Below are 57,671 nucleotides of genomic sequence, written 5' to 3'. Positions count from 1 at the left end.
TAGTGGACGATGTGTTGATTAAACGTTAAGGATTTAACATGACAACAAATGATAACGATCTTCACTGTTCTTTCTGCGGAAGAGAAAAAAGTGAAGTAGGTAAATTAATTGCGGGTACAGATGGTTATATTTGTAACGAGTGTATCGAGCTTTGCCACAGTATGTTGGAAGACAGTGGAGAAATCGAAACACCTAGCGAACTGGCAGTTGAAGAAAAATTACCGACACCGCACGAAATTCGTGCGCACTTAGATGATTATGTGATTGGGCAAGATTATGCGAAAAAAGTCTTGTCAGTGGCGGTTTACAATCACTATAAACGCTTACGCACGAACCACCAAAGCAATGATGTGGAATTAGGTAAAAGTAACATCTTGTTAATTGGTCCAACAGGTAGCGGTAAAACCTTATTAGCTCAAACCTTGGCGCGTCGTTTGAATGTGCCTTTTGCTATGGCCGATGCGACGACGTTAACTGAAGCCGGTTATGTGGGCGAAGACGTGGAAAATGTGCTGCAAAAATTATTGCAAAACTGCGATTACGATACGGAAAAAGCAGAGCAGGGCATTATCTATATTGATGAAATTGATAAAATCAGCCGTAAATCAGAAGGTGCGTCTATTACTCGCGATGTGTCTGGTGAAGGTGTGCAACAAGCCTTATTGAAATTAATTGAAGGCACTATCGCATCTGTACCGCCACAAGGTGGACGTAAACACCCTCAACAAGAAATGTTGAAAGTGGATACCTCAAAAATCCTCTTTATTTGTGGTGGGGCATTTGCTGGCTTAGATAAAATCATTGGTAAACGTACACAAACTGATACTGGAATTGGTTTTGATGCAAAAGTAGAGAAGGAAGAAGAGAAAGAAAATCTTTCTGAATTATTCCGTCAAGTTGAGCCGGATGATTTAATGAAATTCGGTTTGATTCCAGAATTTATTGGTCGTCTTCCAATGATTGCGCCATTAAGCGAATTAGATGAAGAAGCGTTAATTCAGATCCTTACTCAACCGAAAAATGCACTGACCAAACAATATCAAGCATTATTTGGCTTAGAAGATGTGGAACTTGAATTCACGCCAGAAGCATTAAAAGCGATGGCGAAAAAAGCCCTTGAACGTAAAACCGGTGCACGTGGTTTACGCTCAATCGTTGAGGCTGTATTGTTAGATACGATGTATGATTTACCTTCAATCGAAAACTTGCAAAAAGTGATTGTGGACGAAGAAACCATCGTTGATAACAAACCACCAAAGCTCGAATATAAAAACTAATAGAAAGTGCGGTTGTTTTTTCTAACATTTTTCATAGGCAATCCCGAAAGAAAATGCTACAATCGCACGTTCTGAAATTAATCTAGAAATTATTTATCCCTTATTTTATACGGATTCACTTATGGCAACTGAAATTGTTGAGAAAAAGAAACACGACCAAGAACAAGTCGTAGAAGGAAAATCAAAAGGCTTAAACACACTTCTTTGGATTCTTTCTGTGGCATTTTTTACTGCTGCAGCGATTGGTAACGTTTATTTTAAAGACGCCTTCTCTTTACCTGTGCGTGTAATTGGCGTAGTTGTCGCTTTATTAATTGCTTTTGGTTTAGCTGCAATTACCAACCAAGGTACAAAAGCTCGTACATTCTTTAGCGAAGCAAAAGTTGAAGGTCGTAAAGTGGTATGGCCAACTCGTGCAGAAACACGTCAAACCACTTTAATCGTTATTGGGGTAACCGTGCTTACCTCTTTATTCTTCTGGGCAATTGATTCAATTATCATTGCATTGATTAACTTCTTAACTGATTTGAGATTCTAAAATGAGCGAAACTGAAAACGTATCCAAAAAACGTTGGTATGTATTGCAAGCATTCTCAGGCTTTGAGAGTCGTGTTGCAATCACATTGCGTGAATATATCAAACAACAACAAATGGAAGATCAGTTTGGTGAAGTGTTAGTGCCGACTGAAGAAGTCGTTGAAAACGTAGCAGGTAAACGTCGTAAAAGCGAACGTAAATTCTTCCCTGGCTATGTATTAGTTGAAATGGCAATGAATGATGACACATGGCACTTAGTGAAAAGCGTACCACGTGTAATGGGCTTTATCGGTGGTACACCAGATAAGCCAGCACCAATTTCTAAACGTGAAGCAGATTTAATTTTAAATCGTTTAGAGCAAAGTGCTGAAAAACCACGTCATCGTAAAGAATATCAACCAGGTGAAGAAGTGCGTGTGACAGAAGGTCCATTTGCTGACTTTAATGGTACGGTTGAAGAAGTGGATTACGAAAAAGGCCGCTTAAAAGTGTCTGTATCTATCTTCGGTCGTGCAACACCAGTTGAGCTTGAATTTGGTCAAGTGGAAAAAACACGTTAATTTCCCTTTTCCAAAATAAGAAATTTAATGACCGCACTTAAACAATAAAGTGCGGTTGTTTTTCGAGTAGTTTTTCTGCTTGAAATTTCGAGGCTGATTAATTAAAATACAGCCTTTCATTAACAGGGGAGCCGATTTCGGCGTTATCACCCATTTAGAGGAAACTAAAAAATGGCAAAAAAAGTCCAAGCATACGTTAAGTTGCAAGTTGCAGCTGGTATGGCAAACCCATCACCACCAGTTGGTCCTGCATTAGGTCAACAAGGTGTGAACATCATGGAATTCTGTAAAGCATTCAACGCTCGTACTGAGAGCATTGAAAAAGGTTTACCAATTCCAGTTGTTATCACTGTATATGCAGACCGTTCATTCACTTTCATTACTAAAACTCCACCAGCAGCAGTATTATTGAAAAAAGCTGCAGGTATCAAATCTGGTTCTGGTAAACCGAACAAAGATAAAGTGGGTAAAGTAACTTTAGATCAAGTTCGTCAAATCGCTGAAACTAAAGCAGCAGATATGACTGGCGCGACTATCGAAACTAAAATGAAATCAATTGCTGGTACTGCTCGCTCAATGGGCTTAGTGGTGGAGGAATAATACGATGGCTAAATTGACTAAAAAAATGAAAGCAATCAAAGCTGGCGTAGATTCTACTAAAGCATATGAAATCAACGAAGCAATCGCGTTATTAAAACAATTCGCAACAGCTAAATTCGTTGAAAGTGTTGACGTTGCAGTAAACTTAGGTATCGATCCTCGTAAATCAGACCAAAACGTTCGTGGTGCAACTGTATTACCACACGGTACTGGTCGTGAAGTACGCGTAGCTGTGTTCACCCAAGGTGCTAACGCAGATGCAGCTAAAGAAGCTGGCGCTGATTTAGTCGGTATGGAAGATTTAGCAGAGCAAATCAAAAAAGGCGAAATGAACTTCGACGTTGTTATCGCTTCTCCTGATGCAATGCGTGTTGTTGGTCAATTAGGTCAAGTATTAGGTCCACGTGGTTTAATGCCAAACCCTAAAGTTGGTACCGTAACACCAAACGTTGCTGAAGCAGTTAAAAATGCTAAATCTGGTCAGATCCGTTATCGTAACGATAAAAACGGTATCATCCACACAACAATTGGTAAAGCAAACTTCTCTGAAGTTCAATTAAAAGAAAACCTTCAAGCATTATTGGCTGCTTTAAACAAAGCAAAACCAACTACTGCAAAAGGTATCTTTATCAAGAAAGTAAGCATCTCTACAACTATGGGTGCTGGTGTGGCTGTTGATCAAGCTTCACTATAATTAAGCGTTAAAACTTAATTCAAATTAACCGCACTTTGGGTAACTAAAGTGCGGTTATTTTTTACATGCTTTTCAATAAGTGAAATGTTGAGAATATAAAAAGAGCGCTCAAATTTCATTATATTTTGAATTTGACCGCTCTTTCTTATGAGAGATTACTTCGCTAAAGCGAAAATTGCTTTAATAGCTTCCTTAGTGTAAGTTTTTTCCACTTTCGCCTTGATAGCAGTTTGAGCTGCATTATCGACAATTTCAGCTAAGGTTTTATCATCAATGCCAAGTTGTTCAAGACGAGTTGGTGTGCCGATTTTATCAAACCAAGCTTTTAAGGCTTGAATACCATCTTCAGCCTTATCTAAGCCAAATATTTCTTTAGCAAAGCGTTTGAATTGAGCAGGTCTTTGAGATTGATACCATTGCATCCACGCAGGCATAATCACAGAGAGCCCTGCACCATGTGGCACATCTGAAATCGCACTCATGGAATGTTCAATCATATGATTTGGGAAACCGTAAGGTGAGATACCTAAATGTGTTAAACCGTTCAACGCAAGTGTAGCCGCCCAGGCAAATTCACCACGAGCATTGAGATCTTGTGGATCATTGAGCAAGATTTCAGTCGTACGAATAACAGTTTTAATATTGCTTTCTACTAAGAAATCAATAATTTCAGGACGATATTCAGCTGTGAAATAGGCTTCAATAGAATGAGCAATAATATCTGCGGCAGAATACACTAAATAATCACGACTGACGGTTGCTTGCAATTTCGGGTTAATGACAGATACTTTTGGGAATAAATGATTGCTGTGAATTGAATATTTTTGCTGTGTTTCTTCATTGGTAATGACGGCTCCCCAGTTCATTTCACTGCCTGTTGCCGCAAGGGTTATTACATCAAAAATCATCAACGCTTTTTGCACCGGTGTACCTTTAAAAAAGTCCCAAGTATCACCCTCATAGCACGCACCAGCCGCGATCGCTTTCGCACTATCAAGGCAAGAGCCACCACCGATACTCAACACGCTATCTGCACCAAAGGCTTTTGCCATTGCAACGGCTTCACGGACTTTGTTGATTGTCGGGTTACTTTTTACCCCGCCACATTCAACGTATTCAATGCCATGCTCACGTAAACTTTTAGCCACATCTTCAAATAAGCCGGAATGTTTGATTCGCTCACTGCCATAGATAATTAAGGCCTTTTTTGCACCGTATTCGTGCATATATTTACCCATCTCTTTTTCTTTATCGAGACCAAATTCAATGCGAGTAGGGTTTTGAAAACTAAATGGATACATATTTATCTCCTTATTATCTGTTAAGTGCGGTCAGTTTTTGCGTTGTTTTTATTCCACAAAGTAATGTGGAATGAAGTGGCTATCATTGCCGGTAACTGGGGTAAAATCTTCTCTTAATCCGATACCGCATGCCACATCACCCACCACCCAAGAACCAATCATTGGATACATACCATCAAAATTTGGCAGTTCAAATTTTTGTTGATAGATGTAGCCTGCCTGATCGTAAAAGGCAGAATGTTCACTGCCTTTGGCGGCAAATTCTAGACCATTACGTTTTTCATAGTAAGAAACATTGGCACCCTCACGACCTAACGTCGGTTTTTTCACCCATATTGATTGACGATCGGTAATATCATGCTTGCTAAAGTAAGCAGGTAGTAATAATGGATGATTTGGATGTTTTTGCCACAATTTCGCTAACAGCACTTTATTGCTTAATAGTAATTTCCACGCAGGCTCAATAAAAGTGGTGGATGAATTAAGCATGTGTGGTGCATATTCTGTCGTAGTCATCCATTCAAGCGGATAGAGCTTAAATAAACAATCAATAGGTTGATTATTCAGATCGAGGAATTGCTGACTGTCTTTATCGTAACCCACATCTTCAATAGCAAGCTGATGAATATGCCAACCTGCGTTGTAAGCCACATCCGCCAAGTAATCGATATTGCCCCAATCTTCACGGCCCGCTTCTTGCATGGCACTAAAATGGAAATTTTTTAACCCTGTTTGCTGTTGAATAAACTGAAAGCGATTGAGCAATTCTTCGTGAATCCAATTGAATTGGTCACGATGCGCTAAGCCTTCAATTTGCTCTAACCATTGCCATTGCACCACGGCAGCTTCAAGCAGGGAAGTTGGCGTGTCGGCATTGTATTCAAACATTTTGAGGTTTTCGCCGTCATAACCAAAATCAAAACGACCATATAAGTGCGGTACGTTTTTAGCCCATGTTTGTTCAATCAGATTTTTCTGTAAATCGGTGAAGCGATAATGGGCATAATCACCTTGTTTCACTTCATCGGCAACAAAATCCATACACATTGCATGCAATTCGTTGGTGGCATCTTCAATGCGATCGATTTCAGCTAAGGTAAATTCATAAGCCACATTATCCGACCAATAATGGGAGCCATCAGAGGAAGGCAGATTATAGTAATCAAAGCCCACATCTAATAATTGTTGCACCATATTGGGGCGAGTAGGAAAGCCTGTGATTCGTTTCATATTTAACCGCCTGAGCTACGGTTACTGCTTGAGCTAGAGCTTTTAAAGCCACCGCGTGAAACCGGTTTACTGTAAGTGCTGCCTGCATTACCTTTCACTAATACAGGTTTACCGACAGAACGATTAGTTTGTGGTTGGATAACTTGGCCCGTTGGTGTTGAAACGGCACGGTTACTTGGATTATAGCTAGGCCCTAAAAATGAGCCCATCGTACGCGCGATCATGTAACCCATTGCGGCGCCTGCAATCGCACTGCCCATACTGCCGTGTCCTTCTCCTGTTGCAGAGCTCGTGTGGCTTGTTCCCTCAGAACCGCTTGAGTTGCCAGAGTGAGTTGCACCATCAGGATTTAAGGTTTGTTTGACGGTCTGATTGTCTTCTGACCATTCGCTATTATTGCTTGGACGTGTATTTAAATTGCCCGAGAGAGAGGAGCCAGATCCAGCATGTGCAGTTGTGCCGCTATTATTTTCATTAGATTGGTCAGCTTCGCATAATTCAATTTTTTGCCAATCGGCTAAACAATCCTCAAGGCTGTTATAAACATCACGTTGAACTTGCTCTTCTGAGCAGCCGCCCAATAAAGCCACAATAGAAAGACTGACGAGAACTTGATTTTTCTTTTTCATCATAGGGTTAAAGTGTTAATAATTCAGTTAAATGATTGATTTCTAATGTAGGCAAAACACTTGCTTCAGTAAATGAATTGAGATCTTTGCCCGATAAATTAATCCATACAGCTTGGCAGCCAGCTTGAATGGCGCCTTGAACATCCGTGGTTAAGTTATCACCAATATGTAAAATTTCATTCGGTTTTACGCCAAAATGATCGGCGGTTTGGTGGAATAAATCTTGATGAGGTTTCGCTCTGCCTTGCTCTCCACCACGTAAACTCAGCTGAAAGTGTTCAAACCCAATGCGTGTTGCAATCACATTACCATTGGTAATCACGCTAAGCGGGTAGCGATCTTTCAGTTGATTCAGCACTTCAATACTTTCTGCGGGTACATCAATTTTATGTCGCCATTCAATAAATTCTTCCATGGCAAGGGCCAAAGTGCGGTCAATTTCAACCGCACTTTTACCATGATGCGTCAGTAAGTTGCGTAACGTTTCGACACGCCAGGCAATCACATCTTCAGCAATCAAGGGATCTTTCTCCGCCAGTTGCCATTTCCATTCTCGCCAATATTCTGAGGTAAGCTCGCTCAGTTGTGCGTATTCTTGTACACATTGAAGAAAGCGTTCTTCGGCTAAACGAATGACATGACTGTTATCGTAAAGGGTGTCATCAAGATCAAAACTCATGATCTTGAAAGGCTGAAGACCGCGGTAAAATCGCATAGTTAATCCTATTTAATGGTATTCACACCAAGCCATGCGGTCGCACGTTCATTGGTGATTTCTTCGTGTGTCCACATGCTCATTAAGTCAGGCTGAGGATGTTTGTTAGTGTTATAGCCGATCAAATGAGCAAAATCAAATACGGCATGCGGATAGCCGTTAATGAGCAATAAGGCTAAATAACCACTCTCATCCCAACAAATTTCAAGTTTGCGAGCCTCATGATGATTAGAGGTTGAATCAACGTTATACACGTGCAACATATCAACTATCGGTTGAGCATTTTGACGCATATCAAGCGCATAAAAATAACCTGTTTCACCGTCATCTTCAAACATTACAGCAAAATGCTCAAATACCGTAGAATGTGTTCCTACTTGCTTTGGCGTTCCTAAAAAGAGTTCATCCTCTAAAGTTAAATGTAACATAATCTTTCCTAATCAAATTGTGTAATCCAATGGCAACTATTATATGCTTGAAAACAAAGCTCTACTTGAGCTTTCGTATTTTTTGCATCATTCATTGGTGGAAGTTTATCCAAGGAAAAATAAGCAGACTCCAACGTTTCACTGTTCTTCTTAAATTCACCTGACAATCTTTCACACATAATAAAAGCCTTCTGTACACGATGAGCCAAAGGTGGATAGTTATGCTTATGCTGGTCGTGGATTGCAATAATAAAAGTTGGCTTCACATCAAGCCCTGCTTCCTCATACACCTCTTTTACTGTATTACTATGAAGTGTCTCCAATACATCAACCCATCCCCCAGGCAATGACCAAAGTCCATCATTTTCTAGCACTAACAAAATTTTATCGTCTTGAAAAATCGCTGCCCGAGTATCTATTTTGGGAGTTTGGTAGCCATCCTCATTACAAAAAAGATTTTTAACCGTTTCTTTTGGTATTGCCATTTTATGGCTAATCATTTCAGCTGCTAAATCTCGAAGACGCTCATAGCGTTCTATATCATAAATATTTTTACAATAAGCCAAGCCACTTTGTGCAATACTTTGAATTTCAATCGCCCAAGATAACCAAGGTTCAGTAAGTAATGAATTAGATTGAGTATTCATAAAAACTCCCTAAAAAAACACCGCACTTTTGTGCAAAGTGCGGTGAGATTTTACAGTAAATTCAGCGTGAATTACGCTTGACCTTTAACCGCTTTTAAACCTAAGAACGGAGCTGGTGTGCCAGCACGTTCTAATGCTTCTTCGATACGGATTAATTGGTTGTATTTCGCAATACGGTCAGAACGGCTCATCGAACCAGTTTTGATTTGACCTGCTGCTGTACCAACCGCTAAATCAGCGATAGTCGCATCTTCGGTTTCACCTGAACGGTGAGAGATTACAGCGGTGTAACCTGCATCTTTAGCCATTTTGATTGCTGCTAAAGTTTCAGTTAAAGAACCGATTTGGTTGAATTTGATTAAGATAGAGTTTGCGATACCTTTTTCGATACCTTCTTTTAAGATTTTGGTGTTAGTGACGAATAAGTCGTCGCCCACTAATTGAACGCGGTCGCCTAACACTTTAGTTTGGTATGCAAAACCTTCCCAGTCAGATTCATCTTGACCATCTTCGATAGACACGATTGGGTATTGTTTAGTTAATTCTTCAAGATAGTGTGTGAACTCTTGAGAAGTGAATGAACGGCCTTCGCCTTTCATTTCGTATTTACCAGTTTCTTTGTTGTAGAACTCAGAAGATGCACAGTCCATTGCTAAAGTGACGTCTTTACCTAATACATAACCTGCTTTTTCAACTGCTTCTTTGATACATGCTAAAGCGTCAGCGTTAGATGCTAGGTTAGGTGCGAAACCACCTTCATCACCTACAGCAGTGCTCATGCCTTTAGATTTTAATACTTTCGCAAGGTTGTGGAATACTTCAGCACCGATACGAAGTGCTTCACGTAACGTTTTCGCACCAACTGGTTGAATCATGAATTCTTGGATATCAACGTTGTTATCTGCGTGCTCACCACCGTTGATGATGTTCATCATTGGTAATGGCATAGAGTAAACGCCTGGCGTGCCGTTAAGTTCTGCAATGTAAGCGTAAAGTGGTAAACCTTTAGACGCTGCAGCGGCTTTTGCGTTTGCTAAAGATACCGCTAAGATTGCGTTTGCACCGAAGTTAGATTTGTTTTCAGTACCGTCTAAATCGATCATGATTTGGTCGATTTCAGCTTGGTTAGACGCTTCTTTACCTACTAATGCATCAGCGATAGGACCGTTTACTGCAGCAACCGCTTTTAATACACCTTTACCTAAGAAACGAGATTTGTCGCCGTCACGTAATTCTAATGCTTCACGAGAACCGGTAGATGCACCTGATGGAGCAGCTGCTAAACCAACGAAACCACCTTCAAGATGAACTTCAGCTTCTACAGTTGGGTTACCACGAGAGTCGATGATTTCACGACCAATGACTTTAACGATTTTTGCCATTTTGTTTTCCTCTGTTTAAAGTTAATTAAAATTAGTTAGGCGAACCTAAAACGGGGATATAATAAAGCAAATTTAGAAATTTGTCTTGGAAAAATAACCGCACTTTGATCTGTATCTTATTTTTCACTCAAGTGCGGTGAGATTTTATCTCTTTTTATCCAATATCTATTTAATTTTAGTGGATTTATCCACAAAAGTTCGTTAAAGTGTCAGTAAATTCCATACTGTTTTAGTATGAATTATTAAGTGTTAATTAAGGCTTTATAGAATAAAAAAAGGAATGATTATGTCTGTTTCAACATTTTTCGAAAAGACTAAAGCGCAGATAAAAAATGCAGTGTCTGCACATCCGATTGAAATTTTTCTAATTAGTGCATTTGCAATTGGAATTTGGTTTATGGAATTAGAGCCTCATCAAGGAAATGATCATTTGGCTTATTGGGTATTTGAGCCAATGCTGTTTATCTTTGTTTATCTCTCTCGCCCTTATTCTTGGTATCGTTTTTCATGGATTGTGCCATTGGTAGCGCTGGCTATCATTGGCATGACTAATGATAGCGCAGAGTTTTATCTATCGAGCCCAAAATTCTGGGGCGCAAATTTTATTGCGTTACTGGTGTTATTAGGGTTTCCATTTGAAAAAAATAATCAAGGGTTTACCTACCGTAATTTTATCAATCTATTCCATCTTGGCTTAGCAACGGCGGTATGGTTATTGGTATTTGGATTAGTAGCGGCTATTTTATTTACGATTACAACGCTCTTTAATGTCGAGTTTTCTGATAGTTTCTACAGTCATTTTTATACTTCTTTAGGCATTTTTACTCAGCCACTGTTTTTCTTAGTATTCCAACAGCGCCAAGCTAAATCGGAAATGACGTTAAATCGCATTTTTGAAATTTTAGTTAATTTCGTATTAGCACCCGCATTGATGATTTTCACTGTGTTGCTTTATGCTTATGTTGTTCAAATTATTTTTGAAGGCGTATTACCAAAAGGCATGCTGGCTAATATTACCTTGCCTTACCTGCTTGGTGGTTTAGGCGTATATGCATTACGTTCTATTTGTGCTAAAGCCCGCTGGGAAACTTTCTTTAAGTTCTATCCATATCTTGCTATTGTGTCAATCGTGTTGCTATGGCTGGCGATTGATCGCCGTATTAGTGCGTATGCTTGGACTGAACCACGAATTTATTTAGTAGCCTTAGCTACGGCGATTACGATTGCTTATGCGATTCTAACTGTGCCGAAAATTCGTCAATATCGTTTAATCTCTGCAGTTGTAATATTGGCAATTTTTGCCATGACTTGGGTGGTGAAACCACAAGAAATTGCTTACCAAAGCCAAACTGCACGTTTTGAACAGTTATTGAAAAAGCTTAATTTATCAGATGATTCAGGCAAAATTCGTGATGATGTAGATTTTGTCGAACGTTTAGAAAATATGCCAAAAAGCGAGCTTAAGGATTGGAAAGAATTAGACAGTGTATCAGACTATTTGCTTTACAGTATAGAGCTAGACTCTTCTGTAGAAGATGCTTATCAAGAAAGACGAGAGGTATTTCAGAAGCAATATGGTGAAAAATCGAAAGAACTTTTGAAAGTCGATATTTATCGTGATGAGATCCGCATCGATGGCCAAGCAATTAGCGACCAAGGTACAAAAGTAGCATTTCTATGGGAGTCAATTGATGTCACGCCGTATAAAAAATGGATTCGTGTACCGATGCCTGGATTTGATCGTACAGAGGTTCAGACTTATATGAAATCTGATGGAAAAGCGGATAAGCCCGAAGAGAAGCCAGAGGTTTGCTTTATTGAAGATCATGACAGATATTGTACGAATATGGATGAACATATTCATAAAGTATTCAAAGAACATCAGCTAGACCCGATGAAAAAAATCTCTAACGCTGAGCTTAAATCGCTTAGCCAAGATTTATTAAAAATTGATAGACCAAGCTTTACGATTTATTTGAATGAGCTTTATATGGGATTTAGACCAGAAAGTGGTTATTACTATAGTCGAATATATACGAAAGCTATTTTTGATAAGTAATCGTAAATATAAAACGCTGTGATGTTTCACAGCGTTTTTTGTAAAAATTAGCTAAAAATGACCGCTTTAAATATTAAGATATGTGTTTATAGAATACATTTTTTAAAGCTTGCGTATGTCTGTCTAAAATACTAAACATTATCTCTCGATCTTCTCCGAATCTCGAATCTCCATTATTGGAACGAACTTTGTCATAAGCCGAAAAGGCGATTTCAAACTCTTCAGTGCGTAATTTAATGGTTTTGCCGTGCAGTATAAGACTTAATAGGCTGACTTCTTTAGGTGTTAATTCTGGAAATAAATGACTTATCCATAGCTCCATAGAGTATTGAACAGACTCGCTAATTTTGTCATGTATTTTACTCGCTTGGGCTTGATGTATCCGATAAAGCAACAAGGGTTCTGGTAAATTCGCAAATGTCTTTTTGTGTAATGCGCATTGTACCCACATATGAAAATCGGGTGCAGTGGCTGTTTGTGCATAATTGATCCCGAGCGCCTTGATACTAGAATGTCGCCACATTGAAGAGGGATTAATGATATTGTCTCGAGCTAAAGAAAAATGTGCTTTTATATCTTTATCTAAAAGAGGAAGTGTACTCACTTTAGTCGCTTTATCAGTTTGCCCATCATTAAAGAGCAGTGCATTACTTCCTAAAATATCAATTTCGGAATGCTCGTCTAAATATTGAACTTGTTTTTCAAAACGGTGTGGAACACAAATATCATCAGCATCCATCCGAGCAACATATTCAACATTCATATAGTTAAGCATATCCATGGCAAATTGCATTACAGCAGGTTCACCTTGGTTTTGAGGTAAATGGTAAACACGTAAGCGAGCATCTTTTTCTGCATAAGTTTCGAGAATCTTGCCTGTGTTATCGGTAGAAGCATCATTAACCGCAAGAATACAAAAATCACTAAATGTCTGATTCAATAATGAATCTAAACATTCAGCAATAAAATTTTCTGCATTATATGCGGGTAAAATAACAGCAAGTTTCATTTTTTCATTTCCGTGTAGATAAAAGCGTATTCTATTTAAATTACGACCGCAGCGATAGTCAGAAGTTTAACTGTGTTAGTTATCTAAAATATTTTTATAGATCGGGGTTTTAATTACTTTTCACTCACATTACAAATTCCGCTATTCAATCACTGAGATATTTTGCAAAAATGCAACAAAAACTGACCGCTCTTTATTGCTGCTAGGACGTTTTCCTATCTGAAATTTAATGGTTGATAGGTAAATTTAATATATCTGCAATTTCTATTATGCGAGGTGCTGCTGATTTTGGACAAACTAAGCAATAGAAATTATCGGAACCCGTATCAACATAAAGCAAAGTATAATCACTTTTTGCTTCTACTTTAGCCTTAATACGTGCAAACTCATGCTTTGCCTCTTCGAAAGTGATTTCGAAAGTTTGTTCAAGAGACTCAGAAAGAAAGTGATTGAGTGAGTCATAATCAATTTTCCAGTCATCTTGGTAGCAATGTAGATAACTTCTGATAAGCTCCAATTTAGCGTATTCTTCATCTAAATCTTCGTCCTCATATATATCACCAAATGCGATCATTTTCTCTCGACATTTTTCAAGATCTTTATTTAGCCATTTATAGAGGCTTTTAACTTGCTTAATGTATTTTGCTTTGATGTATTTTTTCGTTTCAAGCAACATAAGTAACTCATCAAATAAGGCATCTTGATTGATTTCAGTTTCACGTCTGTCAATGCTATCGCAAATCAAATCAACGGCTTGTTTTAACAAAGCAAACTTGTAATGTTGTTCATCAAGCGGTTTGGCATAATAAATCGCTGCCATTAAATTAGAAATAAAAAGCTTATCAGTATGTTGTAACGAATATGCAGCATCACTAATAGGTTGCCCAGCAAATAACTCAATTCTTTGCGGAAATTCAAATTCAATTTCTTTAATAATATGTTCATATTCCTTATGCGGTTTTATGCCAAACCCAATATTTAAAAAAGAATAGCCAGAACCATTAAAAAATTCTTCTCGAGAAGCAGGTACGAATCCCATTGGGTTACAGAATTGGCTTTGTAAATCATACATGTCGCCGCTAAAATCTAATTCATTAAATTTTTCTTTTGAGTAATCGTCCCAATTATCAGAATAGTAAAATTGATAGGCGTAAATATCTGTTTCAAAGACATTGTTTTTGACAAGTAAATCGCCATCAGGTTGATTTTTAAGATAATGCTCAATTTTGGCGAGTTTTTGGTCTAATAATGCAAAATCTTCAGGCTTTTCAATAGCGTTTAAAACCGCATCAACTGAAGATAAAAATTTCTCATAATGTGGACTATGTTGATTAAATGGCTTTGCCTGTATCATACTCTGAAAAAGGTTGTTCGCTTGATCCGTTTCGGCGAAAACGAAGCTATCCTGATCGGGAAAAATAAAAACTCTAAAAAGTGAGCTATCTGTTGGGTTTAATTTAAAATCAATAGAAAGAAATAATTGACCCCAATTTTCCTCCTCAAATTCTATGCGCGTAATACAAGGCAGTTTCATTGTTTTTGTCAGAAGCAATTCTAGAGGTTGGTATAAATCAGATAACCCCGTATTTTCTAGCAATTCAGATTCATCTAAATTGGCTTTACCATAATGCCAATAGGTTGCGATTGCCATTGGCGCAACTTTGTGATTTCGGGCAAACAACCTCTCAGATGGCTCTTCTTTCGCCTTAAAATATTGAAAGATTTTGTCCAGTTTGGTTGTTAATGTTTGGTCTAATTTATCAGCGTGTTGTTTAGATTTAAAAAACATAATAAAAATGCTCAGTTTAAAAGAGATTACTCGTAATATTCATATTTCTTTGTGGTTTTATCTAACCATATACCTTTTTCATCATACATAATGCTTTCAATCACATTACCGTGTTGATCAAATTTATGACGCGTTGTGAGGGTTTCTTCCAATTTTCCGTGTTTGTCAAAAATTTGGCGTTTTAATTCATTGTGATTTTTGTCATAAGTAAAATCTGCTCGTCCCTCATTAAAAGACGTGTTATGTACAAAGTCGCCATTTTCGAGATAACGATAAGTTTCGCAATTACTTTCTTTTCCATTGTCATCAAAGTCACAAGCTTTGATGAGTTTATCGTCCTTGTAATGGAATTTTTTCGCATGGCCGTCAATAAGTTTTGCATAATAAACAGCTTCAGAGATGAGTTTGCCATCTTTGTCATAAACTCTTTTGATGTAATCTTCTTGGAAGTTCGGCTTTTTCGGCTTTTTGCCTACATAGGTGATTTCTAAAATGATACCCGAACCATCGCTGTTTTCTTGATAGCGGTAGAGTCTTCCATGAGTCTCTTTATAGATATCGTAACGAATTTCTTCTAATCGATTGTTTTGATCATATCGATAATTCGCCGTCGTTTTATCGAAATGTTCAGACTCGCCAGTAACATCTTCAGTTTTAATTAAGAAACCTTGTTCGTTATAAAATTGACGAACATCGTTCGTGACCACCTCTCCTTCTGCCGCTTCAGGATTATCTTCCGAATGTGAAATAACAGATTTCACTTTGCCTTGTAAGTGATTCGCTTGCCAATCAGTTTGCACAGGGAAAAGTGCGAAAGCAGAGGTAGAAAGGCTGGCGAGAAGGGCAGTAAGTAAAAATTTATGCATAGTCGTTCCTTTTATCACAAGCGGTCGGATTTAATAAATGTTTTGTAAAAAACGCTGAAAAATAACTGCTTGTTTAAGTTATATAAATAGTTGGCTAAAATGTTATATTAATTCAAATGTTTTTTGAAGTGTAGTTAAATAAATTTGCTTTTTTTATAGGGTAAGAAAATAATGAAAGTATTCCGGAAAGTAGTATTTTTCTGTATTGATAAGAAAAGCATAATACACAAATATATTGATTAAGAGAGATATTAGGAAATATGCAGCGTTTAAAGACACCATTAGAAATATTTTTGTGGACAATTGGTATATTGTTTGGAATTGTCACGTTATTATTTATTTTGAGTTATTTTGTATTTTATGTTTTGTTCTCTTCAGCTCCACAAGATTGGGGGCTTAGAGGCGTTCAGTTACAAGATAAACCGTATTTAGCAGGGATTGATGATTTATCTCCGAATGCATTTGTTTTTGCAACAACCGGAGAAGATGCGCCAGATTATGTTATTACGCTCGATAATACGTATTTTAAGTGGGGCGATTTTCGTTTAAATAAACTTTCATTAAATAGTAATGTAGTTAGAATCAATGATTTGGTTAGATTGGGTAAACAACATGATACTGACTTAGGCATGCCGGAAACGATTTCTATTAATGGACAGTCTTGTTTGAGTAGAGGAAGTTTTGTTTTTGTACGAATAAAAGGTAAGGGGCCTTCGATGCCTTATTCTGATTTTACCTTAGCCAGTTGTGAAATACCTGAAGGTGAAGTTATTCTACCGACGATTCGTTTAAAGAGTAAAGTTGCATTTTATGAAAATCGCCAGCTCAATTATGATTACCTTTGGAAAGATAATGAGTTAATAAGCTCACAAATAAAGCAAGCTCATAGTTATAATACGAACTTTATAGAGCCGAGTTTGCAAGTTCAGTTAGCTAATGATAAAGATAAATTTGATATTTGGTGGTATTACACTGATTTAACCAATCATGCGAAACTTATCCAAGTTGTTCACGGTGATTATATGGATGAAGCAAGTAGTGAAAGGAATTTTGTTATTGGTGAGTGTCGTTATAAAGTAGATAACACTCGAATTTATCTCACTGATTTAACAAAAGATACCGCACATTGGCATTTTATTGATGATTTCGATTCAGGTGATATTTCTGATAAATGTAAAATGCAGATCTTGCCTTATCGTTTGGTGAAACGGTAATCGAATCAATCAAATTAAAATGCTTAAAAATACAAAATGCGGTCAAAAACACAAGGATTTTTGACCGCACTTGTTTATTGAATTATCAGTAAATTACTTTTCAGTTTTTAACTGATTTTCTCTAGCTGCTTTGACAAAGCCTTCAAATAATGGGTGACCATCACGTGGTGTTGATGTAAATTCTGGGTGGAATTGACATGCCACAAACCATGGGTGGTTTGGTACTTCGATGATTTCCACTAATTTACGATCTGCAGATAAACCAGTTACTTTAAGGCCCGCTTTTTCAATTTGTGGAAGCAGGTTATTGTTCACTTCATAACGGTGACGGTGACGCTCTTCGATAGTTTCTTTGCCATATAATGCACGCGCTTTTGAGCCTTCAATTAAATGACATTGTTGCGCACCTAAACGCATCGTACCACCCAGATCTGAATTATCATCACGGGTTTCAATGTGTCCTTCCGCATCTTGCCATTCTGTAATTAAACCCACAACAGGTTGCTCACAGTGACGATCAAATTCAGATGAGTTAGCTTTTTCAAGACCAGCAACATTACGCGCATATTCGATTAATGCAATTTGCATCCCTAAACAAATACCAAGGTAAGGAATATTGTTTTCACGCGCATATTTTGCGGTCAAAATTTTGCCTTCTACACCACGATAGCCAAAGCCGCCCGGTACTAAAATACCATCGACACCTTTTAATACATCAGTGCCTTTGGTTTCAACATCTTGAGAATCAATGTATTTGATATGCACGCTTAAACGGTTTTTCAAACCTGCGTGTTTTAAGGCTTCATTCACTGATTTATAAGCGTCTGGTAATTCAGTATATTTACCTACCATACCGATGGTCACATCGCCCACTGGGTTTGCTTCTTGATAAAGCACTTGTTCCCATTCTGAAAGGTCCGCTTCTGGACAGTCTAAATGGAAACGTTGGCAGATGAATTCATCCAAACCTTGTGATTTCAATAACGCTGGAATTTGATAGATTGAATTCACATCTTTTAATGAGATGACGGCACGTTCTGGTACGTTACAGAATAAGGCGATTTTTGCACGCTCGTTTGGTGGAATCATGCGATCTGAGCGGCAGATAAGCACATCTGGCTGAATACCAATTGAAAGTAATTCTTTTACAGAATGTTGAGTTGGTTTGGTTTTTACTTCGCCCGCAGTCGGGATGTATGGCACTAACGTTAAGTGCATAAAGATAGTATTCTCACGACCGACTTGTACGGCAAGTTGACGAAGTGCTTCTAAGAATGGAAGTGATTCAATATCACCCACGGTTCCGCCTACTTCCACGATAACCACATCATGGCCTTGTGCACCGGCAATCACGCGATCTTTGATTTCATTGGTGATGTGTGGGATAACTTGAATTGTCGCACCTAAATAATCACCACGGCGCTCTTTGCGTAATACTTCAGAATAAATTTTACCGGTGGTGAAGTTGTTGCGTTTTGTCATTTTGGTACGAATAAAACGCTCGTAGTGACCTAAGTCTAAATCGGTTTCCGCCCCGTCTTGGGTCACGAATACTTCGCCGTGTTGGGTTGGGCTCATTGTACCCGGGTCCACGTTGATGTAAGGGTCTAATTTCATAATAGTCACGTTTAAGCCACGTGCTTCTAAAATTGCTGCCAATGATGCTGCAGCAATACCTTTACCTAACGATGAAACCACACCGCCTGTGACGAAAATATAATTTGTAGCCATAGTGAGAGACCTAAAATGTTGGGATAAAAATGATTATAGCCAATCATCTTTTATGCAAATTTGTGCAGAATGCTGAAAAGTGCGGTCAAAAATAAAAGAAAAAGATGATTAGCTATCAAGACGGGAGGATAGTTTACAGGATTTGAGATTTTTATACAATCTTGTCTTGTCAGGAATGTATGAAAATTAAATGGCTTATCATATTCTCCATTCTACGATAGAATACGCCCAAATTTTTTATAAAGAAGAGAAAAATTTATGACAAATAAAGCATTAAGCGTGGTGATTTTAGCAGCCGGTAAAGGCACTCGTATGTATTCTGATTTACCAAAAGTCTTGCATAAAGTGGCAGGAAAACCGATGGTAAAACATGTGATCGATACGGCAAATCAATTAGGTGCGGAAAACGTGCATTTGATTTATGGTCACGGTGGCGAATTAATGCGTGAGCGTTTGGCAAATGAAAGTGTGAACTGGGTCGTTCAAGCAGAACAATTAGGTACTGCCCATGCGGTTCAACAAGCTGCACCATTCTTCAAAGATGATGAAAATATTGTGATTTTATATGGTGATGCACCATTGGTGACCAAAGAAACATTGGAAAAACTCATTGCAGCGAAACCGGAAAATGGGATTGCATTGCTCACGGTGAATTTAGATAACCCAACGGGTTATGGTCGTATTATTCGTGAAAATGGCAATGTGGTGGCGATCGTAGAACAAAAAGATGCCAACGCAGAGCAATTAAAAATCCAAGAAGTAAATACTGGCGTGTTAGTGGCTGATGGTGCGCATTTCAAAAACTGGCTTTCTCGTGTGAAAAATAACAATGCACAAGGCGAGTTTTATTTAACGGATGTGATTGGTTTAGCCAACCAGGATGGTTGTCAGGTTACTGCCGTTCAAGCCTCTGAATTTATGGAAGTAGAAGGTGCCAATAACCGTTTACAACTTGCTGCATTAGAGCGTTTTTATCAACGTAAACAAGCAGAAAAACTTTTACTTGCAGGCGTGATGTTAATTGACCCAGAGCGTTTTGATTTACGTGGTACATTAGAACACGGTAAAGATGTTGAAATTGATGTGAACGTGATTGTGGAAGGCAATGTACGTTTAGGTGATCGAGTAAAAATTGGCGCTGGCTGTGTATTGAAAAATGTGACTATTGGTGACGATGTTGAGATCAAGCCTTATTCTGTTTTAGAAGATGCCACAATTGGTGCAAAAGCGGCGATTGGTCCATTCTCTCGTTTACGTCCAGGTGCTGAATTAGCCGCTGAAACCCATGTGGGTAACTTCGTGGAAATTAAAAAATCTACAGTAGGTAAAGGTTCTAAAGTAAATCATCTCACTTATGTGGGTGATACCGAAATCGGAGAGAACTGTAACATTGGTGCAGGTGTCATTACTTGTAACTATGACGGTGCAAATAAATTTAAAACAATCATTGGTAACAATGTATTTGTTGGATCGGATACGCAGTTAGTCGCGCCTGTTACCGTCGCAGATGGCGCAACCATTGGGGCTGGTTCAACGATCACTCAAAATATTGAGAAAGATGAGCTGGTGATTACTCGTGTGCCACAACGTCATATTCAAGGTTGGCAAAGACCGGTGAAGAAAAAGTAATTAACATTGCAAGGCGAACCAATGTGTTCGCCTTTTATAATTTGATGCCTTTTACTTTATAAAGGTTGTTCGAGTTGCTAAAATCATCGTCCATTTATAAAGACAGATAATTTCCTATGACAAAAAATAAAACAGGACTTTCATTCCTTTGGATAAGTGCGGTCGCATTTATCCTCGATTTATTAACCAAATATATTGTGGTGCAACGCTTTGATCTCTATGAAAGCGTGAACCTATTACCCGTTTTTAATTTAACCTATGTGCGTAACTACGGTGCAGCGTTTAGCTTCCTTGCTGAACATGATGGCTGGCAGAAATATTTCTTTATCGTGCTTGCGATTGGGATTTCTTTAATGCTGGCTTACTTTATGAAAAAGAATTCAGCAGAACAAAAATTACAAAACTCAGCTTATGCACTGATTATCGGTGGCGCATTAGCCAATATGGTGGACCGTGCGTATAACGGTTTTGTGGTGGATTTCTTAGATTTTTATTGGGATATTTATCATTATCCGGTATTCAATGTGGCAGATATTGCGATTTGTATTGGTGCGGGTTTATTAGCATTAGATGCCTTTAAAGGTGATAAAAAGAGCGGTCAAAAATGAAGATAATTTTAGCTAACCCTCGCGGATTTTGTGCAGGTGTCGATCGAGCCATTAGCATTGTTGAATTAGCGCTTGAAATTCATGGTGCACCAATTTATGTGCGTCATGAAGTGGTGCATAATCGTTTTGTGGTGAATGGTTTGCGTGAGCGTGGGGCGATTTTTGTAGAAGAATTAAGTGAAGTGCCAGATGGCGCCATTGTGATTTTCTCCGCCCATGGCGTGTCACAAGCTGTTCGTCAAGAAGCAAAAGATCGCCAGTTAAAAGTATTTGATGCAACTTGTCCGTTGGTAACTAAGGTACATATGCAAGTGGCTCGTGCGAGCCGTAAAGGGACGAAAGCGATTTTGATCGGACACAAAGGCCATCCCGAAGTGGAAGGCACAATGGGGCAGTACAACAATGAGGAAGGTGGTATTTTCTTAATTGAAAGCGTGGAAGATATTGCTCGTTTGCCGGTTCAAGAAAATGATGATTTAACCTTTATGACGCAAACCACACTTTCTCTTGATGATACGGCGGAAACTATCAGTGCATTGAAAGACAAATATCCTGCTATTCAAGGCCCACATAAAAACGATATTTGCTATGCCACAACCAACCGTCAAGAAGCAGTGCGTGAATTAGCAAAACAATGTGATCTAGTCGTGGTTGTAGGCTCTAAAAACTCATCGAATTCTAACCGCTTAGCTGAGTTGGCATCGCGTATGGGCGTGAAATCAAAATTGATTGATGATCCAAATGATGTGGCAGCAGATTGGTTTGAAGGCGTTGAAACAATTGGTGTGACAGCAGGGGCTTCAGCACCGGAAGAGTTGGTGCAATCCGTAATTGCTCGATTAAAAGAATTTGGTGCGGATAGCATCGAAGAGCTTCAAGGCTTAGAAGAAAATATGTTCTTTGAAGTGCCAAAAGAGTTACGAATAAAAGAAGTAAACTAATTCTATTAAAAAAGTGCGGTTAATTTACCGCACTTTTTTTGTATTATTTTATTTTTTATTATGCACTTTAAGCCATTTTTGCATTTGTTCAATTTCCGCTTGTTGTGCGTTAATAATATTCTCAGCAAGCTTACGCATCTCAGGATCTTTTCCGTATTTTAATTCAACTTCCGCCATTTTTACTGCGCCAATATGGTGTGGCAACATACCTGCTGCAAAAGCAACATCAGGATCTTTATATTGCGCAGCTGCCATCATGTCTTGATGCATTTGACTCATACCTTGCATTAATTCTTGTTGCATTGCAGAATCTGTCGACATTGGCATATTCATGTGTGCTTGATGCGGTTGTTCATTAGCTTGGGCATAAATTGAAACTGCAGCAGCGCTAAGTGTGATAAAAGTCATAAGTTTTTTCATGTTTTTCTCCTATGTGATAACTGAATGAGCACCAATCATAAACTTTGACCTAAGGTTAAGGTCAATATTTATTCCGAAAATTTTTGGTGAGATGCTAAAATAAGACAATGTTTGATATGAGGGACAGAATCATGAAACAAAAAATTGTGCTTGCCACGGGCAATAAAGGCAAAGTAAAAGAAATGGCAGACGTATTAGCCGATTTCGGTTTTGAAGTCATTGCTCAGACCGATTTAGGCATTGAAAGTCCAGAGGAAACTGGCTTAACGTTTGTCGAAAATGCGATCCTTAAAGCACGCTATGCAGCTGAAAAATCAGGTTTACCGGCAATAGCGGATGATTCTGGTCTCGTGGTGGATGCGTTAAATGGTGCACCTGGATTATATTCTGCACGCTATGCGGGTGTAGATGGTGAGGAAGCTGATGCGAAAAATCGTGAAAAATTACTGGCAGAATTATCCGATGTTCCATCTGAACGTCGCCAAGCAAAATTTGTGAGTACGATTGTGTTATTACAACACCCAAGTGATCCTTCTCCAATCATTGCTCAAGGTGAATGTGATGGTAAGATTATTTATGAAGAGAAAGGTGAAAATGGCTTTGGTTATGATTCACTCTTTTTTAGCCCAGAAAAAGGCTGTACTTTTGCAGAATTAGAAACCGTAGAGAAAAAGAAAATCTCTCATCGTGCGAAGGCATTGGCCGTTTTAAAATCAAAATTAAGCGTCTAAAGTGCGGTTAATTTTTAACGAGAATTTAAGGATACAAAATGATTGTGACAACAACCCCTAATGTTGAAGGAAAACAAATCGTAGAATACAAACAAGTCGTCTTTGGCGAAGTGATTGCGGGTGCAAATTTCATGCGTGATTTCTTTGCTGGCATCACAGATGTGATTGGTGGGCGTTCTAGTGTTTATGAGCGCCGTATTAGTCGTGCGCGTCAAGATGCGTTGAAAGAACTGGAAGAAAAAGCACATGCCTTAGGTGCTAATGCCATTGTTGGTGTAGAAGTTAACTACACAACGGTAGGTACGAAAAGCATGTTTATGGTGATTGCAAGTGGCACGGCAGTGGTGGTGCGCTAAGGTCGTTTTTTCATTTACTTAAATGTGATTTTTGCGATCAGGATCGCAAAAGTGCGGTCAATTTCTTGCGTGTTTTTGGTGTTTCTTAAAAATGTCGCTGTTGATATGAATCAACGGTACTTTTTGTTAATAAAGGGCATTTTTATGAAATTGATGAAACATTTATTTAGTTCATTATTTGTTGCGACCACAATGTTGAGCTCGCAAGTGTTTGCAGAAGAAAAGGTGGCTGAACAGGCTCAACCTCAAGCGCAAGTTCAGCAACAAACCGCATCACAAACTACACAACAAGCAGTGAGTGATAAATTAAATATCAATACCGCCAGTGCATCAGAAATTCAAAAAGCACTAATTGGTATTGGTGCGAAAAAGGCGGAAGCCATTGTGCAGTATCGTGAAAAGCACGGTAATTTCACTATGGCAGAACAATTGCTTGAAGTACAAGGCATTGGTAAAGCAACGTTAGAGAAAAACCGCGATCGTATCGCGTTTTAATTTGCGTTATTTATACATAAAAAGCGGGATAGTGATATCTCGCTTTTTTTGTATTTGAAGATAAAATTTACCAAAACTTGCAAAATATCAAATTTTTTTGGAATAAGTCGGGGATTTCTTGCAATGGTTTTATAAGAGAGTAGAATACCAAATGGGTATAGGAATACCTATGTTGTAGTATAAGAAATAATAAACCAACTATTTGGAGTTAGATATGGCATCAGAAAATTTAAATCAATCTTCTGTTGCTCTCACACCAGTTGAAGCAACGGATTATGCTGAAAGCGTCGCTGCGTATAAAGCGCAAAAACGCCCATTTTTATCATTTCTGTCTGGTATTAGTGCTGGGGCTTGTATTGCTTTAGCCTTTGTATTCTATACGACGACACAAACAGCAAGCGCAGGAGCGCCTTGGGGATTAACCAAGTTAGTTGGTGGATTAGTCTTCTCTTTAGGCGTAATTATGGTGGTGATTTTAGGATCTGAATTATTCACCTCTTCTACTTTAACCTTAGTTGCCCGTGTAGGCGGAAAAATAACCACAACTCAAATGATCCGAAATTGGATTGTGGTATATTTGGGCAACTTTGTGGGCGGTTTATTTATTGCTGCAGTGATTTGGTTTGGGGGACAAACCATGGCAGCAAATGGTCAATGGGGTTTAACCATTTTGGCAACCGCGCAACATAAGATTCATCATACTTGGTTTGAAGCATTTAACCTTGGTATTTTATGTAACATTATGGTGTGTGTAGCGGTATGGATGTCTTATTCCGGTAAAACTGTTACAGACAAAGCATTTATTATGATCATGCCGATTGGTTTATTCGTCGCATCTGGTTTTGAACACTGTGTGGCAAATATGTTTATGATTCCACTAGGCATTATCACAGCTCATTCGAGTACGCCAGAATTTTGGCAACAAATTGGTGTGGATCCAATGAAATATGCAGATTTAGATCTCTATCATTTCATTGTGAAGAATTTGATTCCAGTAACGTTAGGAAACATTGTGGGTGGTGCGGTTTGTATCGGCTTATTCCAACGTTATTTAACCAAAGCTCACTAATGTACTAACGAACTAAACAAGACTTATTTTTTATCAATTAAAAAAGGAAATGACTATGTCAGAACTTAATGAAGCACAAAAAGTTGCGTGGGCAGGATTCGTTGCCGGTGATTGGCAAGAAAACGTCAACGTGCGTGATTTTATTCAGAAGAACTACACCCCGTATGAAGGTGATGATTCTTTCTTAGCTGGTCCAACCGAAGCGACAACAAAACTTTGGGAAACCGTAATGGAAGGGATCAAAGTTGAAAACCGCACTCACGCGCCATTAGACTTTGACGAACATACGCCTTCAACGATTATTTCTCACGCTCCAGGCTACATCAATAAAGACTTGGAGAAAATCGTAGGTCTTCAAACTGATGCTCCATTAAAACGTGCCATTATGCCATTTGGTGGTATTAAAATGGTGGAAGGTTCATGTAAAGTTTACGGTCGTGAATTAAATCCTGAAGTGAAAAAAATCTTCACTGAATACCGTAAAACACATAACCAAGGTGTATTCGATGTTTATACGCCGGATATTTTACGTTGCCGTAAATCAGGTGTATTAACTGGTCTTCCTGATGCTTACGGTCGTGGCCGTATTATCGGTGACTACCGTCGTGTAGCACTTTACGGTGTAGACTTCTTAATGAAAGATAAATACGCACAGTTCTCTTCTTTACAAAAAGACTTAGAAGATGGCGTAAATCTTGAAGCAACTATCCGTTTACGTGAAGAAATCGCAGAACAACACCGTGCATTAGGCCAAATGAAACAAATGGCAGCAAGCTACGGTTACGATATTTCTAACCCAGCAACTAACGCTAAAGAAGCAATTCAATGGATGTACTTTGCTTACTTAGCTGCAATCAAATCACAAAACGGTGCAGCGATGTCATTCGGTCGTACTGCAACCTTCATCGATATCTATATCGAACGTGATTTAAAAGCGGGTAAAATTACTGAAACTGAAGCGCAAGAATTAGTTGACCACTTAGTCATGAAACTTCGTATGGTTCGTTTCTTACGTACACCTGAATACGATCAATTATTCTCTGGTGACCCAATGTGGGCAACTGAAACCATCGCAGGTATGGGTTTAGACGGCCGTACATTAGTAACCAAAAATACATTCCGTATTTTACACACCCTTTACAACATGGGTACTTCTCCAGAACCAAACTTAACAATTCTTTGGTCTGAACAATTACCTGAAAACTTCAAACGTTTCTGTGCGAAAGTATCGATTGATACCTCATCAGTTCAATACGAAAACGATGATTTAATGCGTCCAGACTTCAACAATGATGACTACGCAATCGCATGTTGTGTATCACCAATGGTTGTTGGTAAACAAATGCAATTCTTCGGTGCTCGTGCAAACTTAGCGAAAACATTGTTATACGCAATCAACGGCGGTATCGATGAAAAATTAGGTATGCAAGTAGGTCCGAAAACTGCACCAATTACTGATGAAGTGTTAGATTTCGACACAGTAATGACTCGTATGGACAGCTTTATGGATTGGTTGGCAAAACAATATGTGACTGCCTTAAACATCATCCACTATATGCACGATAAATATTCATATGAAGCTGCATTAATGGCGTTACATGATCGTGATGTATACCGTACTATGGCTTGTGGTATCGCAGGTCTTTCTGTTGCAGCAGACTCACTTTCAGCAATTAAATATGCGAAAGTTAAGCCTGTTCGTGGCGACATCAAAGATAAAGATGGCAATGTTGTAGCAAGCAACGTAGCAATCGACTTCGAAATCGAAGGTGAATATCCACAATATGGTAACAACGACAACCGTGTTGATGACATCGCTTGTGACTTAGTTGAACGTTTCATGAAGAAAATTCAAAAACTTAAAACTTACCGCAACGCTGTGCCTACACAATCTGTATTAACCATTACTTCTAACGTAGTTTATGGTAAGAAAACAGGTAACACCCCAGATGGTCGTCGCTCAGGTGCGCCATTTGGACCAGGTGCTAACCCAATGCACGGTCGTGACCAAAAAGGTGCGGTAGCGTCATTAACTTCTGTTGCTAAACTTCCATTTGCTTACGCGAAAGATGGTATTTCGTACACCTTCTCAATCGTACCAAATGCGTTAGGTAAAGATGCAGAAGCACAACGTCGCAACCTTGCTGGCTTAATGGATGGTTACTTCCACCATGAAGCAACAGTAGAGGGCGGTCAACACTTAAACGTAAACGTGTTAAACCGTGAAATGTTATTAGATGCAATGGAAAATCCGGATAAATATCCGCAATTAACCATTCGTGTATCTGGTTACGCAGTACGTTTCAACTCTTTAACTAAAGAGCAACAACAAGACGTCGTCACTCGTACATTCACAGAATCGTTCTAAAACACGATAAAATTTAACCGCACTTTAGCGGGAACATAAAAATTATGAGCCTGATTTAAGTCAGGCTCATTTTTTATAAATGATATTTTTGGTAAAATCTAGCTATATTTTTACTTTTTTTACTTGTTCTTACTTTGAGGATGTATTATCACGATGCACAATAAATTTTCTAAATTACAACGTACCTTTAAGGACAATCCATCTTTATGTTTTTCTTTACTAATACTATCATTTATTCTATTCTGGTATGGTTGTAAATTTCGTCTTACTTTTATTGGTTCATTATTACTTATTCCTAATGAACGAAATGTGCGAGATGAATTTCTAGATATATTGGATCCTGCTATATTATTATTCTTGTCATCTTTTTTTGTCTTTCAAGATTTTCGAGTAAGTATGAGTAATATTTATGGTAGAAGTAATATAAATATTCCATTGTTAAATAAATTAATTATTTTTTTATTATCTTTTATTTTTTTCCCTATAGTTAAGTATTTTATAGGCTCTGCTATAAATGGAACTGTGATTGATATTGTAGGATATTCTTCTAGTTATTTTCCGTATTTTGAAGGTGTTTTATTTCCTATACCTTTATTAGTTATTTGTGTTTGCATTTGTTGTTGTTTTAATGTTTTAGTTTTATTTTTTTTTTTTTTTTTTCTTATATGTCTAACTTAAATGGTTTATCGGAATTTAATTTTAGGAATTTATCAATATTTATTTTGACAGGTTTTTCGAAGGGTAGTCATGAAAAACATACCTTAAAAGTTAGTTTGTTTGGACGTATTAGGATTTTTGTATTTTTAATGCTTATATTTATTAATATATCTCTATTTTTTCTTTTTAAGAATGGTGTAGAGTTTATCCTTTCTGGTAAGGATGGAGATAAGGAAATTAAGGAACTTTTATTAGTTACTTCATATAATGAGATACCAGCTAGATGTAGATATTTATTAAATGTTTACGGGGGTAAAGAAAAAGCTTTATTATCGTTTATTGATGAAAATTTAGCATCCATTTATATTGTAGATGATGATGTGTTTATTAATGAATCCTGCAAATAGTATTGGAGATATAATGTCAATTTTAGGAAGAATTCATTCTTTTGAATCTTGTGGCACCGTGGATGGCCCGGGGATTCGCTTTATTTTATTTATGCAAGGCTGTTTAATGCGTTGCAAATATTGCCACAACCGTGATACTTGGGATCTTGAAGGTGGTCGCGAAATTAGTGTTGAAGAGCTTATGAAAGAAGTGGTGAGTTATCGCCATTTTATGAATGCGACTGGTGGTGGCGTGACGGCATCTGGTGGTGAGGCTGTTCTCCAAGCAGAATTTGTGCGAGATTGGTTCCGAGCTTGTAAAGCAGAAGGCATTAATACCTGTTTAGACACCAATGGCTTTGTACGTCATTATGATCATATTATTGATGAATTGCTTGATGTAACCGATCTTGTGTTGCTTGATTTGAAAGAGCTGAACGATCAAGTGCACCAAAATCTGATTGGCGTGCCAAACAAACGTACGCTGGAATTTGCAAAATATCTGCAAAAACGTAATCAGCGAACCTGGATTCGTTATGTAGTAGTTCCAGGTTATACCGATAACGATCATGATGTTCATCTGCTCGGACAGTTTATTGAAGGTATGACCAATATTGAAAAAGTCGAACTTCTCCCTTATCATCGATTAGGCGCTCATAAATGGAAAACCCTTGGCTTTGAATATGAGCTCGCAGATGTATTGCCTCCGACAAAAGAGTCGCTTGAGCATATCAAAAATATCTTAGAGGGATACGGACATACCGTAAAATACTAAGTGATCGTGTTAAACGGTAAACAGCAAGCTTCAGTAAGCTTTAAGGAGAGAAAAATGAAAAAATTGGCATTAACGTTTTTAGGTGTAGCCCTTTTAGCAGGCTGTTCAGCTGTTCAACCGCCACTTCCTCAAGAAGAGGTGAAACTAAGCCCACCTTCGAAAGATAGAGTGGGTTATGTTCGATTGGTAAAAGATAAAAATTACTACATTGATGCTGATTCTATTTGGGTGGATAACCAAGATTTAAACCAAGTGCATTTTGATGCGGTAGTGAATTTGGATAAAGGCTTATATGTGTATCCAAACGAAACTAGACGTTATGCACGTTCTGTTCGCCAATATAAAATCTTAAACTGTAAGAACTACCATTTAACCCAAGTTCGTACCGATTTTTATGATGATTTCTGGGGTGAAGGTTTGCGTGCTGCACCGAAAAAACAAGATAAATACACAATCAGCTTAAAACCTAATACAACGCTCTATGCAGCCGCACAAATCATTTGTGTGAACTCAGATAGAAAACCTTCCCTAGAGTTAGAAGGCTCAAAAGCGAAATAATCAATCAAAGTGCGGTTAGAAATAACCGCATTTTTTATCTCTATAAAAAGTCATTATCAGACAATAAAAAACGGCCAATATTCATTAAATATTGACCGCTCTTTTTATCTCACAATGAAAGATTATTTCACACGAGAAACGTATTCGCCTGAACGAGTATCGACTTTAATCACTTCGCCGATTTGAACGAAAAGAGGGACTTTCACCACAGCGCCAGTGCTTAATGTTGCTGGTTTACCACCTGTACCTGCAGTATCACCTTTAAGACCTGGGTCTGTATCGATGATTTCTAATTCTACGAAGTTTGGTGGAGTAACGCTGATTGGCGCACCATTCCATAAAGTCACGATACAATCTGCTTGGTCTAATAACCATTTTTCTGCATCACCTACTGCTTTTGCATCAGCAGAGTATTGTTCGAATGTTTCTGGGTGCATGAAGTACCAGAATGCATCATCTTTGTATGAATAAGTCAGGTTAAGATCCATAACATCAGCAGCTTCAACCGAAGTACCAGATTTGAAGTTTACGTCTAATACTTTGCCTGAAATTAATTTACGAATACGAGTACGAGTAAAAGCTTGGCCTTTACCTGGTTTAACGAATTCGTTTTCAACGATCACACAAGGCTCACCGTCTTGCATAAATTTTAGACCTGGTTTGAAATCACTGGTAGTATATGTAGCCATATTAAAAATATCCTAAAAAATAGAGATTGTTTGAAAGTGCGTATTTTAACCCGAAATATTGCGATTAGAGAAGAACAAAATTGGTTAGAAACCCTAAAAAATGCGATTTCTGATCCGAAAATCTTATTAAAAACCTTAAATTTGCCTGTTGAAGATTTTGCCGAGGATATCGCCGCTCGTAAACTTTTTGCTATGCGAGTGCCTTTACCTTTTGTTGAAAAAATGGAAAAAGGGAATCCTAAAGATCCACTTTTTTTACAAGTGATGACGGCTCAACAAGAATTTATTGAGGCCGAAGGGTTTAGCCTAGATCCTTTAGATGAGCAGCAAAAAAATTCGGTGCCTAATATTCTACATAAATACCAAAATCGCTTGTTATTTATGGTAAAAGGGGGCTGTGCAGTTAACTGCCGCTATTGTTTCCGTCGCCATTTTCCCTATGATCAAAACCCAGGCAATAAAACGAGTTGGCAACAAGCAATAGACTATATTGCCGCACATCCTGAAATCGAAGAAGTGATTTTTTCGGGGGGCGATCCGATGATGGCGAAGGATAGTGAATGGGCGTGGCTATTAGAACGCCTTGAAAAGATACCGCACTTACAGCGTTTGCGTATTCACTCTCGTTTGCCGGTTGTGATTCCAGAACGCATTACGGATGAATTTTGTGATTTATTGCTAAAAAGCCCATTACAAACGGTGTTTGTGACGCATATCAATCACCCAAATGAAATTGATGAAGAACTCGCTTTGGCTATGCAAAAACTGGTAGGCGCTAAAGTCACGTTACTCAATCAATCGGTCCTTTTAAAGGATGTGAATGATAACCCACATACATTAAAAGTCTTGAGCGATAAGCTGTTTCAAGCGGGTATTCTGCCTTATTACTTGCATTTGTTGGATAAAGTGCAAGGTGCGAGCCATTTCTATATTTCAGATGAGAAAGCGTTACAAATTTATAAAGAATTACAGGCGCTCACTTCTGGCTATTTAGTACCCAAATTAGCTCGAGAAATCGGTGGAGAGCCAAATAAGACTTTATACACAGCGTAAGATCCGATAAAATACGATCCAATTTTTCACCGCACTTTTTGTGCGATCTTTAGTTTAGCAAATCGAGGTAATCCCGTGGATAATAAAAATCAACCTAACGACAATTCATCTCAAAATGAATTAGATTTAGGATTTAATCAAACAGACTCTGTGACACCAAGAAAACCGGTTCAACAAAGTGGCTCAATTTTTGATAAAGCCAAAGGTTTATTTGGTAAAAAAGAGCAACCAGATACGCAATTCCATGTTCGTCGCGAACCAACTTTTGGTGCGGCAGCAAGCCAACCTTTTTCACCTTCTCAAGCATTTCAAAGTGAAAATACTGAACAATCAGCGCCATCAAGTGCTTTCGGAGCTCAAGAGCCCGTTGAGAATGTTCAGGTAGAAAACGTAGCGGAAGAAAAAGTGATTTTTGAAAATTCGCCTGCAGAAGAGATTGTTGAAGAAGTGACAACTCAAGCTGAAACAGTTGCACCGGCAGCCGCTGCGGCAGCAAGCTTGAAATCACCTGAAAAATGGAAGGTTCTACAAATGTTACCAGAAAAACATCGTCGTTTATTTATTGCAATTTTGGGTTTAGTGGTATTACTGATCATTTTCTTCACCCTAAAACCAAACTCAGATACGGTGGAGTCTTTTGAACAACAAAATAGTAACGAAATTCCAGTTCAATTCCAATCATTGGATCAGTCTCAACCAGTTGAAACTACAGTATTAGATAACAATAATACTACAGCTCCTGCAACAACAGAACAAACAGCAAATGATGCTAAATCAGATACACCTCCAGCAATGGAATATGTAGGTGATAAAGCAGATGCCGCTAAATCACAAACTGCAGAACCTGCACAACAAACTGTTGCTCAACAACCAGCAAATCAACCTGTGCCAGTTAAACCAACTCTTGATGCAACAAGTAAAGAACCATTGCTAAGAACACTGCAGCCAACGGCAGAAAAACATACTGCAACGGTTGAGCATAAAGCAGAACCTCGTCGTGAACATACACCAGTGGTTCAAGAGAAAAAACAACCTAAACCAGCAACTGAAAAAGCGACAGCTCAGCCGACTCAAACCGTGAAAAAAGAGCAAAGCAAAATTCAAGAAGCGAAACCTGTTGCTACTAAAGACAGTAAGGTTCAAATTGTGGAAGCGAAATCAGCAACCCACAATGCGGTGAAAGCAGCTGAACCAGCAGCACAAACCGCTTCAACCGGTGCAACAAAAACATTAACGGTGCCGCAAGGTGTTTCACTGATGCAAGTATTCCGTGATAATAAACTAAATATTTCAGATGTGAATGCTATGACAAAAGCAAGCGGTGCAGGTAATGCATTAAGCAGTTTCAAACCTGGTGATAAAGTACAGGTTTCAGTGAACGGTCAAGGCCGAGTGAGTGAGCTTCGTTTATCAAATGGCGGTAAGTTCATTCGTCAAGCCGATGGTTCATATCAGTATAAAAAATAATTTTTAGTGGGCGAGTAATCGCCCATTTTTCTAGATAAGATTGTTTATCCTTGCTCATTTTGCAAAGTGAGCAATCATAAACAACCCTTGATGGAAATAGAATTCATGTTAAAAAAATTAAGCGTAATTTTGACCGCACTTTGTCTTTCTGCTTGTTCACAAAATGTTGAATTAAGCAAACCAGCACCACAGAAAATGAAAGTGCAAACCGTTGATAAAAAATCCCAAAAGGGTTCAGCGACGGTTTATTTGTGTAAAGGCAATAAAGAAGTGAGTGTGGTTCATACCAAGCAAAAACAGAAAAGTAAAAAAACACTTAGTCAGGTGACCGTTACTTTTAATGATGTAACCGAAAAATTGACACGAGTGATTTCTGAGCGTGGGAGAAATTATGCGAATATTCGTTGGTATTGGCAGGAGCGTGATGACTTCAGTCAATTACAAACTAGCGTAGGTGAAGTGCTCGCAGAACGCTGTGTTAAACAACCAAGTGAATTAAAATCAGGCAAATAATTCTTTTATGGATCTCCAACGCGGCTTTGTGTTACATCGTCGCCCTTATAGTGAAACCAGCCTTTTGGTGGATTTGTTCACAGAAGAAACAGGGCGTTTGACGGTTATTGCAAAAGGTGCACGTGCGAAACGTTCTGCATGGAAATCTGTCTTACAGCCTTTTACGCCATTACTTCTTCGTTGGTCAGGAAAAGGTGCATTAAAAACGCTCACCAAAGCAGAGCCTGCAGCAATTACGTTGCCTTTGCAACAAACGGCTTTATATAGTGGCTTTTATGTGAATGAATTGATTACGCGTGTGATCGAGCCAGAGACTGCCAATCCACAACTTTTTCAGCATTATCTTCAATGCTTAACAGGCTTAGCAACTCAGCCACAGGTTGAGCCTACATTACGTTTATTTGAATTTCATTTACTTAAAATCTTAGGTTATGGCATTGATTTTCTGCATTGTGCTGGCTCAGGTTTGCCAGTGGATGAATCGATGACTTACCAATACCGTGCTGAAAAGGGTTTTATCGCATCGTTGGTGAAAGATAACTTGACCTTTTATGGTCGAGATTTACTCGCCTTTCACCGTTTGGAATTCACCGATGAGGCAGTCTTGCAAGCGGCAAAACGTTTTACCCGCATCGCGCTTAAACCTTATTTAGGTGATAAGCCGCTGAAAAGCCGAGAATTATTTACGCAAAATGTACTTTATTTAAAATAATCCCTTTCTTTGATACAAATAGATAAAAACACCATCATGGCTTTACTTTACGCTCCACAAAAAAAACAGAAAACCACACAAAGAATCGTCGCTGAAATTCAGGATTTAGATTATCAAGGGCTAGGTGTTGCCAAAATTCAAGGTAAAACCTGGTTCATTGAAAATGCCTTGCCAACGGAAAAAGTGGAAGCGGTAGTGACCGATGAAAAACGTCAATATGGATTAGCGACTGCACAAAAATGGCTACAAGCGAGTAATCAGCGTGTTGAGCCACAATGTCGTTATTATGGGCGTTGTGGTGGCTGCCAAGGCCAGCATATTCCTGTAGAAATGCAACGTAACGCTAAAGAGAAAGCCCTTTTTTCTCGTTTAAGTAAACTGCAAGCAGAGCCCATTCAATTAATGCCCATGATTTGTGGCGAACAATGGGCTTATCGTCGTCGAGTACGATTAAGTTTACTGTGGAATGCTAAAAACAAAACCGTTGAAATGGGATTTCGTCAGAAAAACTCCAATCAGTTAGTCAGCATTAAGCAATGCTTAGTGGCAGAGCAAGCAATCAATGATCTTATCCCCAAATTGACCGCACTTTGGGCGCAATATTCAGCCCCGAAACAATTAGGGCATATTGAATTAGTTTCAGCAGAGAATGGCGTAGCCATGTTGTTACGTTACAGAGGAAATTTAGCCGAAACTGACCGCACTTTGTTGCTCGAGTTTGCACGCATCAATGCCGTGAACTTGTTCCTGCAAGATGATCAAAATATCCAACTTGTGCATGGTGAAATGCCTTATTATACATTAGACGATATTCGTTTATCTTTTGATATCCGCGATTTTATTCAAGTGAATACCCACTTAAATCAGCAAATGGTTGAGACGGCTTTAGATTGGCTTGATTTGAATCAGGACGATCACGTTTTAGATTTGTTCTGTGGCATGGGCAATTTTACGTTGCCTTTAGCCAAACGTGTGAAAAGTGCGGTTGGAATTGAAGGTGTTTTTGATATGGTACAAAAAGCCCAATTGAATGCACAGTTTAACCATATTGAGAATGTTGAATTTTATCAAGCCGATTTAGACCAAGCTTTTTCAGAACAACCTTGGGCCAAACAACATTTCAATAAAATTCTTCTCGATCCGCCTCGTAGCGGTGCCGCTTTTGCACTGAATGCCTTATGTGAGCTAGGTGCGGAAAGCATTCTTTATGTATCTTGCAACCCTGCAACCTTAGTACGAGATGCAGAAATACTTCGCTCTTTCGGTTATCGTATCATCAAAACGGCAATGATTGATATGTTCCCGCATACTAGTCATTTGGAGTCGGTGACATTATTTATCAAATAAAGTGTAAATTCTGATAGAATAGTCAGACTTTTTTGTTGTCTTAAAAAGACAACTCGGTTGACAGGATGTCACCGAGCCATATTCATCAACAAGGGGGTATTATGGTTGCAGTTCGTGGTTCTCACTTATTAAATCCGCAAGATTTTGTGATCGAGCAATGGTGTTCGAGCCTTAAACTTCCTGCCGCCACTGAAAAATCCCTGATTGATGCCTGGTATTACGCTCAAGCTAAAATAGCTGAACACGCCGATAAAATGGAAAATGCAGTGTTCACATTGCAATCCGGTGTGGAAATGGTGGAAATCCTGCATGAAATGAATATGGACAGTGAGAGTTTGCTCACTGCGATGCTATTCCCATTAGTGGCCAATCAACTCGTAGATTGGGAACAAATTCAAGAAGATTTTGGTCCTAAAATCACCAAATTACTCAAAGGCGTGGAAGAGATGGATAACATCCGTCAGCTCAACGCCAGTCATTCTGCCAATGCTTCCCAAGTGGATAATGTGCGCCGTATGCTCCTTGCGATGGTGGACGATTTCCGCTGTGTGATCATCAAACTTGCCGAACGTATTACCTTTCTTCGCGATGCGGAAAATCATTTTTGCGAAGAAGAAAAAGTGTTGGCAGCCAAAGAATGTTCCAATATTTATGCCCCGTTGGCGAACCGTTTAGGTATCGGTCAATTGAAATGGGAGCTTGAAGATTACTGTTTCCGTTATTTGCATCCAGAACAATATCGAAATATCGCCAAATTATTGCATGAGCGTCGTTTAGATCGTGAACAGTATATTACTGATTTTGTGACAGAATTAACCGGTTATTTAAAAGAAAATATTGATCAGGTTGAGGTTTACGGTCGTCCAAAACACATCTATAGCATTTGGCGAAAAATGCAAAAGAAACATCTGGAATTCAGTGGTTTATATGATGTAAGAGCGGTCAGAATTATCGTGCAAAAATTGCAAGATTGTTATACCGCGCTTGGTATCGTACATACCCATTTCAAACACTTACCAAAAGAATTTGATGACTATGTCGCCAATCCAAAACCGAATGGCTATCAATCCATTCATACTGTGGTATTAGGCAAAGGCGGTAAGCCGATTGAAGTACAAATTCGTACCCAGCAAATGCATGATGATGCTGAACTTGGGGTTGCGGCGCACTGGAAATACAAAGAAGGGACGACCGGTAGCCTTTCTGCTTACGAAGAAAAAATCACTTGGTTGCGTAAATTACTTGCATGGCAAGATGATATTACGGATTCTGGCGAAGTGATGGCGGAATTGCGTAGCCAGGTCTTTGATGATCGAGTCTATGTGTTTACGCCAAAAGGTGAAGTGGTTGATTTACCGGCGGGTTCTACACCACTTGATTTTGCTTATGCGATCCACAGCGAAATTGGTCACCGTTGTATTGGGGCGAAAGTCGGGGGACGTATTGTGCCATTCACTTATCACCTGCAAATGGGTGAGCAAGTGGATATCATCACGCAGAAAAATCCGAATCCAAGCCGAGATTGGGTAAATCCTAATTTAGGGTTTACACATACGTCAAAAGCGCGTGCGAAAATTCAAGCGTGGTTCAAAAAACAAGATCGTGATAAAAACGTTCCTGCGGGTAAAGAGCTATTAGATAATGAGCTTGCGCGTTTGAATATCAGTTTAAAACAAGTAGAGCAGGTTGCATTACCTCGTTATAACTTAAAAAATCTCGAAGATTTATACGCTGGAATTGGTAGCGGGGATATTCGTTTAAATCAGTTGGTGAATTTCTTGCAAAGCCGATTGATTAAAGTGACGGCTGAAGAGGCGGATCAAGAAATTCTCCGTCATGTGGCGAGTAAAAGTGCGAATACCGCACAGCAAAAGGCGCAACAAAAAGCAGACCAACAGCAGAAAAAAGGCTATGTGATTGTTGAAGGTGTCGGTAATTTGCTGCATCATATGGCGCGTTGTTGCCAACCTATTCCAGGCGATGCAATCGCGGGCTACATTACTATGGGGCGTGGTATCTCAATTCATCGCTGCGATTGTGAGCAATTTATTGAATTACAAGCTGCACATCCTGAACGCGTGGTGGAAGCCCTTTGGGGGGATAATTACGCGGCAGGTTTCCATATTAATATTCGCATCGTGGCGAGTGATCGTAATGGTTTATTACGCGATATTACGACTGTGCTGGCGAATGAAAAAGTCAGTGTACTAGGTGTTTCAAGCCGTGCGGACACCAAAAAACAAGTGGCAACGATGGATATGGAAATTGAACTGAAAAATGTGGAAAGTTTAAGTAAAATACTGGCCAGATTAGCGAAGTTAGACGACGTTATCGAAGCAAAACGTTTATAGATTACAACATAGGAACTTTTATGTATAAAACCACGGGATTAACCCATTTAATTAACTCCACAAAATATTCCTTGCAAGGTTTAAAGAGTGCATTCAAAAATGAAACTGCATTTCGCCACGAATGTTTTCTTGCGTGCATTCTGATTCCGCTCGCATTTTGGCTCGGCGAGACTAAAATTGAGATCGCACTGATGATTTCATCAGTTTTGCTCGTGATGGCAGTAGAGCTATTAAATAGTGCAGTTGAAGCAGTGGTGGACCGTATCGGTACAGAACGCCACGAGCTTTCAGGGCGAGCTAAAGACCAAGGCTCAGCAGCGGTATTCATTGCGCTTTGCATCGTTGCCGTTGTTTGGGGAAGTATTTTATTTTTCTAAAGTGCGGTCAATTTTAAGTAAAAATTTCGGCTTATGTGTTTTACATAAGCCGTTTTTGTATAATGTACACAAACATTTATATACTTCGGCGGTATTGGATATAAGTAGGTATTTATGACAACAGTTTCGTCCTTCGGTGCATTAGTTGCGCTTATTGTGGCCATTTTTCTCATTTTGAGAAAAGTCTCGCCAGTCTATGGCATGTTGACGGGGGCCTTGATAGGTGGACTGGTTGGAGGCGCTGATTTATCAGAAACGGTGAACTTAATGATCGGTGGAGCCCAGGGTATTACGACAGCCGTTATGCGAATTTTAGCGGCGGGCGTACTAGCAGGTGTGCTCATTGAATCGGGGGCAGCTAGCACGATTGCCGAAACTATTACACATAAACTTGGTGAAGCAAGAGCGTTATTGGCTTTAGCCTTAGCCACATTAATTTTAACCGCTGTTGGCGTGTTTATTGATGTGGCCGTTATTACGGTTTCCCCGATTGCGCTCGCGTTAGCTCGTCGCACCAATTTATCAAAATCAGCCGTTTTATTGGCGATGATTGGTGGGGGTAAAGCAGGAAACTTGATGTCACCTAACCCCAATGCGATTGCGGCAGCAGATACCTTTCATCTGCCTTTAACGTCGGTAATGGTAGCGGGGATTATTCCCGGGATCTTTGGATTAGTCTTAACCTACTTCTTAGCAAAACGTTTAAAAAACAAAGGCTCTTTTGTATCCGAACAAGAGAGCGTTGCCGTTGATACTCAACATTTACCCTCATTTTTGACCGCACTTGTGGCGCCTTTGGTTGCCATCTTCTTACTGGCACTTCGTCCGTTAGCTGATATTAAAGTTGATCCTTTAATCGCCTTACCACTTGGTGGTCTGATTGGCGCATTATGTATGGGCAAGCTTCGCCAAGCCAATAACTATGCGATTAGCGGTTTAGGGAAAATGGCTCCGGTGGCGATTATGCTACTTGGTACGGGAGCTTTAGCCGGTATTATTGCTAATTCTGGTATGAAAGATGTGCTTATTGAAGGCTTAAAACATTCGGGCTTACCTTCTTATATCCTTGCACCAATTTCAGGTGCGCTCATGTCGCTTGCCACAGCATCAACAACTGCAGGTACAGCGGTTGCTTCGAATGTGTTTAGTTCAACGCTATTAGAGTTGGGGGTGAGTAGTCTAGCTGGTGCCGCAATGATTCATGCGGGGGCGACAGTTTTCGATCATATGCCACATGGTTCTTTCTTCCATGCAACTGGCGGTAGCGTGAATATGGACATGAAAGAACGATTAAAATTGATTCCTTATGAAAGTGCGGTGGGTTTGATTATGACCATTGTTTCCACCTTAATTTTTGGTGTATTTAATTAGTTTAAGGAGAGAATATGAAAATTGTCATCGCACCTGATTCATTTAAAGAAAGTTTAACCGCGCTCGAAGTGGCAAATGCAATTGAAACAGGCTTTAAACGAATTTTCCCGAATGCCGAATATGTGAAATTACCGATGGCAGATGGTGGCGAGGGAACCGTGCAATCCTTAGTAGATGCCACTCAAGGTCGCCTGATTGAAACGGAAGTCACTGCACCGTTAGGCAATCAAGTAAAAAGCTTTTTCGGTTTATCGGGTGAGGGTAAAACGGCGATTATCGAAATGGCAGCAGCATCAGGATTGCATCTTGTTCCAATGGATAAACGCAATCCTTGTCAAACCACCAGTTTTGGTACGGGGGAGCTAATTAAGCAAGCCCTTGACCTTGGTGTTCAACATATCATTTTAGGAATTGGTGGGAGTGCCACAAATGATGGTGGCGCGGGTATGCTGCAAGCATTAGGCTTACGTTTATTGGATAAAAATGGTCAATCCATTGGCTTTGGTGGCGCAGAATTATCTAAAATTACTGAAATTCAAATGACTGATTTAGATCCTCGATTGCAACACGTACAAATCGAAGTGGCTTGTGATGTAAATAATCCACTTTGTGGTGAACGAGGCGCTTCTGCAATTTTTGGCCCACAAAAAGGCGCGACGCCTGAGATGGTGAAAGAACTTGATGCTGCATTAGCCCATTTTGCTGAAATCGCTGGGCGAGATTGTGGTAAACAAATTCAAGAACAACCAGGCGCGGGGGCGGCAGGTGGTATGGGCGGTGGTTTATTGCTTTTACCCAATGTGCAGCTCAAAGCAGGCGTGCAGATCGTGTTAGATAATTTGAAACTCGCTGAGCAAGTTAAAGAGGCTGATTTAGTCATTACCGGTGAAGGCCGTATGGATGCACAAAGTATCTTAGGTAAGACCCCAATCGGTGTAGCGCGCACAGCGAAACAATTTAATAAGCCAGTCATCGCGATTGTAGGTTGTTTACGTGAGGATTATGAAGTGGTGTATGAACATGGGATTGATGCAGTGTTCCCAATTATCCGTAATCTGGGTGATTTACCGATAATTCTCAAACAGGGCGAGCAGAATTTAATCTCAACAGCTCAAAATGTGGCGAGATTGTTGTCATTGAAATAAGCTTTTCATACTAAAGTGCGGTCAAAAATAACGATAAATTTGACCGCACTTTGATCTTATCCTCTCGGATGAAATCTTTCGTGAAGGTGTTTCAAGCGTTCTTTAGCTACGTGAGTATAGATTTGCGTGGTGGAGAGATCGCTGTGTCCGAGAAGCATTTGCACAACACGGAGATCCGCACCGTGATTCACCAAATGTGTTGCAAAGGCATGACGGAGAACGTGCGGTGAAAGGGCATCTGTATTGATTCCCGCTAACACAGCATAATATTTTATACGATGCCAAAAGGTTTGGCGAGTCATTTGCTGAGCTCGTTGACTTGGAAAGACCACATCAGAACTTTGTCCATTAAGCAAAATAGGACGACCGTAAAGCACAAATTGTCGCACCCAAAATGCCGCTTCTTCTCCCATTGGTACAATACGTTCCTTGTTGCCTTTACCAATCACCCGCACGACACCTTGTTGCAGGTTCATATTCTCAATAGTGAGCGTGACCAATTCCGTAACACGTAATCCTGTGGCGTAAAGTAATTCCAACATGGCTTTATCGCGTAACTCAAGCGGAATTTCTACATCAGGCGTATTTAATAAATCCGTGACTTGTTGCTCGGTTAAATATTTTGGCAAGCGGCTTGGCAATTTAGGTGAGCTCAGTACAGCACTTGGGTCATCCGTACGATATTTCTCACGATATAAATATTGAAACAATTTTCGCATCGCACTCAACATTCGTGCAGTACTGGTAGCTTTGTAACCTTGCTCTAAACGGCTGCCTAGAAATTGTTGCAGATCTAATGGTTCAAGAGTTTCGAGGGATAAATTTTGTTTATCCAACCAGTCACAAAGTGCGGTCAAATCGAGACGATAAGACTGCACGGTGTTTTCAGACAATCCTTTTTCGATCCAATATTCATTCAAGAACAAATCAACTAGCGTGAGGTTATTCATGTTTACACTCTATGGGGTAAAAAGGCTTTTACACCACGCGGGGTGATAAATAAACCAATGAATGCAAAGGCGGCCATTAAGCTGAAAGCATAAACTGGCGAAATTGGATAAAGCACTCCAGAAAGTGCGGTGAAAATGGCAATGGCTGCACATCCCGCTAAAGCATTGTATAAACCTTGTAATTTCGCAATATGGGTTTGTGGTTGAGTCGTGATATAACGCACAGTCGCGTAATGCCCAGCCACATAAGTGAGGCTGTGAAAACATTGCAATAGAACGATTTCAACAAAGGTGTCAGCATAACCGAAAGCAAGCCAACGTATGATGGCGGCTATGCCTGTGAGATAGAAAAGGGCAGTAATACTCCAATTTTTGAATAATCGGGTGGAGAAGAAAAAAACGACAATTTCTACTAATACGCTGATTCCCCAAAATAAGCCTGCATCGGAAACAGAGTGACCATGACTTGTCCAGAAGATAGTGCTATATGAGTAATAAGCGGCATGCGATCCTTGAATCAGTGCAATAGCAATAAATAAACGAAGTGTCGTTTTATTTTTGAGTAAGCCTAAAAATCCAACGGAATTTTCAACCGCACTTTGTGGCTCATCTTGTGGCATTGGATTGGGATGAAGTAATTGCACAATGCTATAGAAAATAAGTATGCCCGTAATCATCCATGTGATGTATTGCTCACCAACCATCCCCGCTAAATACCCAAACATCATCACGCCGACAACAAATGCAAAGGAGCCAATCAAGCGTACTTTGCCGTAATCTAAATGAATTTGTTGTTGCCACGTACTGGCTAGGCTATCACCAATCGGCATGCCCGCCGCATTCACCATGGAATACAACGCAAGTCCAATAAATAATAACCAGAAATTATGCGACATGAGCCCGATTAACGCCATAGTGACAGCACTGGCAACAGCTAAGTAACGTAAGCCATTCACTAAAAGGGAAACGCGTTTTATCAAGCCAGAAAATAAAATACTGCCGCTAAAACGGAAAATATAACCACAGGCCAGCAATAAACCGATGCTTTCTTCACTATAAGATTGCGTTTTCAACCACGTAGGGAAAAGGGGAAGAAACACACCGTAGGCACAATAGTAACCAAAAAAGCTCAGGGTGAGCCAGGTAAAAGGACGAACTTGCATTAGAATAATTTTTCCATTTCTTGTGAGCGTGCCACGCAGGCTTGCATCGCTTGTTTAATGATGTCGTTAAATTGATGTTGATTAAATACATTTAACGCAGCTGCCGTAGTACCGCCTTTTGAGGTGACATTTTCTCGTAAAGTGGAAAGAGCCGTCTGTGGATTTTCACTCACTAGCTTCGCCGAGCCTAACATAGCTTGTTGTACCAACTCACGAGCTTGCTTTTCATCTAATCCCATTTCCATTAGGCCTTGTTGCATTGCTTCTAAAAATTGGAAGAAGTAAGCAGGGCTACTGCCTGATGCAGCGGTGATCGCATGCATTTGATCTTCATCCGTCACCCAAGTGGTTTTTCCTACAGCTGAAAGTAAATCTTCCGCAAAAGTGCGGTCAGTTTCAGGTGTGTTTTTGTCCGCAAATAAGCCAGCCATGCCTTCACCCACTAATGCGGGCGTATTTGGCATCACGCGAACAATGGATTTTGCTGTTGGAATGAGTTCGGCTAATCGAGCAGTCGAAATACCCGCAGCAATGGAAATGATTAATTTATCAGAAAAATCAACCGCACTTAATGGCTTGCAAACATCAGCGAGGACTTGCGGTTTAACCGCAAATAAGACTACTTGAGATTGTGTGATGGATTGCTCGTTATCCGTAGAAACCGCGACGCCATATTGAGCAAAAAAAGCACGTTTCTCTTCATTCGGATCATTAACGATAATTTTGTCGGCTGGATAACCTTGTTTTAATAGGCCTAACACAATGGCTTGCGCCATATTGCCACCACCGATGAAGGCAATTAATTTTTGTTGCATCATTTTTTCCCGTGAGTTTATGGGCTACAATGTCGCGTATTTTACCCTATTATGAAGGAAGTGTTACGATGTGGTTTAAAAATTTAATGTCATATAGGCTGACTAAGCCCTTAGATTGGGATCTTAATGAATTGCAACGCCAGTTGTCAGATTGTGAATTTCATCCCTGTGGCTCACAAGATCAAAGTAAATTCGGTTGGGCGAGCCCCTTGAGAGGCAGCGAGTTATTGCATTTTTCAGTCGGTAAACACATTTTGTTGGTCGCGAAAAAAGAAGAGAAAATATTGCCGGCGAATGTGGTGAAACGTGAATTAGATGAACGCATTGAAAGCCTTGAGCAAAAAGAAAACCGCAAATTGAAAAAAACGGAAAAACAAACGTTGAAAGATGATGTGGTGATGAATTTATTGCCGCGTGCATTCACTAAAAATCAGCAAACTGCTGTGTGGATTGATACCGAAAATAATCTTGTTCATGTCGATTCTGCATCCAGTAAACGTGCAGAAGATGCCTTAGCATTATTGCGTAAATCTCTTGGTTCATTACCCGTTGTTCCGTTGGCTTTTGCGAATGAACCTTCGACCATTTTAACGGATTGGATTGTGCAGGAAAAAATCCCTCATTGGTTGGTGGCGTTAGAGGAGGCTGAATTGCGTGGAAGCCAAGAAGACAGTGTGATCCGTTGTAAGAAACAGCCTTTAGAAAATGAAGAGATTCTTGCGCTTCTACAAGATGGCAAAAAAGTGGTGAGTAAGCTCGCATTGGAGTGGGAAGATACACTGACTTTTGTATTTAATGAAGATTGCACGCTCAAACGTTTAAAATTTGCCGATGCGGTGCGTGAGAAAAATGCGGATATTTTAAAAGAAGATTATGCACAACGCTTTGATGCTGATTTTGTATTAATGACGGGCATTTTATCTAAACTGACAGAAAACTTACTCGATGAATTCGGTGGCGAGAAAGTCAGATTAGGCTAGTTTTAATCATGAAATAAAAAGGCGAACATCATGTTCGCCTTTTGTTTGTTTAAAAGTGCGGTCAAATTTCCGCACGTTTTTAATTAGTGTGTACTCGTACTAGTTGTCGTACGGTTTGCACGTTTACGATCGTTTTCCGTTAAGAGTTTTTTACGGATACGGATCGATTCAGGTGTTACTTCTACTAATTCGTCGTCATCGATAAATTCGATAGCTTGCTCAAGGGAGAATTTCACCGGCGTAGTTAATACGATGGCATCATCTTTACCTGATGCACGCATATTGGTGAGTTTTTTACCTTGTAAACAGTTTACGGTTAAGTCGTTTGTACGGCTGTGAATACCGATGATTTGGCCTTCGTAAACTTCTACGTTAGCTTCGATCATTAATTTACCACGCTCTTGTAAACCAAATAGCGCATAAGCTAATGCTTTACCTGTCGCGTTAGAAATTAATACACCGTTTTTACGTTGACCGATTTCACCTGGTTTGATGTCATCGTAGTGATCGAAACTGGAGTAAAGTAAACCTGTACCGGATGTCATCGTCATGAATTCACCACGGAAACCGATTAAGCCACGGCTTGGAATGATGTATTCTAAACGTACACGACCTTTGCCATCCGGCATCATATCGCGAACTTCACCTTTACGGATACCTAATGCTTCCATAACAGAGCCTTGGTGTTGTTCTTCTACGTCGATGGTCACTTGCTCATAAGGCTCTTGTTTTTTACCGTTGATTTCACGATAAATTACTTTAGGACGCGAAACCGCAAGTTCATAACCTTCACGACGCATATTTTCAATTAATACAGAAAGGTGTAATTCACCACGACCAGAAACACGGAATTCATCAGGGTTTGGTGTTTCTTCTACGCGTAATGCTACGTTGTGAACTAACTCTTTGTTTAAACGTTCAAGAATTTGACGAGAAGTCACATATTTACCTTCTTGACCCGCAAACGGTGAAGTATTTACACAGAAGAACATGGTTACAGTTGGTTCATCAACGGTTAACGAAGGTAAGGCTTCAACTGCGTTGATATCGCAAATAGTATCCGATATATTTAATTCACCTAAACCGGTAATCGCAATAATATCGCCTGCGTAAGCAACATCTTCTTCATAACGCTGTAAACCAAGATGACCTAATACTTGACCTACACGACCTTGGCGAGTTTTGCCTTCACCATCAATAATCGTTACAGGTTGGTTTGGTTTGATTGCACCACGTTTGATACGACCGATACCGATAACACCCACATAGCTGTTATAGTCTAATTGGGAAATTTGCATTTGGAATGGCGCATCAAGTTCCACTTTTGGTGGCTCAACGTGTTGAACGATCGCTTCAAATAACGGCGTCATGTCTTCCGCTAATTCTTCGTGTTCAAGCCCAGCGACACCATTTAATGCTGAAGCATAGATAATTGGGAAGTCTAATTGCTCATCGGTTGCACCAAGGTTAACGAATAAATCGAATACTTGATCCACAACCCAATCAGGACGCGCGCCTGGACGGTCAACTTTGTTGATAACTACGATTGGTTTTAAACCGTGAGCAAAGGCTTTTTGGGTTACGAAACGTGTTTGTGGCATTGGGCCATCAAAGGCATCCACGACTAAAAGTACAGAATCCACCATAGAAAGTACACGTTCTACTTCACCACCGAAGTCGGCATGTCCTGGAGTATCTACGATGTTAATGCGATAGCCATTCCAGTTAATTGCGGTATTTTTTGCAAGAATGGTAATGCCACGTTCTTTTTCAAGATCGTTTGAGTCCATTACGCGTTCATCAACATCACCACGAGTTGATTCAAATGTACCGGATTGTTGAAGAAGTTTGTCAACGAGGGTGGTTTTACCATGGTCAACGTGAGCGATAATTGCGATATTGCGCAATTTATTAATATCAATGTCGTTTTTCATTTATTACGTTCTTAAAGTTTAAGTTTTGTAGGGTGGGATTTTTATGCCACCGAATAGTCCAAGTAGTTTAAATTGGTGAGTCAAACTCACCCTACGAGAATCTCGAAAGGGCAAAAATTATACACGATATTTCGTTACTCTGCTATGCCAGTGTTTAAAATAAATCCCATGAAAAAAGTAAGCGGTTGCGTTATAATGCTCTTTTAATTTTTATAAAGATTATATACATAGCAAAATAGAGGACTCCTTATGCCAAATGCAAATGCAATTGCCAACGTATTCAAACTGATCGAAGAGAACGATATTAAGTTCGCGCTACTTCGTTTCACCGACATTAAAGGTAAAGAACATGGCGTTTCTATCCCAGTTAGCCTTGTTGATGAAGATATGTTTGAAGATGGCAAAATGTTCGATGGCTCTTCTGTTGAAGGTTGGAAAACTATTAACAAAGCCGATATGCTTTTAATGCCAATCGCTGAGACTGCGGTAGTTGATCCATTTGCGCAGATCCCAACTCTCTCTATTCGTTGTAGTATTTATGAACCAACGACCATGCAAAGCTATGATCGTGACCCGCGTTCAATTGCCATTCGTGCCGAAAACTATATGCGTTCAATCGGTATTGCGGATCAAGCATTCTTTGGTCCTGAACCCGAGTTCTTCTTATTTGATGATGTACGTTTTGATGTATCAATGAACCGCGCTTCTTTTGCCGTTGATGACATTGAAGCAGCATGGAACACCAATAAAAAATACGAAGGTGGTAACAATGCTTATCGTCCATTGAAAAAAGGTGGTTACTGTGCAGTTGCTCCAATTGATACGGCACACGATATTCGCTCTGAAATGTGTTTGATTTTAGAAGAAATGGGCTTAGTAGTAGAAGCTCACCACCATGAAGTGGCGACTGCAGGTCAAAATGAAATTGCAACGAAATTCAATAGCTTAACCTTGAAAGCGGATGAAACTCAAATCTATAAATATGTGGTGCAAAACGTTGCATTAGAACATGGTAAAACCGCTTGCTTTATGCCAAAACCAATCACAGGTGATAATGGTTCGGGTATGCACTGTAATATGTCATTAAGCAAAGACGGTAAAAATATTTTCCAAGGTGATAAATATGCAGGTCTTTCTGAAACCGCACTTTATTACATTGGCGGTATTATTAAGCATGCTAAAGCATTAAATGCATTCACTAACCCAAGTACGAATTCATATAAACGTTTAGTACCAGGTTTTGAAGCGCCAGTATTGTTGGCTTACTCTGCAAGCAACCGTTCTGCTTCAATCCGTATCCCTGCAGTAACCAATCCGAAGGCAATTCGTATTGAAGCACGTTTCCCAGATCCATTGGCAAACCCATATCTTGCATTCGCTGCGTTATTGATGGCAGGCCTTGATGGTGTGGTAAACAAAATTCATCCAGGTGATGCAATGGATAAAAATCTTTATGATCTTCCACCAGAAGAATTAAAAGATATTCCAGCAGTTGCGAGCTCATTAGAAGAAGCGTTGAATTCATTAGAAAAAGACTATGAGTTCTTAACTCAAGGTGGCGTATTTGCTAAAGACTTTATCGAAGCATTTATTAGCGTTAAACGTAAAGACGTGGAACGTTTAAATATGACACCACATCCGGTTGAGTTCGAGATGTATTATGCTTAATTAATATATAATTAATTGATTTTAATGTATAAAAGGTATCATTTACTAAGTGATGCCTTTTTTTATTTATATCAATAGCTTATTTTGTTATTACGATTAGCCATTATTCATTAAGATTATTTTAATTCCCTTGTTAGAGCAGGGGAAGTCGGGTAGAATGCGGTGAGTTTGTAGTATATTCAATTGACCAGAAAGGATTAATAATGAGTGATAGTCGTTATCAAAAACTAAATGAGTCGGATGAGATTGATTTGGTTGAATTAGTTAAAAATCTGTGGAAGAAAAAACTATGGATTATTTTATCAGCTTTTGTTTGTACCGCCATTGCGGCAGGCTATGCTTTTACGGCTAAAGAGCAATGGACATCTAAATCAGTAGTAATTGCGCCTAAGGTGGCCAATTTAGGCGATTATTTATCATTTCGTAGCGAATATGCATCTATTCTAGATATCAAAGATTTTTCTCAAGATAAAGTTTCAGAAAAGGTATTTAATGACTTTAAAACGGCTTTATTTTCACGTAGCTTGAAAGAGGCATTCTTTTCTCAATCTGCCTGGTTTAACACTTATGCAGACAAAAATGCTAATTCCGAAGAAGCTAAACAAAAACTGTTATCTATTTGGGTCGATAAAAATCTGATTGTTACCATACCAGATCCTAAAAAAGATCCAAATTCAATTGGTGTGAATGTTAGTTTTGCTGCTGAGACGCCAAAAGATGCGCAGAATGTATTATTGGACTATATCCAATTTGTAAACCAATGGGTGCTTGCTGAAAATAAAAAAGACTTTCTAGCAAATATTAATTTGGTACTTAGTGGATTAGAAGTTCAGAAAAACAAGATTGAACGAGATACGGAAACTGTGCGTCAAATTCAGTTAGAAAATCTTACAACGGCATTAGATATCGCAAAATCAGCTGGGATTAAAGATTATTCAAAATCTTTAAGTGGTAATGTAAGCGTACCAGAAGTATTGTTAGGTGATGCAAAGGTACCATTTAGTGATTCAAAACTCAGTGATGGCTCATATTTATTTATGTTGGGAGAAAAGTACTTGCAAGCTCAGGTCAATACCTTGAAAAATGCACCTTTAGTCTATCCACTGAATTATTATAATATTGAAAAACAAGTTAATTTATTAAATGCATTAGAGAAAAAAGTAGAGAAAGAAGGCGCTGTTAGCGGATATTATTATTTAAGTGAGCCAGACTATCCGGTGATTAAAGATAAGCCCCAAAAAGGATTAATTATTGTAATTGGGTTTATTATTGGTTTGATAATTTCTAGTTTTATTATTTTGTTGAGTTCATTGATTCAAAGTACTAAAAAACGTTAATAATGAAAAAGAAAGTAGTTTTTATTGGCGCAGGTGGCTATGCGAAATCTGTACTAGATTCTTTAGATTTATCAAGATATGAATTTTGTGGATTCATTGATAATTTTAAACCAGAAGGAACGAGTCATTTAGGTTATCCAATTCTTGCTAAAACGATTGATGATTTCCAAGAAAGGGAACATTACAGTTTTTTTATAAGTATCGGAAATAACACTTATCGCCTAGATAAATATTTAAAGCTTATGAAATATCAATGTGACGTTATTAACATCATTGATAAAACAGCGGTCGTATCTAACAACTCTTCTCTAGGTAGAGGGGTTTTTGTAGGGAAAATGGCCATAGTAAATAGCGGTGTTACTATTGGAGATAATGTTATTATCAATACTAAGTCATTAATTGAGCATGGTTGTTGTATTGGCGATCACAGTAATATTTCTACAAATAGTACATTAAATGGTGATGTTATAATTGAAGATTATTGTTTTATTGGAAGCTCATCGGTGATCACTGGCCAACTGAGAATCGGGGAAAGTGCTGTAGTTGGTGCAGGTGCAGTTGTAATTCGTAACGTAAAACCTCGTACTATTGTTGCTGGTGTTCCAGCAAAATTTATTAAGGAAGTAGAATAAAAATGAGTCAAGTATTTATTGTTGCTGAAATTGGTTGTAATCATAATGGAAATCCTGAGTTAGCAAAGAAAATGATAGATGTTGCAAAGGAATGTGGTGTTGATGCAGTTAAATTTCAAACATTTAAAGCAGATAAACTGATTTCAAAATATGCTCCGAAAGCGGAATATCAAAAAATAACTACAGGTACTGCAGATAGTCAGCTTGAAATGACTCGTAAACTAGAGCTTTCTTATGATGAATTTCGTAAATTAGAAGCTTATGCGCGTTCTTTAGGGTTAGAAGTGTTTTCTACGCCATTTGATATGGAGTCTATTGATTTTCTTGCTAGTGAAAAGCAAAAAGTATGGAAGATTCCATCTGGCGAACTAACTAACTTACCTTACTTAGAGAAAATTGCTAGTTTGCCGATTGAAGGAAAAAGCGTGGTAATTTCAACAGGAATGGCGACTATTGAAGAGATCAAAGATGCCTTATCTGTATTAGAAAAAAATGGTATGAAGAAAGAAGAGATTACTATTCTTCACTGCAATACCGAATACCCAACCCCTTATGAAGATGTAAATTTAAATGCGTTTTATCAGTTAAAAACATTATTCTCTGATTATAATTTGGGTTTTTCAGATCATTCTGTAGGTTATTTTGCAGGGCTTGCAGCTGTCCCGTATGGTATTACTTTCATTGAAAAACATTTTACTTTAGACAAAAATTTTAAAGGTCCAGATCATAAAGCATCTGTGACACCAGAGGAATTGAAATTGCTTTGCGAAGGAATTCGAGCTGTCGAAAAATCATTAGGTTCTTCTGAGAAAATTGTTACTGTTTCTGAAGCTAAAAACAAAATTGTGGCCCGTAAATCCATTATTGCAGCTTGCCCAATTAAAAAAGGCGAAACCTATACGACTGAGAATTTGACCACTAAACGTCCAGGAAATGGTATTAGTCCGATGCGTTGGTATGATATTTTAGGTAAAGATGCGGAAATGGATTTTGAAGAAGATCAATTAATTCAAGATAGTCGTTTCTCAAATCAAGAATAAGAGCGGTTAAAATTATGAAGAAAATTGCAATTATTACAGCGAGATCAGGCTCAAAGGGGTTACCTAATAAAAATGTTTTATTTGCAAATGGTAAACCTCTAATGGCTTATAGTATTGAGGCTGCATTAGAAAGTGAAGAGTTTGAAAAGATTATCGTAAGTACAGATTCTCAAGAATATATTGATTTACTTTCTCATTATCCGATTGAATTTATAAAACGTTCTGCCGAGCTATCCTCAGATAAAGCAAGTTCTTTTGTCGTAATTGAAGATGTATTGAATCGATATAGTCATGTTGATTATGATTATTTTGTATTGCTGCAACCAACTTCACCATTAAGAACTGCTCAACATATTCAAGAAGCGAATAAAAAATTTGAAGCACATTTTGATAAATTTGATTTTTTAGTTTCTGTATCTGATGCGCATAAACCAACAACATTAACCCGTCCAATTGATGAGGATGAGAGTTTAAAAAACTTTAAATTAGATTATTCTAATTATGCTCGCCAGCAATATCATCCAGAGTATTCACCAAATGGGGCAATTTTTTCTGCAAAACCTCAGGCTTATTTAGAGCAAAAACACTTCTATGGAGAGAAGTGTGTTGCGTATTTTATGGCTAAAGAAGTTTCAGTTGATATTGATGATCGTCTTGATTTCGAATATTTCTATTTTATTCTTCAGCAACGTAATAAAGATAAAATCCTATTAGAAACCATCAAAAAAACAATATCCGCTAAGAAAGATAATTTTAATCAAACAAAAGAAATCAGCTTAATTGGTCACTCAATTTTAGATTATTGGAATATTGAAGAAGTTAACAACCAAGCCGTTAATAATTTAGCTATTGCGGGGATTACTACTAAACAATATATTGATTTGATTCTAGATCAAGGATTGATTAAATCTTTAGGTAATAAAGCTATTTTGATGTTTGGAACTAATGATATCGTGTATGCTGATTGGACAAAAGAGCAAATTTTATCAGACATTCAGCAAGTTATTGAAAAATTAAAAGCAATCAATAATAACATTCAGCTTTATTTCTTAGAAATTACCCCTGTGGCCTTAAGGATTGATCGTAATAATGCAGTGATTAGAGAACTTAACGCATTTCTAAAAGAAAATCTTAAATCTGCAAGATGGATTGCTCTAGATAGCAGATTTAGTGATCACTATGGCAAATTAAACTTAGACTACACTAATGATGGCTTACATTTGAATGAACAAGGCTATCAGTTATTGGAAGAGATCATCAAATCAGAGCTATGACGAAAAAGAGAATTGCCTATGTAACAGGCTCACGTGCTGAATACGGTATTGTTAAGCGCTTACTAAGACGATTACAAGAAGACAATGAGTTGGATTTTTCATTGATTGTAACCGCTATGCACCTTGCTCCTCAATATGGAAATACCGTAAATGTGATTGAGCAAGATGGGTTTAATATTGCTGAGAGAATAGCAGTAAAACTTGATAGCCAAAATAACCAAACAATTTTAACTTCAATGGCTGAAACCCTCGATCTCTTTGGTAAACATTTCCAGAAAAATCATTATGATGCAGTAATGGTATTAGGTGATCGTTATGAAATACTTTCTGTAGCAACGGCTGCTGCAATACATAACATTCCATTAATTCATTTGCATGGTGGCGAGCAAACATTAGGCAATTATGATGAGTTTATTCGCCACTGTATTACAAAAATGGCAAAACTGCATCTCACAGCGACAGAAGTATATCGTAAACGAGTGATTCAGCTTGGCGAACTTCCTGAAAGTGTGCATAACATTGGCTCTCTTGGGGCTGAAAATGGACTAAGTTTAGAATTGCCATCAAAAGAGCGGTTGTTTTTTAAGTTAAATTTGCAAAATAAACCGTATTTTATGGTTGCATTTCATCCTGAAACTATTACTGGGCAATCTGTAGAAGAGCAAGTTGATCAGCTTCTTTTAGCATTAGATTCCTTTAAGTCAGATTATCAATTTGTGTTTATTGGATCTAATTCTGACACGCATTCCGATGTCATATTTGCCAAAGTAAAAAGTTATGCAGATGAAAATCGATTTGCATTTTTCACATCGGTAAAACCGGAGGAATATTTAGCTTTAATTAAGTATTCAAAAGGGTTAATAGGTAATAGTTCATCAGGTTTGTTAGAAGCGCCTTCTTTACAAGTAGGAACAGTAAATATTGGGAAAAGGCAAGAAGGACGCGTTCGTGGTGAATCAGTTATTGATGTAGAAAGTAACCGACAATCTATTGAACAAGGGATTCAACATTTATTATCTGATGATTTCCAAAAATGCTTGCCTACAATGGTAAATCCGTATTATCAAGAAAATTCATCAGAAAAGGCTTATGAACTGATTAAAGCGTTCTTAGCTAGTGAGAATGAAAATAAACCGAAGCGGTTTTATGATTTAGAGAATAAGTAATGAAATTGTATAGATTTTTTTTAAGGTCATTAAGTGAGGAGTTGATCTTTTTAATAAGATTGATGCAACGTTTTAATCAAAATATAGAAAGATATAAAGATAGTAAATTTCTTCGTAAAATTAATAGTCTATTGGTCTTTTTATTGCATAAAAGGATATTTCGTAAGTTTGCTTGTGATATTACGCCTAGTTGTAAATTAGGTAATGTTGTTTTTCGCCATCCTACAGGAATTGTCATTGGTGGTGGAGCAGTGCTAGCTGATGGAGTTATTATCCATCAGAATGTTACTTTCGGTGCATTAAGGTTTGACGAGAAAGAAAAAAGAGGTATACCATGTCAGCAAATTGTTGGTCAAGATACTATTATAGGATGTGGGGCAAAGGTTTTAGGTGATATTACTATTGGTAAAAATTGCATAATAGGCGCTAATGCTGTAGTTACAAAAGATGTTCCTGATGGCACAACGGTTGTTGGTTTTAATACTTTCATTTATAAATGATAATTTATGATCTTAAAAGATAGTGTTATTTACTTAATAGGTGAGATAGTTGCTAAAATTTTCCCATTTTTACTGTTACCTTATTTGTCTAGAAAATTAGGTGTAAACGGCTTTGGGGAATTATCCTATTATCAAACAATATTATCTTTACTTATTATTATTATTAGTTTCAGTCAAGAAGGTGCTGTTACAAGGTACTTTTATTTTTATGGAAAGCGCTCGATAAATTTGATCTTATTTTCAGGATATGCTTACGCCTTACTGATAGGTTCCGTAGGATTGTTATTTTGCTATTTTTTTCATTCTGAAATTTTAGCATACTTAATTTTGATCTCAATTTTCCAAACTTTCTTAACAGTTCAATTATGTATAAAACAGTGTCAGAAAAAGGCAATCTCGTATACTTTAATTCAAATTGGAAGTGCATTGTTGACAACATTATTAACGGTATTATTTTTGGAGTTCTCTCACAGTGATCTTGTTGGCAAGCGATTTCTTGCACTATTCTTAGGTAACTTAATAATATTTATATTGGTTTATTTTTCCTATTTTAGGGAGCATAGAAGAAAGTCTTTTAATATAGCAGAGTATCAAAAAGGTTTTCTATATTTTCTAGGATTTGGTATTCCGTTAGCTTTTCATCAGATCAGCATGTTTATAAAAGGTCAATTAGATCGAGTATTTATTTATAATAAATTTACCGAATCTGAATTAGGTCTTTATGCTATGGGGGCTCAAATTGCGTTGGTGCTTGCAGTCATTATTCAAGCAATAAATAAGGCTGCAATACCTTATTTTTATGAAGCATTAAAACAAAAGAAGATTACTTTACAGAAAGTACACCAACTAACATTGCTTTCATTACTTTTAATTCCTATTCCTTCTATTATTATGTGGGCAATTCCAGAGGAATTTGTGATTTTTGTTTTAGGGGAACAGTTCTGGGGAACAAAGTACTATATTATTATGTTCCTTATTGCCACAATGTTCTCGGTACCTTATCTAATTTTAGTAAATTACCTTTTCTTTTACGGAAAGAATAAATGGATATCATTATGCTCAATCCTTTCTACAATACTGTATTTAGGAGGGTTGTCGATCTTTATGCAATTTGGGGTTGAATATGTCCCCTTTGCTAGCATATTAGGAGCAGGTATTATACTTCCTTTTTTATATATCATGACATCGAGAGTTAAATAAAATATGAATTTAATTATATGCACAACCCCTTTACAAACTCTTTTAGCAAAAGAGATAATTAAAAACTATGAAGATGAGAAATTTTACGGAATATTATTTTCTAATCATTTTTCCGAGAAAGTAGATAGATATTTTAATTTATTTGGTGTTTTATGTCATATTTTAAATAAGATTTATTGTAAAAGTTCAATAAAGTTAGTATGCCTTATTTTGTATTACAAGATTAGATTCTTTAATAAAAAATTTGATAAGATCTTTGTTGCAAATATAGAAAATATATTGATTCAATCAATTATTTCATCTCTCAAGTTTAATGAGCTAATAACATTTGATGATGGAACTGCTAATATTTTGAAAAACAGTATGCTTTATCAAAATAATGAAAGCTGGAAGCTTAAGTTTATTAAGTTTATCTTTATGATCGATCATGATATTAATACATTAAAAGATATATCATCTTTACATTATACTATATATGATATGGATAATATCATAAAAATACTAAAAGAATCTCTATATTTAAATTTAATAATAGTGTTGGTAATGCTCTTAACGGTGTATTAAAAATATGTTTAGGGCAAAGACTGTATAATGATGATACTAAAAATGTAGATTTGTTTAAAAAAATAATAGATAAATATAATATTGATTATTACCTCCCCCACCCCAAAGAGAGCTTTGTTGTCGATGGAGTGAAGTATTATAATTCAGATTTAATTTTTGAAGATATCATCTGTAATGAATTAAATAATTATAAAGAGATATATGTATATACTATATATAGTTCAGCGATTATAAATATATTGGGTGAAAATAGAATTCATCCAGTGTCTATTCAGGTAGAAGGATTTGAAAAAGAATCGGAATTGATGAGAAAGTTTGATATCCCGATTGAGAAATTATAGGTTTGGCTAATCTATGCTAGAAACATTTCTTATATATGATTTAATGTTATTTATTAGCATTATATTAGTTTTTTTTGCTGAGATTGCAAAGGTTATAAAGTTAAAACATGTATTTTTTATCTTAGCCCTACTTCCTCTCTTTTGGTTTCAGCATTAAGAGAGAATACAGGAGCTGATTATTCGCATTACGTAGATATCTATAATAATTTAGACTATTACAATGAGAATTGGCCCTTAGAGATAGGATTTTATTATTTAAATAAACTATATATGCTATTTGGTCTTCACCATCAGTTTATTTTTTGTGACTATGGCTGCTATTCAATGTTTATTTCTATATCTATGTTTAACTAAATCCAAATGTCCTAGCTTATTTTTGGCTTCATATATTTTACTTTTTATCTTAGTAGTCTGAATGAAATGAGACAGAGTTTATCTATGGTGATAATTCTTTATGCTTGTTTTTATTATTTGAAAATAAGTATATGAAGTATATTTTACTGGTGGGTTTGTCTTCATTATTTCACAATGTATCATTTTTATTTTTCCCGTTGATTTTATTAAGATTTTTCCGGGTGTCTAGAATAGCTATGATGGTTGTTATATTTTTATGCTATTTTGTTTTAAGTTTTAATATTATTGACTTGGTTTTAGAGTTAAATATTCTTTCTGGCACAAAATATCAAGGATATTTATCTATGGATGAGTACGCAAGAGAAACTAATATAGGGAGTGGATTAGGTATGATTTTTCAGTATTTTATATTACTTCCATTTATTTTCTTGAGAAAGGACAGATTTGCCACGGAAAAGTATAATATAGTGGTTCTAATAAATATATTTGTTTTACTATCTCTTTTTATATCTATAAAGTTCTATATATTTAATAGAATATTGTCTGCTTTTAGCATAGCTTTGATTTTGTCAGTGGAATTATTGGTTGATTCAAGGTTGAAGTTAAATAAAATTATTCTATTTTTATGCTTTAGTTTTTGGGTTGTGTTGTATCATAAAGATATTTTAGATAGTAATAAAGAATTTGGAAAAAATAAACAAATATCTCCTTATACGAGCATATTTCATTATAACTAAAAATAACTAGAAAGGAAAGTTATGAAATTTTCTGTAATTGTGCCTGCTTATAATGTGCAGGATTATATCGTTAGTTGTATAGATAGTATTTTAAAGCAATCTTTTAAAGATTATGAGATTGTCTTGGTGAATGATGGTTCTACCGATGCAACATTTGAGCATTGCGAAGAACTGAGTGAAAAAAATGGATGTATAAAATTAGTTAATAAGGAAAATGGTGGCCTCTCTAGCGCAAGGAATGTGGCGATAAATCAAGCAGAAGGTGATTACTTATTATTTTTAGATGGTGATGATTTTTGGAGAGATGATGATTTCTTGGAAAATCTTAAT

59 protein-coding genes (2 of these 59 only partly in view) are annotated in these 57,671 nt (G+C 38.0%); 42 read left to right on the top strand and 17 right to left on the bottom strand.

Features of this window, described 5'->3' with window-relative positions; translation table 11 throughout:
* The 6 genes from clpP to rplA form a co-directional block, all read left to right on the top strand.
* Positions 1–29, top strand: the 3' portion of a protein-coding gene (gene clpP, locus INQ00_RS01435; protein WP_005699645.1) for an ATP-dependent Clp endopeptidase proteolytic subunit ClpP. It extends 553 nt beyond the left edge of the window; the window shows 29 of its 582 coding nt (coding positions 554–582); its start codon lies off the left edge, out of view; the stop codon is at positions 27–29.
* Between the two features lie 9 nt (positions 30–38).
* Complete coding sequence (gene clpX / locus INQ00_RS01430) at positions 39–1,277, top strand: ATP-dependent protease ATP-binding subunit ClpX (RefSeq protein WP_005698128.1); 1,239 nt, start codon at positions 39–41, stop codon at positions 1,275–1,277.
* 121 nt (positions 1,278–1,398) lie between these two features.
* On the top strand, positions 1,399–1,815 hold the full coding sequence (gene secE, locus INQ00_RS01425; protein WP_014064252.1) for a preprotein translocase subunit SecE: 417 nt from the start codon (positions 1,399–1,401) through the stop codon (positions 1,813–1,815).
* 1 nt (position 1,816) lies between these two features.
* Positions 1,817–2,374, top strand: a complete 558-nt coding sequence (nusG, locus tag INQ00_RS01420) for a transcription termination/antitermination protein NusG (protein ID WP_005695227.1) — start codon at positions 1,817–1,819, stop codon at positions 2,372–2,374.
* A 171-nt stretch (positions 2,375–2,545) separates the two neighbouring features.
* Positions 2,546–2,974 carry a 50S ribosomal protein L11 gene (rplK, locus tag INQ00_RS01415; RefSeq protein WP_005695228.1) on the top strand — a complete coding sequence of 143 codons (429 nt, stop codon included), beginning with the start codon at positions 2,546–2,548 and terminating at the stop codon, positions 2,972–2,974.
* Between the two features lie 4 nt (positions 2,975–2,978).
* Positions 2,979–3,668, top strand: coding sequence for a 50S ribosomal protein L1 (gene rplA / locus INQ00_RS01410; protein ID WP_005695230.1), 690 nt, complete (start codon positions 2,979–2,981; stop codon positions 3,666–3,668).
* Between the two features lie 155 nt (positions 3,669–3,823).
* Here rplA and INQ00_RS01405 read toward each other — a convergent pair whose 3' ends face one another.
* The 7 genes from INQ00_RS01405 to eno all read right to left on the bottom strand — a co-directional run bounded on the left by INQ00_RS01405 (position 3,824) and on the right by eno (position 10,000).
* Positions 3,824–4,969: an iron-containing alcohol dehydrogenase gene (locus tag INQ00_RS01405; protein ID WP_197547074.1), complete on the bottom strand. Its 1,146-nt coding sequence runs from the start codon at positions 4,967–4,969 to the stop codon at positions 3,824–3,826.
* Between the two features lie 48 nt (positions 4,970–5,017).
* A complete protein-coding gene (locus tag INQ00_RS01400; RefSeq protein WP_197547073.1) occupies positions 5,018–6,199 on the bottom strand; it encodes a glutathionylspermidine synthase family protein in 1,182 nt (393 codons plus the stop codon).
* Positions 6,200–6,201: 2 nt separating this feature from the next.
* On the bottom strand, positions 6,202–6,828 hold the full coding sequence (locus INQ00_RS01395) for a hypothetical protein (protein ID WP_197547487.1): 627 nt from the start codon (positions 6,826–6,828) through the stop codon (positions 6,202–6,204).
* A 7-nt stretch (positions 6,829–6,835) separates the two neighbouring features.
* Complete coding sequence (locus INQ00_RS01390; RefSeq protein ID WP_197547072.1) at positions 6,836–7,543, bottom strand: HAD-IA family hydrolase; 708 nt, start codon at positions 7,541–7,543, stop codon at positions 6,836–6,838.
* A gap of 8 nt (positions 7,544–7,551) precedes the next feature.
* Positions 7,552–7,971, bottom strand: a complete 420-nt coding sequence (locus tag INQ00_RS01385; RefSeq protein ID WP_197547071.1) for a DUF2251 domain-containing protein — start codon at positions 7,969–7,971, stop codon at positions 7,552–7,554.
* Positions 7,972–7,979: 8 nt separating this feature from the next.
* Positions 7,980–8,618 carry an NUDIX hydrolase N-terminal domain-containing protein gene (locus INQ00_RS01380; RefSeq protein WP_046950595.1) on the bottom strand — a complete coding sequence of 213 codons (639 nt, stop codon included), beginning with the start codon at positions 8,616–8,618 and terminating at the stop codon, positions 7,980–7,982.
* 71 nt (positions 8,619–8,689) lie between these two features.
* Positions 8,690–10,000: a phosphopyruvate hydratase gene (gene eno / locus INQ00_RS01375; protein WP_054420251.1), complete on the bottom strand. Its 1,311-nt coding sequence runs from the start codon at positions 9,998–10,000 to the stop codon at positions 8,690–8,692.
* Between the two features lie 286 nt (positions 10,001–10,286).
* Between eno and INQ00_RS01370 the strand changes: the two genes are divergently transcribed.
* Entirely contained in the window at positions 10,287–12,059 is a 1,773-nt protein-coding gene (locus INQ00_RS01370; RefSeq protein ID WP_197547070.1) for a DUF4153 domain-containing protein, read from the top strand.
* 73 nt (positions 12,060–12,132) lie between these two features.
* Here the strand turns inward: INQ00_RS01370 and INQ00_RS01365 are convergent, their stop codons facing one another.
* From INQ00_RS01365 to INQ00_RS01355, 3 genes are all read right to left on the bottom strand, one after another.
* Entirely contained in the window at positions 12,133–13,068 is a 936-nt protein-coding gene (locus tag INQ00_RS01365) for a glycosyltransferase family 2 protein (protein WP_197547069.1), read from the bottom strand.
* Positions 13,069–13,294: 226 nt separating this feature from the next.
* Positions 13,295–14,857, bottom strand: coding sequence for a DUF6630 family protein (locus tag INQ00_RS01360; protein ID WP_232086610.1), 1,563 nt, complete (start codon positions 14,855–14,857; stop codon positions 13,295–13,297).
* Positions 14,858–14,883: 26 nt separating this feature from the next.
* Positions 14,884–15,723, bottom strand: coding sequence for a hypothetical protein (locus INQ00_RS01355; protein WP_010128365.1), 840 nt, complete (start codon positions 15,721–15,723; stop codon positions 14,884–14,886).
* A gap of 260 nt (positions 15,724–15,983) precedes the next feature.
* On the opposite strand from INQ00_RS01355, the gene INQ00_RS01350 reads away from it, so the two are divergent.
* The gene (locus INQ00_RS01350) at positions 15,984–16,937 is read left to right on the top strand and encodes a hypothetical protein (RefSeq protein WP_197547068.1); all 954 of its coding nucleotides are present in this window, start codon (positions 15,984–15,986) and stop codon (positions 16,935–16,937) included.
* A 93-nt stretch (positions 16,938–17,030) separates the two neighbouring features.
* On the opposite strand, the gene pyrG is transcribed toward INQ00_RS01350, so the two are convergent.
* Positions 17,031–18,668: a glutamine hydrolyzing CTP synthase gene (gene pyrG / locus INQ00_RS01345; RefSeq protein ID WP_197547067.1), complete on the bottom strand. Its 1,638-nt coding sequence runs from the start codon at positions 18,666–18,668 to the stop codon at positions 17,031–17,033.
* A 258-nt stretch (positions 18,669–18,926) separates the two neighbouring features.
* Between pyrG and glmU the strand changes: the two genes are divergently transcribed.
* The 3 genes from glmU (at position 18,927) to ispH (ending at position 21,846) form a co-directional block, all read left to right on the top strand.
* Complete coding sequence (gene glmU, locus INQ00_RS01340) at positions 18,927–20,297, top strand: bifunctional UDP-N-acetylglucosamine diphosphorylase/glucosamine-1-phosphate N-acetyltransferase GlmU (protein WP_126469722.1); 1,371 nt, start codon at positions 18,927–18,929, stop codon at positions 20,295–20,297.
* Positions 20,298–20,413: 116 nt separating this feature from the next.
* Positions 20,414–20,905: a signal peptidase II gene (lspA, locus tag INQ00_RS01335; protein WP_049367275.1), complete on the top strand. Its 492-nt coding sequence runs from the start codon at positions 20,414–20,416 to the stop codon at positions 20,903–20,905.
* Positions 20,902–21,846 carry a 4-hydroxy-3-methylbut-2-enyl diphosphate reductase gene (gene ispH, locus INQ00_RS01330; protein ID WP_049372702.1) on the top strand — a complete coding sequence of 315 codons (945 nt, stop codon included), beginning with the start codon at positions 20,902–20,904 and terminating at the stop codon, positions 21,844–21,846. The genes lspA and ispH overlap by 4 nt, the downstream gene beginning before the upstream one ends.
* Before the next feature lie 48 nt (positions 21,847–21,894).
* On the opposite strand, the gene copM is transcribed toward ispH, so the two are convergent.
* Entirely contained in the window at positions 21,895–22,266 is a 372-nt protein-coding gene (copM, locus tag INQ00_RS01325) for a CopM family metallochaperone (RefSeq protein ID WP_049357924.1), read from the bottom strand.
* 131 nt (positions 22,267–22,397) lie between these two features.
* Here copM and rdgB point away from each other — a divergent pair, with 131 nt between their 5' ends.
* The 8 genes from rdgB (at position 22,398) to INQ00_RS01285 (ending at position 29,661) form a co-directional block, all read left to right on the top strand.
* Positions 22,398–22,997, top strand: coding sequence for an RdgB/HAM1 family non-canonical purine NTP pyrophosphatase (gene rdgB, locus INQ00_RS01320; protein ID WP_197547066.1), 600 nt, complete (start codon positions 22,398–22,400; stop codon positions 22,995–22,997).
* Positions 22,998–23,035: 38 nt separating this feature from the next.
* Complete coding sequence (locus INQ00_RS01315; RefSeq protein ID WP_049374698.1) at positions 23,036–23,353, top strand: heavy metal-binding domain-containing protein; 318 nt, start codon at positions 23,036–23,038, stop codon at positions 23,351–23,353.
* Between the two features lie 144 nt (positions 23,354–23,497).
* Positions 23,498–23,848, top strand: coding sequence for a helix-hairpin-helix domain-containing protein (locus tag INQ00_RS01310; RefSeq protein ID WP_049364011.1), 351 nt, complete (start codon positions 23,498–23,500; stop codon positions 23,846–23,848).
* Between the two features lie 214 nt (positions 23,849–24,062).
* Positions 24,063–24,917 carry a formate transporter FocA gene (gene focA / locus INQ00_RS01305; protein WP_049372705.1) on the top strand — a complete coding sequence of 285 codons (855 nt, stop codon included), beginning with the start codon at positions 24,063–24,065 and terminating at the stop codon, positions 24,915–24,917.
* A 55-nt stretch (positions 24,918–24,972) separates the two neighbouring features.
* Entirely contained in the window at positions 24,973–27,285 is a 2,313-nt protein-coding gene (gene pflB / locus INQ00_RS01300) for a formate C-acetyltransferase (protein WP_065244605.1), read from the top strand.
* A gap of 665 nt (positions 27,286–27,950) precedes the next feature.
* Positions 27,951–28,349, top strand: coding sequence for a hypothetical protein (locus INQ00_RS01295; protein ID WP_197547065.1), 399 nt, complete (start codon positions 27,951–27,953; stop codon positions 28,347–28,349).
* Between the two features lie 13 nt (positions 28,350–28,362).
* Positions 28,363–29,103, top strand: coding sequence for a pyruvate formate lyase 1-activating protein (gene pflA, locus INQ00_RS01290; RefSeq protein ID WP_197547064.1), 741 nt, complete (start codon positions 28,363–28,365; stop codon positions 29,101–29,103).
* A 54-nt stretch (positions 29,104–29,157) separates the two neighbouring features.
* Entirely contained in the window at positions 29,158–29,661 is a 504-nt protein-coding gene (locus tag INQ00_RS01285) for a surface-adhesin E family protein (protein WP_197547063.1), read from the top strand.
* A 122-nt stretch (positions 29,662–29,783) separates the two neighbouring features.
* Here the strand turns inward: INQ00_RS01285 and efp are convergent, their stop codons facing one another.
* On the bottom strand, positions 29,784–30,350 hold the full coding sequence (gene efp / locus INQ00_RS01280; protein ID WP_197545942.1) for an elongation factor P: 567 nt from the start codon (positions 30,348–30,350) through the stop codon (positions 29,784–29,786).
* Between the two features lie 36 nt (positions 30,351–30,386).
* Here efp and epmB point away from each other — a divergent pair, with 36 nt between their 5' ends.
* The 9 genes from epmB to INQ00_RS01235 all read left to right on the top strand — a co-directional run bounded on the left by epmB (position 30,387) and on the right by INQ00_RS01235 (position 40,686).
* Positions 30,387–31,403, top strand: coding sequence for an EF-P beta-lysylation protein EpmB (gene epmB / locus INQ00_RS01275; protein WP_197547062.1), 1,017 nt, complete (start codon positions 30,387–30,389; stop codon positions 31,401–31,403).
* A gap of 75 nt (positions 31,404–31,478) precedes the next feature.
* On the top strand, positions 31,479–32,870 hold the full coding sequence (oapA, locus tag INQ00_RS01270) for an opacity-associated protein OapA (RefSeq protein WP_197547061.1): 1,392 nt from the start codon (positions 31,479–31,481) through the stop codon (positions 32,868–32,870).
* Between the two features lie 105 nt (positions 32,871–32,975).
* Positions 32,976–33,383, top strand: a complete 408-nt coding sequence (locus tag INQ00_RS01265) for an MliC family protein (protein WP_049364780.1) — start codon at positions 32,976–32,978, stop codon at positions 33,381–33,383.
* Between the two features lie 7 nt (positions 33,384–33,390).
* Entirely contained in the window at positions 33,391–34,095 is a 705-nt protein-coding gene (gene recO, locus INQ00_RS01260; protein ID WP_049367288.1) for a DNA repair protein RecO, read from the top strand.
* A 36-nt stretch (positions 34,096–34,131) separates the two neighbouring features.
* Complete coding sequence (gene rlmD, locus INQ00_RS01255) at positions 34,132–35,442, top strand: 23S rRNA (uracil(1939)-C(5))-methyltransferase RlmD (RefSeq protein WP_049367290.1); 1,311 nt, start codon at positions 34,132–34,134, stop codon at positions 35,440–35,442.
* 101 nt (positions 35,443–35,543) lie between these two features.
* Complete coding sequence (gene relA / locus INQ00_RS01250; protein ID WP_049367291.1) at positions 35,544–37,793, top strand: GTP diphosphokinase; 2,250 nt, start codon at positions 35,544–35,546, stop codon at positions 37,791–37,793.
* Positions 37,794–37,813: 20 nt separating this feature from the next.
* The gene (locus INQ00_RS01245; RefSeq protein WP_197547060.1) at positions 37,814–38,170 is read left to right on the top strand and encodes a diacylglycerol kinase; all 357 of its coding nucleotides are present in this window, start codon (positions 37,814–37,816) and stop codon (positions 38,168–38,170) included.
* Positions 38,171–38,284: 114 nt separating this feature from the next.
* Positions 38,285–39,541 (top strand): GntP family permease, encoded by a 1,257-nt coding sequence (locus tag INQ00_RS01240; RefSeq protein ID WP_197547059.1) that lies wholly within the window; start codon positions 38,285–38,287, stop codon positions 39,539–39,541.
* Positions 39,542–39,555: 14 nt separating this feature from the next.
* A complete protein-coding gene (locus INQ00_RS01235) occupies positions 39,556–40,686 on the top strand; it encodes a glycerate kinase (RefSeq protein ID WP_197547058.1) in 1,131 nt (376 codons plus the stop codon).
* 56 nt (positions 40,687–40,742) lie between these two features.
* Here the strand turns inward: INQ00_RS01235 and xerD are convergent, their stop codons facing one another.
* From xerD to proC, 3 genes are read right to left on the bottom strand one after another with little or no spacing between them, the layout of a single operon-like run.
* Complete coding sequence (gene xerD / locus INQ00_RS01230) at positions 40,743–41,636, bottom strand: site-specific tyrosine recombinase XerD (RefSeq protein ID WP_197547057.1); 894 nt, start codon at positions 41,634–41,636, stop codon at positions 40,743–40,745.
* 2 nt (positions 41,637–41,638) lie between these two features.
* Positions 41,639–42,799 (bottom strand): 3-phenylpropionate MFS transporter, encoded by a 1,161-nt coding sequence (locus tag INQ00_RS01225; RefSeq protein WP_197547056.1) that lies wholly within the window; start codon positions 42,797–42,799, stop codon positions 41,639–41,641.
* Complete coding sequence (gene proC, locus INQ00_RS01220; protein ID WP_197547485.1) at positions 42,799–43,614, bottom strand: pyrroline-5-carboxylate reductase; 816 nt, start codon at positions 43,612–43,614, stop codon at positions 42,799–42,801. Before proC ends, INQ00_RS01225 begins: the two co-directional genes overlap by 1 nt.
* 68 nt (positions 43,615–43,682) lie before the next feature.
* Here proC and rdgC point away from each other — a divergent pair, with 68 nt between their 5' ends.
* Positions 43,683–44,594, top strand: a complete 912-nt coding sequence (rdgC, locus tag INQ00_RS01215) for a recombination-associated protein RdgC (RefSeq protein ID WP_197547055.1) — start codon at positions 43,683–43,685, stop codon at positions 44,592–44,594.
* A gap of 83 nt (positions 44,595–44,677) precedes the next feature.
* Here rdgC and typA read toward each other — a convergent pair whose 3' ends face one another.
* Positions 44,678–46,528 (bottom strand): translational GTPase TypA, encoded by a 1,851-nt coding sequence (gene typA / locus INQ00_RS01210; RefSeq protein WP_046952649.1) that lies wholly within the window; start codon positions 46,526–46,528, stop codon positions 44,678–44,680.
* Between the two features lie 249 nt (positions 46,529–46,777).
* Here typA and glnA point away from each other — a divergent pair, with 249 nt between their 5' ends.
* From glnA to INQ00_RS01145, 13 genes are all read left to right on the top strand, one after another.
* Positions 46,778–48,196: a type I glutamate--ammonia ligase gene (gene glnA / locus INQ00_RS01205; protein ID WP_049367301.1), complete on the top strand. Its 1,419-nt coding sequence runs from the start codon at positions 46,778–46,780 to the stop codon at positions 48,194–48,196.
* A 203-nt stretch (positions 48,197–48,399) separates the two neighbouring features.
* A complete protein-coding gene (locus INQ00_RS01200) occupies positions 48,400–49,533 on the top strand; it encodes an LPS O-antigen chain length determinant protein WzzB (protein ID WP_197547054.1) in 1,134 nt (377 codons plus the stop codon).
* A 2-nt stretch (positions 49,534–49,535) separates the two neighbouring features.
* Positions 49,536–50,165, top strand: a complete 630-nt coding sequence (locus tag INQ00_RS01195; RefSeq protein WP_014064211.1) for an acetyltransferase — start codon at positions 49,536–49,538, stop codon at positions 50,163–50,165.
* A gap of 2 nt (positions 50,166–50,167) precedes the next feature.
* A complete protein-coding gene (neuB, locus tag INQ00_RS01190; protein WP_197547053.1) occupies positions 50,168–51,205 on the top strand; it encodes an N-acetylneuraminate synthase in 1,038 nt (345 codons plus the stop codon).
* Positions 51,206–51,219: 14 nt separating this feature from the next.
* Complete coding sequence (locus INQ00_RS01185) at positions 51,220–52,479, top strand: cytidylyltransferase domain-containing protein (protein WP_197547052.1); 1,260 nt, start codon at positions 51,220–51,222, stop codon at positions 52,477–52,479.
* The gene (gene neuC / locus INQ00_RS01180) at positions 52,476–53,645 is read left to right on the top strand and encodes a UDP-N-acetylglucosamine 2-epimerase (RefSeq protein ID WP_197547051.1); all 1,170 of its coding nucleotides are present in this window, start codon (positions 52,476–52,478) and stop codon (positions 53,643–53,645) included. The genes INQ00_RS01185 and neuC overlap by 4 nt, the downstream gene beginning before the upstream one ends.
* Before the next feature lie 62 nt (positions 53,646–53,707).
* The gene (locus tag INQ00_RS09795; RefSeq protein WP_269446108.1) at positions 53,708–54,145 is read left to right on the top strand and encodes a serine O-acetyltransferase; all 438 of its coding nucleotides are present in this window, start codon (positions 53,708–53,710) and stop codon (positions 54,143–54,145) included.
* A gap of 6 nt (positions 54,146–54,151) precedes the next feature.
* On the top strand, positions 54,152–55,345 hold the full coding sequence (locus tag INQ00_RS01170; RefSeq protein ID WP_197547050.1) for an oligosaccharide flippase family protein: 1,194 nt from the start codon (positions 54,152–54,154) through the stop codon (positions 55,343–55,345).
* Positions 55,346–55,348: 3 nt separating this feature from the next.
* Positions 55,349–55,909 carry a glycosyltransferase family 52 gene (locus INQ00_RS09790; RefSeq protein ID WP_197547049.1) on the top strand — a complete coding sequence of 187 codons (561 nt, stop codon included), beginning with the start codon at positions 55,349–55,351 and terminating at the stop codon, positions 55,907–55,909.
* On the top strand, positions 55,855–56,250 hold the full coding sequence (locus INQ00_RS09785) for a glycosyltransferase family 52 (protein WP_197547484.1): 396 nt from the start codon (positions 55,855–55,857) through the stop codon (positions 56,248–56,250). The genes INQ00_RS09790 and INQ00_RS09785 overlap by 55 nt, the downstream gene beginning before the upstream one ends.
* A 111-nt stretch (positions 56,251–56,361) precedes the next feature.
* Positions 56,362–56,604 (top strand): EpsG family protein, encoded by a 243-nt coding sequence (locus INQ00_RS09850; protein WP_420026374.1) that lies wholly within the window; start codon positions 56,362–56,364, stop codon positions 56,602–56,604.
* 104 nt (positions 56,605–56,708) lie between these two features.
* Positions 56,709–57,341 (top strand): EpsG family protein, encoded by a 633-nt coding sequence (locus tag INQ00_RS09715; RefSeq protein WP_269473882.1) that lies wholly within the window; start codon positions 56,709–56,711, stop codon positions 57,339–57,341.
* 21 nt (positions 57,342–57,362) lie between these two features.
* Positions 57,363–57,671, top strand: partial view of a glycosyltransferase family 2 protein gene (locus tag INQ00_RS01145; protein ID WP_232086609.1) — the 5' end (the start) only. Its footprint extends 594 nt past the window's final position; the window shows 309 of its 903 coding nt (coding positions 1–309); its start codon is at positions 57,363–57,365; the stop codon falls past the right edge of the window.

It is taken from the genome of Haemophilus parainfluenzae (assembly GCF_014931275.1).
In the GTDB taxonomy this organism is placed as follows: Bacteria; Pseudomonadota; Gammaproteobacteria; order Enterobacterales; family Pasteurellaceae; genus Haemophilus_D.
Note: the sequence above shows the minus strand (reverse complement) of the source record. Positions and strands in the feature narration are given on the sequence as shown.

Coding starts and splice junctions, on each gene's coding strand:
- clpX (WP_005698128.1), top strand. CDS start 39: ATGACAACAAATGATAACGATCTTCACTGTTCTTTCTGCGGAAGAGAA.
- secE (WP_014064252.1), top strand. CDS start 1,399: ATGGCAACTGAAATTGTTGAGAAAAAGAAACACGACCAAGAACAAGTC.
- nusG (WP_005695227.1), top strand. CDS start 1,817: ATGAGCGAAACTGAAAACGTATCCAAAAAACGTTGGTATGTATTGCAA.
- rplK (WP_005695228.1), top strand. CDS start 2,546: ATGGCAAAAAAAGTCCAAGCATACGTTAAGTTGCAAGTTGCAGCTGGT.
- rplA (WP_005695230.1), top strand. CDS start 2,979: ATGGCTAAATTGACTAAAAAAATGAAAGCAATCAAAGCTGGCGTAGAT.
- INQ00_RS01405 (WP_197547074.1), bottom strand. CDS start 4,969: ATGTATCCATTTAGTTTTCAAAACCCTACTCGCATTGAATTTGGTCTC.
- INQ00_RS01400 (WP_197547073.1), bottom strand. CDS start 6,199: ATGAAACGAATCACAGGCTTTCCTACTCGCCCCAATATGGTGCAACAA.
- INQ00_RS01395 (WP_197547487.1), bottom strand. CDS start 6,828: ATGAAAAAGAAAAATCAAGTTCTCGTCAGTCTTTCTATTGTGGCTTTA.
- INQ00_RS01390 (WP_197547072.1), bottom strand. CDS start 7,543: ATGCGATTTTACCGCGGTCTTCAGCCTTTCAAGATCATGAGTTTTGAT.
- INQ00_RS01385 (WP_197547071.1), bottom strand. CDS start 7,971: ATGTTACATTTAACTTTAGAGGATGAACTCTTTTTAGGAACGCCAAAG.
- INQ00_RS01380 (WP_046950595.1), bottom strand. CDS start 8,618: ATGAATACTCAATCTAATTCATTACTTACTGAACCTTGGTTATCTTGG.
- eno (WP_054420251.1), bottom strand. CDS start 10,000: ATGGCAAAAATCGTTAAAGTCATTGGTCGTGAAATCATCGACTCTCGT.
- INQ00_RS01370 (WP_197547070.1), top strand. CDS start 10,287: ATGTCTGTTTCAACATTTTTCGAAAAGACTAAAGCGCAGATAAAAAAT.
- INQ00_RS01365 (WP_197547069.1), bottom strand. CDS start 13,068: ATGAAACTTGCTGTTATTTTACCCGCATATAATGCAGAAAATTTTATT.
- INQ00_RS01360 (WP_232086610.1), bottom strand. CDS start 14,857: ATGTTTTTTAAATCTAAACAACACGCTGATAAATTAGACCAAACATTA.
- INQ00_RS01355 (WP_010128365.1), bottom strand. CDS start 15,723: ATGCATAAATTTTTACTTACTGCCCTTCTCGCCAGCCTTTCTACCTCT.
- INQ00_RS01350 (WP_197547068.1), top strand. CDS start 15,984: ATGCAGCGTTTAAAGACACCATTAGAAATATTTTTGTGGACAATTGGT.
- pyrG (WP_197547067.1), bottom strand. CDS start 18,668: ATGGCTACAAATTATATTTTCGTCACAGGCGGTGTGGTTTCATCGTTA.
- glmU (WP_126469722.1), top strand. CDS start 18,927: ATGACAAATAAAGCATTAAGCGTGGTGATTTTAGCAGCCGGTAAAGGC.
- lspA (WP_049367275.1), top strand. CDS start 20,414: ATGACAAAAAATAAAACAGGACTTTCATTCCTTTGGATAAGTGCGGTC.
- ispH (WP_049372702.1), top strand. CDS start 20,902: ATGAAGATAATTTTAGCTAACCCTCGCGGATTTTGTGCAGGTGTCGAT.
- copM (WP_049357924.1), bottom strand. CDS start 22,266: ATGAAAAAACTTATGACTTTTATCACACTTAGCGCTGCTGCAGTTTCA.
- rdgB (WP_197547066.1), top strand. CDS start 22,398: ATGAAACAAAAAATTGTGCTTGCCACGGGCAATAAAGGCAAAGTAAAA.
- INQ00_RS01315 (WP_049374698.1), top strand. CDS start 23,036: ATGATTGTGACAACAACCCCTAATGTTGAAGGAAAACAAATCGTAGAA.
- INQ00_RS01310 (WP_049364011.1), top strand. CDS start 23,498: ATGAAATTGATGAAACATTTATTTAGTTCATTATTTGTTGCGACCACA.
- focA (WP_049372705.1), top strand. CDS start 24,063: ATGGCATCAGAAAATTTAAATCAATCTTCTGTTGCTCTCACACCAGTT.
- pflB (WP_065244605.1), top strand. CDS start 24,973: ATGTCAGAACTTAATGAAGCACAAAAAGTTGCGTGGGCAGGATTCGTT.
- INQ00_RS01295 (WP_197547065.1), top strand. CDS start 27,951: ATGTCTAACTTAAATGGTTTATCGGAATTTAATTTTAGGAATTTATCA.
- pflA (WP_197547064.1), top strand. CDS start 28,363: ATGTCAATTTTAGGAAGAATTCATTCTTTTGAATCTTGTGGCACCGTG.
- INQ00_RS01285 (WP_197547063.1), top strand. CDS start 29,158: ATGAAAAAATTGGCATTAACGTTTTTAGGTGTAGCCCTTTTAGCAGGC.
- efp (WP_197545942.1), bottom strand. CDS start 30,350: ATGGCTACATATACTACCAGTGATTTCAAACCAGGTCTAAAATTTATG.
- INQ00_RS01265 (WP_049364780.1), top strand. CDS start 32,976: ATGTTAAAAAAATTAAGCGTAATTTTGACCGCACTTTGTCTTTCTGCT.
- recO (WP_049367288.1), top strand. CDS start 33,391: ATGGATCTCCAACGCGGCTTTGTGTTACATCGTCGCCCTTATAGTGAA.
- rlmD (WP_049367290.1), top strand. CDS start 34,132: ATGGCTTTACTTTACGCTCCACAAAAAAAACAGAAAACCACACAAAGA.
- relA (WP_049367291.1), top strand. CDS start 35,544: ATGGTTGCAGTTCGTGGTTCTCACTTATTAAATCCGCAAGATTTTGTG.
- INQ00_RS01245 (WP_197547060.1), top strand. CDS start 37,814: ATGTATAAAACCACGGGATTAACCCATTTAATTAACTCCACAAAATAT.
- INQ00_RS01240 (WP_197547059.1), top strand. CDS start 38,285: ATGACAACAGTTTCGTCCTTCGGTGCATTAGTTGCGCTTATTGTGGCC.
- INQ00_RS01235 (WP_197547058.1), top strand. CDS start 39,556: ATGAAAATTGTCATCGCACCTGATTCATTTAAAGAAAGTTTAACCGCG.
- xerD (WP_197547057.1), bottom strand. CDS start 41,636: ATGAATAACCTCACGCTAGTTGATTTGTTCTTGAATGAATATTGGATC.
- INQ00_RS01225 (WP_197547056.1), bottom strand. CDS start 42,799: ATGCAAGTTCGTCCTTTTACCTGGCTCACCCTGAGCTTTTTTGGTTAC.
- proC (WP_197547485.1), bottom strand. CDS start 43,614: ATGCAACAAAAATTAATTGCCTTCATCGGTGGTGGCAATATGGCGCAA.
- rdgC (WP_197547055.1), top strand. CDS start 43,683: ATGTGGTTTAAAAATTTAATGTCATATAGGCTGACTAAGCCCTTAGAT.
- typA (WP_046952649.1), bottom strand. CDS start 46,528: ATGAAAAACGACATTGATATTAATAAATTGCGCAATATCGCAATTATC.
- glnA (WP_049367301.1), top strand. CDS start 46,778: ATGCCAAATGCAAATGCAATTGCCAACGTATTCAAACTGATCGAAGAG.
- INQ00_RS01200 (WP_197547054.1), top strand. CDS start 48,400: ATGAGTGATAGTCGTTATCAAAAACTAAATGAGTCGGATGAGATTGAT.
- INQ00_RS01195 (WP_014064211.1), top strand. CDS start 49,536: ATGAAAAAGAAAGTAGTTTTTATTGGCGCAGGTGGCTATGCGAAATCT.
- neuB (WP_197547053.1), top strand. CDS start 50,168: ATGAGTCAAGTATTTATTGTTGCTGAAATTGGTTGTAATCATAATGGA.
- INQ00_RS01185 (WP_197547052.1), top strand. CDS start 51,220: ATGAAGAAAATTGCAATTATTACAGCGAGATCAGGCTCAAAGGGGTTA.
- neuC (WP_197547051.1), top strand. CDS start 52,476: ATGACGAAAAAGAGAATTGCCTATGTAACAGGCTCACGTGCTGAATAC.
- INQ00_RS09795 (WP_269446108.1), top strand. CDS start 53,708: ATGCAACGTTTTAATCAAAATATAGAAAGATATAAAGATAGTAAATTT.
- INQ00_RS01170 (WP_197547050.1), top strand. CDS start 54,152: ATGATCTTAAAAGATAGTGTTATTTACTTAATAGGTGAGATAGTTGCT.
- INQ00_RS09790 (WP_197547049.1), top strand. CDS start 55,349: ATGAATTTAATTATATGCACAACCCCTTTACAAACTCTTTTAGCAAAA.